The organism is Blastococcus aggregatus, from assembly GCF_900221005.1.
Lineage (GTDB): Bacteria > Actinomycetota > Actinomycetes > Mycobacteriales > Geodermatophilaceae > Blastococcus > Blastococcus aggregatus.
The window spans coordinates 1-56,249 of the sequence record NZ_OBQI01000008.1 but is presented as its reverse complement, the minus strand read 5'-3'; the positions used below and the strand labels follow the sequence as shown (position 1 = coordinate 56,249).

Here is a 56,249-nt window from a genome sequence, read left to right as displayed (position 1 = left end):
CCGGACCTGGCCGGCGTCCCCGACGCCGTCTTCCGCCTCGACGCGGGAGGTCACTTCACCTACGTCAACGCCGCCGCCGAACTGCTGCTCGAGCGACGCGCCGACGAGCTGCTGGGGCGCCGGGCGCGGGACTGCTTCCCGGCCGCGGTGAACACCATCGCCGAGGAGCGGTACCAGCAGACCCTCGCCGACGGCCGGGCCCGCGAGTTCGACTACTTCTACGAACCGCAGCAGCGCTGGTTCGAGATCCGGGTCTTCGCCGACCCGCCGGGGATCTCGGTCTTCTTCCGCGACGTCGACTCGCGGCACCGCGCCGAGGCCGAGCGGGAGGCCGAGCTGCGGCGGCTCACCTCGGTGCTCGAGGCGCTGCCGTCTGCGACGGTGCTCCTCGACGAGCACCGGCGCATCGTCACCGGGAACCGGGCCTGGATGGCGGGGCTGGCCCGACCGGAGCTCGCGATGGGGATTCCGGGCAGCGACTACCTGGCCGCCGTGCAGTCCGGGCTCGCGCCCGCCGACGCCGAGACCATCGCGACCGGGATCCGGCGGCTCTTCGAGGCGCCGGCCGGGACGACGCCGGGCACCTTCGAGCACGAGTACTCCCGCTCGACGCCGGCCACCACCGGCTGGTTCCGGCTGCAGGCCTCCCGGGTGGAGCTCTCCACCCGGGTCGTGGTCACCCACACCGACGTCACCGAACGCGTGCGCGGCGAGCAGGCGCTGGCCTGGCGGGCGCGGCACGACGACCTGACCGGCCTGCCCAACCGCAGCACCCTGCTCGACCTGACCGCCGAGGCGCTGGCGGCCGGGCTGGACGAGGAGGGAGCCGGGGCCGCGCTCATCGTCCTCGACCTCGACGGCTTCAAGACGATCAACGACTCGCTGGGCCACGGCATCGGCGACCAGCTGCTCCGCCAGGTCGGCCACCGGCTGGCCGGCGTGCTGCGGCCCGGGGACGCCGTCGGCCGGCTGGGCAGCGACCAGTTCGTGGTCCTGGCCCACCACTGTCACGTCTCGGACGCAGCGGACCTCGCCTTCCGGTTGCAGGGCACCTTCACCCGGCCCTTCCCCGCCTCGGGGATCTCGGTGCCCCTCTCGGCGAGCGTCGGCGTGGCGGTCGCCCAGCCCGACGCCCGGGATCCGCACCAGCTGCTCAGCGACGCCGACGCGGCGATGTTCGCCGCCAAGAGCATGGGCCGCGACCGGGTGCGGCTGTTCTCGCCCGGCCTGCGGGAGGCCGCGCGGTGGCGGCTGGAGGTCGCCACCCGGCTCCGGGACGAGGCGATCGACCAACTGGTCGTGCACTACCAGCCGGTCGTCCGGCTCGACACCGGCGCCGTGGAGGGCGTGGAGGCCCTGGTGCGCTGGCAGCACCCCGAGCGCGGCCTCCTCGCCCCGGACACGTTCCTGGCCGTCGCCGAGGAGACCGGCCAGATCATCCCGATCACCCGGTGGCTGCTCCGGGAGACCACCCGCCGCGCCGCCGCCTGGGCCGCCGAGGGGCTGCCGCTGCGCATGTCGGTCAACATCAGCGCCCGGCACTTCTCCGCCGAGACCCTGGTGCGCGACGTCCGGCTGGCGCTGCGGGAGTCCGGCCTCCCGCCCGACCAGCTCGTGCTCGAGCTCACCGAGACCAGCATCGCGGAGGATCCGACCCGCGCCGAGGACCAGCTCACGGTCCTCCGCCGCGCCGGGATCCGGGTGGCGATCGACGACTTCGGGACCGGCTGGTCCTCGCTGGCCCAGCTGTTCTCCCTGCCCATCGGCACGCTGAAGATCGACCGCTCGCTGCTCGTCGCCGCCGAACGGGTCACCGGCGGCGAGGGCGGCGCGGTGCTGGCAGCGATCGTGGCGCTCACGCGGACGCTGGGCATCCGCTCGGTCGCCGAGGGGGTCGAGACCGTCGAGCACCTGCGGATGGTGCGGGAGGCCGGCTGCGACATGGTCCAGGGCTGGCTGCTGAGCCACCCGATGCCGGCGGACGAGGTGCCCCGCTGGGTTCGGCGGGTGCAGGAGGCGGGCGGCGACGCCTGTGCGATCGCCGCCGCGACGGCGTCGGTGCCCACCGCACCGTGAACGCGCGCCGCATCACCCGCCGGGCGACCGCCCCGGCGGGGTCCCCGACGGCCGTCCCGGCGTCCGCCCCCGGACCGTCCGCGACGGACCGGCGGCCGGAGGGGCAGACTGCTCCCGTGCTGGACAGCCCCTCCGCCCCCGCCCCGGTCGACGACGCCCCGGCTCCGCTGCCTGCCGACGGCGCAGCGTCCGACGGAGGCCGCCCCCGGCCGCCGCTGGACCTGCTCATCTGGGACGCCCCCAACATCGACATGACCCTGTCGACGGTGATCGGCGCGCGGCCGACCAAGGACTCCCGGCCGCGGTTCGACGCGATCGCGGCGTGGTTCGTGGCCGGCGCCGAGGACGGCGGTTCCGGCGCGCTACCCGAGGTCGAGGCGTGCGTCTTCGCCAACATCCCGCCGCAGCCGGGCACGCTGCGCGGGTTCGTCGAGGCGTTGCGCGGGTTCGGCTACGCGGTGTTCGCCCGGCCGAAGCTGCAGCCGAACGACGACATCGACCAGGACATGCTCGACCACATCGCGGTGCGCGAGCACAGCCACCAGCTGCGCCGCCTGATCGTGTTCTCCGGCGACGGACGGAACTTCGCCGAGCCGCTCGAGCAGCTGGCCCGGCGGGGGACCCAGGTCGTCGTCGTGGCCTTCAGCGAGGTCGCCGGCTACGCGATCAGCTCCGACGTCCTGGAGTTCATCGACATCGAGGACGTGCCCGGCGCGTTCGTCGAGCCGCTCGACCGGGTGCGGCTCGACGCCCTGCCCGCCGACGGTGCCTGGCTGCGGCCGACCCGCAGCCTGCGGGAGTTCGTCAGCTCCTACGCGGCACGCCGCCCCTGAGGCCGCCGGGCCGCAGCGTTGCGGTTACCGTTCGTCCGGAACAGGTCCGGTCCACGGTTGCGGGTCACGGTCCGCGGCTGAAGAACGGAGACATGGATGACCAGCGTTCCCGGTGTCGACCACCCCGAGGAACAGGGCGAGGCCGACGTGACCCTGGCCGCCCGCGGCATCTCGGTGAGCTCGCGGGTGGAGTTCGTCGGTGACGGCGTGATCACCGTGCGCCCCTCGGCCGGCGAGTTCGTCGAGCAGAGCGTCGTCGCCCCCGGGGACTCCGTCGAGGTCTACTGGAAGGCCGCCGAGACCCGCCGCGCGCTGCCGGCGCAGGTGCTCGAGGTCGAGACCGGAACGGTGGTCCGCTGGCGCCTGCGGATCACCGGCCCCGCCGAGGAGAGCCAGCGGCGCACGGCGGTCCGGGGACGGGTCTCCGTCCCGGTCACGGCCGGCCACGGCTCGGTCGACCTCAAGGGCGAGAGCGTGGACCTGAGCGAGAACGGCATCCGGGCCCAGTTCGAAGGCTTCGGCGCGCTGCCCGAGTCGGGTGCCGCCCTGGACCTCGCCTTCACGCTGGAGGACGGCGAGGTGCGCACGAAGGCCGAGGTGGTCCGGGCGCAGGCCCGCGGGGCCCGCTGGGTGATGTCCATCCGGTTCGTCGGCATCCAGGAGAAGGACCAGGACCGGGTGCGCCGGCGGGTGTTCCAGGCCCTGCGCGAGGAGCGCGCCCGCAGCATGGAGTGAGGGGCGCTACTCGCGCCGGAACTCCCCCGAGCGAGGCTCGGGGAGGCGGTCCCGCTGCTGCGCCTGCTCCGGCGCCTCGGCCCGGCCGGAGGGCAGCCGGGCCCACACGTGCTTGCGCCCGGGGCGCTTCTCCCAGCCCACGCTGGACGACAGCTGGGTGACCAGGTGCAGCCCCATCCCGCCCAGCGCGGGATCACGGTCGATGGCCGGTACGGGCGGTCGGTCGGGTGCCTCGTCGCTCAGGTCGAGCAGCCACCCCTCCGGCCCGGCGACGACGAGGGCCCGGACGTCCCCACCGCCGTGCCGCAGGGCGTTGGAGGCCAGCTCCTCGAAGACCAGGAGCAGCCCGTCCCGGGCGTCCTCGGTGGACGCCGAGGCCACCGAGGGGTGGGCGATGCGCGCCCGCAGGTCCGACCGCACCCGCGAGACGACGTGCATCGCCTCGAGCTGCCAGTGCCAGACGTCACCGGGCACGGAGGGGACGGGTGCCGTCGGCCACGCCACCTGGGCCGGCTCGTCGGCCATCACATCTCCCTCGCGTCTGCTCCGCAGGCGGGGCCGGGGTGCTCCCCGGCCGCGGCCCCATCCTGACCGATGCCGGGCCGGAGCGCGAAGGGGGGCGGGGAACGGCTGGGTCGACGGGGCACAATGCCCGTGTGGACCAGCTCACGCGCGACCTCAGCCGGGTGGTCCTCGCCGATCGCGCCCTCGACGAGGTCCTCACCGAGATCACCGGCCTCGCCGCCCGCGGGGTGCCCGGTGCGGAGTCGGTGTCCACGACCCTGCTGCGCGGCGAGAAGCCGTTCACGGCCTCCCACTCCAGCGAGATGGCCCTGCTGGCCGACGAGCTGCAGTACGACGAGGGGTACGGCCCCTGCATGGACGCCGGCCGGGGCGGAGTCGTCCTGCGGGTCGACGACATGCTCACCGAGCAGCGGTGGCCCACCTACGTCGCGCGGGTGCGCGAGCACGGCGTGCGCAGCTCCCTGTCGGTGCCGCTGCCCTTCCAGGGCAACGTCATCGGCGCCCTGAACGTCTACTCCTCGAAGCCTGAGGCGTTCGTCTCCACCGATTCCCTGGACGCGGGCCGGGACGTCGCCGAGGCGATCGCCGTCGCGGTCGTCAACGCCACGGCGCACCACCGGCTGACCGAGCAGGCCCGCAACCTGCAGATCGCCATGGAGACGCGCGCGGTCATCGAGCAGGCCAAGGGCGTGCTCATGGCCCAGCGACGGGTGGACGAGGACCAGGCCTTCGAGATCCTCCGCGACGCCTCGCAGCGCTACAACCGGAAGTTGCGCGACATCGCCGTCGGGATCGTGGAGTCCACGCAGGCGGGCTAGGCAGGCCCGTCGAGGCGGCCCAGCCGCGACACCAGGAACTCCACCGCGGCCCCGACGTCGACGGTCTCGGCCACCTCGACCGCGGACGGTGACGTCGACACCGTCCGGCGGTCCACCAGCGTCTGGCCGCGGCCGGCGCCCAGCGTCGTGTCGACGACGACGTCGCGTCGCACCGTCCCCAGCGTGCCGGGCGCGATCGCCTCGGTGAGCGCCAGCGCGTCGTGCACGACCACCCCGGCGGTGCCGTAGGCGTCGCGGGCGTGATCGAGGTACTGCCGCAGTATCGCGGCGGCCGTGGCGCCGATCGGGCCCGCCGAGGCGAACCGGGCGATGCCCTCCTCGCTGAGCACCGTGGGCAGCGTGACGTCGAGGCCCACCATCACCGTGGGGACGGTGGAGCCGAACACGGCGGCGGCCGCCTCGGGGTCGGACCAGATGTTGAACTCCGCCGCGGCGGTCACGTTGCCCCCGCGTCCGGCCGAGCCGCCCATGACGACCAGCCGGCCGATCCGCGCGGCCGCCTCGGGGTAGACCGCCAGCAGCAGCGCGATGTTGGTCAGCGGGCCGATCGGCGCCACGGTGACCGGAACCGGTGAGCTCATCAGCAGGTCGGCGAGGGCGACGACGGCAGGGCGCGGGTCGAGCCGGGCCGGGGACGGCGGCAGCTGCACCCCGCCCAGGCCCTCGGCGCCGTGAACGTGCCCGGCCCGCTCCGGCTGGGGGTGGATGAGGGAGGCCTGCGCGCCGGCGGCGACCGGCACGTCGGAGCGCCCCGCCAGGTGCAGCACCCGCAGCGCGTTCTCCGTCGTCAGCGCCAGGTCGACGTTGCCGTGCACCGTGGTGACCAGCCGGAGGTCGACCTCCGGGCTGGCCAGCGCCAGCAGGATCGCCAGCGCGTCGTCGATGCCGGGGTCGGTGTCGATCACCAGGGGGATGCGGGCGGCCACCGCAGCATCCTCGCAGTGGCCCGGCGCCCCGCCAGGAGCAGGTCGGCGCCGCTCAGGAGGCGGTCGGGACCGGCTCCTCGCGGGCGCCCTCGGGCGTGGCCCGCCACCACGGAGCCTGCGCCAGCAGGTACAGCACCACGCCGACGACCAGCAGGATGCCGGCCCGCAGCCAGATGCCGGCCTCCTGCTGCCAGAGCAGCAGCACGCAGGAGGCGATGGCCAGCACAGGGACGACGGCCCACACGTGGAAGTGGTCGGCGTCCACCGCGTCCTTGCGGAGCACCAGGACGGCGATGTTCGTGCTGAGGAAGACGAACAGCAGGAGGAGGACGACGGTGTTGGCCAGCTCGCCCAGGTCCCCGGTCAGCGTGAGCGCGATCGCCACCAGGGTGGTGACGACGATCGCCACCCAGGGGGTGCGGCGCTCGGGCAGCACCCGGGCCAGCGGGCGGGGGAGCAGGCCCTGCTCGGCCATCCCGAACACCAGCCGGCTCGACATGATCATGGTCAGCAGCGCCCCGTTCGCCACGGCGATGAGCGCGACGGCGCTGAACAACCGGTCGGGAACTCCCACGTCGGCGGCCCGGACGACCTCGAGCAGGGGACCGGAGGAGCCCGACAGCTCCTCGGGCGCCAGCACGATCGAGGCGGCCAGGCCCACGAGCAGGTAGACCACCCCCGCGACCAGGAGCGCGCCGAACAGGGCCCGGGGGTACACGCGGCGGACGTCGCGCACCTCCTCGGCGACGTTGGCCGAGACCTCGAACCCGACGAAGGAGTAGTAGGCCAGCAGCGCCGCCGCCAGGACGCCGGAGGTCACCGACACGCCCTCGGGGAACTCGGTCACCCGGCCCACGTCGCCGTCCCCGCGGCCCAGCACCAGCGCACCGAGGATGACGACGAGCACCAGCCCGGAGACCTCGATGACGGTCATCACCACGTTGGCCCGCACCGACTCCTTGATGCCGCGGGCGTTGAGCAGCGCCACGAGGACCAGGAAGACGACGGCCGCGGGCACGGCCGGGACGTCGAGGAAGACCGCGAGGTAGTCGCCGCCGAACGCCAGCGACAGGCCGGCGGCGCTGGTGACCCCGGCGGCGAGCATGCAGTAGCCGACGAGGAACGAGATCAGGGGGCTCCGGAAGGCGCGCTGGGCGAAGACCGCCGAGCCGCCGGCGCGGGGGTACTTGGTCACCAGCTCCGCGAAGGACGCCGCGGTGAGCATCGCGAGCACGAGGGCGACCAGCATCGGCAACCACACCGCGCCGCCGACCTCTCCGGCGATCTCCCCGACCAGCGCGTAGACGCCGGCGCCCAGCACGTCGCCCAGGATGAAGAGGAACAGCAGCCGGCCGGTCACCGACCGCTTCAGGCGGGTGTCGCCGTCGTCCGTCGGAGCGGTGGCCGTCGCGTCCTGGGCGTGATCATGCACGGGCCGAGTCTCGGAGCGGGCCGCTCCGGCGGCAATTCGACCGTGCCCCGATCGGGGAGCGGAACGCGCAGACGCCGCGACACGCGGGCGCGTCGCGGGGCGGCCGGGTGTGACCGATGGGGCGGATGCGGATTTCCACGCTCGGGGAGCGCGGCTTGTCGACAAGGCCACGCCCCGGGGACGGGGTCACCGGTCGCTCCGGGAGGGCCGGGCAACGGTTCGGTCACGCGCGCTCCAGGAAGGGTCGGGAACGGCCGTCGCACCGGACCGGACTGCCTAGTTTTCTCCTTGTCCGCGACACCTTCCCCGGTCGCGGACGACGACCCTGGAGGCGACATGAGCAGCAGCGAGGCGACCGCGACGGTCCCCGCACGCCGCGCCGCCGCCCCCGTGCCGGGCGCATCCCTCGCCGGCCTGATCGGCGTCCTGGACCGCGCCGAGGGCGCGGCCACCCCCCCGAGGACCCCAGCCTCGCGGACCCGGCCGGTGCACGCCGGCGCCTTCCGCGCCTCGGTGCGTGCGGTCCCGCTGCGGTCGGTGCAGCTGGCCCCCTCCGCGCGGCCGGCCCGCCTGCCCGCCGCACCCGCCCGGACCCCGACCGTGACCGTCGTGCCGGATCCCGAGCGCCGGCCCGTCACCGGCCTGCGCGACCTCACCCGCAGGATCGCGCTCTGGGGAGGGGGAGCGCACGGCGAGTACCTCGCCTGGCGCACGCCGGAGCCGGCGCCGTCGACGCCCCTGCGGCCGCGGCTGCGCGCCCTCACCCGCCGGATCGCCCTGTGGGGCGCCGGTCCGCACGGTGAGCACCTCGCGTGGGGCCGCCCCACCCCCGTCCCGGCACCCCGGCAGGTGGACCCCCCGGTCGTCCTCCGCGAGCTGCCCAGCACCCCCACGATCCGGCCCGCGGCGCCTTCCCCCGCCGTGGCGCTGCTTCCCGCGCCGACGGGGCCCGTCCGGCCCGGGTGGGCGCCGCCGCCCTCCGGCTGGCCGCAGCCCCCGGCGTGGCGCACGTCCACCCCGGCCCGTCCGGCAGCGGCCCGCAGGCCGCTGCCCGCGGCGGTCGCGGTACCGGTTCCCTCCGGTCCGCGGCGGACCGTCCCCGCCGCCCGGTCGCCATCGGCCGAGGCGCGTGCCGGGCCGGCCCGCGCCCGGGGGGACCCGTCCTCCCGCCCGGCGCTCCTCGCGCCCCGCTGAACCCCGCGCGACCCACGGCGACCCAGCCGTGGACGCCGTCCTCCGCTCTCCCCGAGCACGCCGCGACCGCCCCCTCATGACGGGGACCGCGACCGCGCCTCGGTCGTCCGAGTGCGACCCTCCCGGGCCGACCTCGGCATCCTCCTGGCCCTCCTCGACGGTGCTCCTCCGGGCACCGGCAGGCTCTCCCGTCCGACGACGTCCCGCCTCCACCCACCGCCGACTGCCACAGCGCAGCGCGCGGACCCTCCCGGGAGGCGACGACCGACGACGACGCCGCCTGCCGGAACCGGATCCGCCGAGGGGAGATCAACAGTCCCTGCCGGTACCCGGTGCTCACGCCCCTTCCGTGAGCCGCCCGGGTCTCTGACCGGCAGCGCCTGGCCGCGGGACGCCGACGCAGCCCCGGGAACGGGAACGCACCACGACCGGCGCGGCCCCGGACAGGGTCGCCCGGGTGGAGGAGCACCATCCCGCACGATCCGCCGAGCGGCGGGCGCCCCGGAACCGCCTCCGGACCGGCGCCCGCCGCTTCGCGTCGTCCCCGGTCCGCGCCGTCGCTCGCGGCCAGGGAGAATGGGTTCCGGCGGACCGCTTCCGGTGCCGTGGACGCCGGCCGGCGAGGAGGGGACGACGACGTGACCTCGATCGATCCCGCCGCCGGCAACCGCGTGGCCGCCGTCCACCGGCTGGAGGCGACGGCCGTCGGGTCCGGGGCGCTGCAGCGGCTCACCGCCCTGGCCGTGCAACTGCTGGGGGTCGACGCCGCGCAGGTGTCGCTCTTCGGCGACGACGAACTGGTGCTCGGCGGCACCGGCCTCCCGCAGGGCACCGTCGGCATCCGGGTGCCGCTGGCCGAATCCCTCTGCGCCGTGACGTCGGCCGCCTCCCCCGACCCGGTCGTCGCTCCGGACACCCGCGCGGACCCGCGGCTCGCCGCCCTCCCGCCGGTGGCCTCCGGCGAGGTCGGCAGCTACCTGGGCATCCCGCTCGCCGTCTTCGAGGGCCAGGTGGTCGGTGCCCTGTCGGCCTTCGGCCGGGAGCCGCGGCGCTGGTCGGCCGCCGACGTCGCGCTGCTCCGCCAGCTGGGCGACTCCGTCGCCACCGAGCTGCAACTGGCCGCCCAGGTGCGCGAGCTCGAGTCCAGCCGGCTGGCGTTCGAGCTGGCCATCGACGCGGCCGGGATCGGCAGCTTCGACTGGGACCTGGTGACCGGCCGCCTGGTCTGGGACGACCGGCTCAAGGAGCTGATGGGCTTCGGCCGCGGTTCGTTCGACGAGACGATCGACGCCTTCACCGCGGCCGTGCACCCCGACGACCGCGAGCGCACGTCGGAGGCCCTGCAGGCCGCCATCGACACGGTGGGGGAGTACGACGCGGAGTTCCGCGTGGTCCTCCCGTCCGGCGAGACCCGCTGGGTCCAGGGCCGCGGCCGGGCCCTCGCCGACGACCGCGGGGCCGCCGTCCGCCTGATCGGGGCGGCGTACGACACCACCGCCCAGCGGCACGCCGACGCGCGGGTGGCCCGGGTCATGGAGTCGGTGAAGTCCGCGTTCTTCACCCTCGACCGCGACTGGCGGTTCACCTACCTCAACGCCGAGGCCGAGCGGGTGCTGCAGACCACCCGCGAGGAGCTGCTCGGCGAGGTGATCTGGTCGGCCTTCCCGGAAGCCCTCGAGAGCGACTTCGGCGTCCGCTACCGGGAAGCGGTGGCCGCCGGCCGGGAGCAGGTCTTCGAGGCCTTCTACCCGGCGCCGCTGGAGGGATGGTTCGAGGTGCGGGCGTGGCCGGGCCCCGACGGGCTGTCGGTCTCCTTCCTCGACGTGACCGAGCGCCGGGCCGCGCAGGAGCGCGCCCAACGCAGCGCGGAGCGGCTGCGGCTGGTCGCCGAGACCACGACGGCGATGGCCGAGCGGCTGGCCGGCGGGGCCGGCGAGGAGTCCGCGCTGCAGCAGGTCGCCGAGGCGCTGGTGCCGGTCAGCGGTGACTGGGTCATCGCCAGCCTCGTGGACGAGGACGGCCGGATGCGTGACGTGGGCTCCTGGCACCTCGACCCGGAGAAGCGCCCGCTGGTGCGGCGGTACGCCACCCTGCGGCTGGCCGCCCTGCCACCCGACGCGCCGATCATGCGGGCCCTGGCGTCGGGGCAGCTGCGCGAGGTGGTCGACGTCCCCTCGGCGATCGGCCGCACCCTGCCGGCGGGTGAGGTGAGCGACGTCTTCTGGGCGCTGGCCCCGCAGTCGGCGGTCGCCCTGCCCCTGGCCGCCAGGGGGCGGACCCTCGGCGCGCTGAGCGTGTACCGGTCGGCCGAGCGTGATCGGGCGGATGCCGAGGACGTCGCCACGCTGCGCGACATCGCCGACCGCGTCGCCCTCGCCCTGGACAACTCCCGCCTGTACGAGCAGCAGCGCCGGCTGGCCGAGGGCCTGCAGCGCAGCATGCTCACCGAACCGCCGGAGCCCGACCACGCCGAGATCCAGGTCCGGTACCTGCCCGCGGTGCAGGCCGCGGAGGTCGGCGGGGACTGGTACGACGCCTTCCTCCAGCCCAACGGCGCCACGGTGCTGGTCATCGGCGACGTCGTCGGCCACGACACCGCCGCGGCCGCGGCGATGAGCCAGCTGCGCGGCATGCTCCGGGGCATCGCCTACCGGGACGGCATCGGCCCGGCCGCCGTCCTCACCGATCTCGACGCCGCCATCGAGGGGCTCGGCATGGGCACGATGGCGACCGCCGCGATCGCCCGCGTGGAGCAGACCCCGGAGGAGCGGGTGCAGGGGCTCAGCCGGCTGCGCTGGTCGAACGCCGGCCACCCGCCCCCGCTGGTGCTGCACGTCGACGGCCGGATCGAGGAGCTCGGCACCGAGCGGGCCGAGCTGATGCTCGGCGTCGACCCGGCCGCGCGGCGCACCGAGTCGGTCGTCACCGTCCGCCGGGGCACGACGATCCTGCTCTACACCGACGGGCTGGTGGAGGGCCGAGACCTGCCGCTGGACGACGGGATCGCCCGGCTGCGCGAGGCGTTCGCAGAGCTCGCGGACCGTCCGCTGGGCGAGCTGTGCGACGAGGTCATCGCACGGCTGCGCCCCGAGGGGCTGCAGGACGACGTCGCGCTCGTGGCCATCCGGCTGCACCCGGAGGACCGGCCGCGGCCGCCGGGCGCCGGCCCGCAGGACCTGCCGCCCAGGTTCCGCTGACCGGAGGTCAGGTACGGGGGAGCAGGGCCCACACGTGCTTGACGGCGTTGCCGGCGTACCAGCCGTGGCGCAGCGCCATCCGGGCGATCAGGTAGAGGCCGAGCCCGCCCTCGCTGGGGTCGCGGTCGACCGCGGGCGTCGGCGGCTGCGCCGCGGCCGCGTCCGACACGACGATCAGGTAGCCGGTGTCGGTGAGCCGCACGGCCGCCTCGACCTTGCCCCCACCGTGCCGCAGGGCGTTGGAGGCCATCTCGTCGAGGGCGAGGATCAGCTGGTCGAGGACGTCGGGGTCGATGCTCGCGGCGACCGCGCGGCGCACCTGCGCCCGCATCCGGGGCAGCTCGGCGACGTCCGCCAGCTCCCAGGAGAGCAGTGGATCGGCGGCCGGAGGGGCCGCGGACGGCCACACGTGATCCGCCGCCTGCCCTGTCACGTGCTGCACCCTCGCAATCCAGGCCCCCGTGGACGTGGCGGACCAAACAACTGTGTATCGGCTTCGCAGATGCTCGCCAAACCTGGATGCGACGTAGGTCACTACTGCGGCCTTCCGGTCATCCGCCGAGGACAGGATGCCAGTCGCCCGCGCGGACGCTGACGAGGACCGCGAGGAGGCACACGAGGGCTGCGCCTCCCAGGTAGCCGGCGTCCCGGAGCCGCAACCGGGAGCCGCGGGCGTTGCTGCGCTCGACGCCGGAGTCGAAGCCGCGGGCGTCCATCGCCGTGGCCAGCCGCGTGCCCCGCCGGACCGCGGCGACCAGCAGCGCGAACGCGGTGCCGGCGAACAGCCGCGCGTGGGCGACGGGGTTGCGCCCGGGCTCGATGCCGCGGGCCCGCCGGGCCAGCCGGATGGTCTGCCACTCCGTGGCCAGCAGGGGCACCAGCCGCAGCGCGGCCAGTGCGCCGTAGGCGAAGCGGGTGGACACCCGCCAGTGCACGGTCAGCGCGTCGGCCAGCCGCACCGGATCGGTCGAGGCGACGAGCAGGACGCCGGGCAGGGCGAGCGCGAGCACCCGCACGGCCAGCGCGATCGCCGAGGGCCAGCCGCTCCCCCCGGACGCGTCCCCGAAGAGCACGTTGACCCACGCGACCCCGGCCGCGCCGAGGAGCAGCGGCCAGGTGCGGGCGAGCAGCGCCCGGGGCCGGGCCAGCCCCGCCGCGGGCAGCAGGCAGACCTCGGCGGCCAGGACGATCAGCGGGGTCAGCAGGCCGCCGCTGACCAGCAGGACGGGGAGCACGAACCCGAGGGCGCCCAGCTGCGCCACCGGGTTGATCGAGGACAGCGGAACCGGTCGGGCCGGGCCCAGGGACAGCGGCAGGCTCATGCCGGGCCCTCGGCGCCGGTCGCCGGGGTCAGGCGCAGGACGTCGTCGGCCAGTGCGTCGACCACCGCGGCGTCGTGGGTGACCAGCACCAGAGCCCGCCCCTCGTCCTGCTGCTCGGCCAGCAGGGCGACGAGGTCGCTCCAGGTGTCCCGGTCCTGCCCGAAGGTCGGTTCGTCCAGTACCAGGACGAACGGGACGGTCGCCAGTGCCGTCGCCACCGACAGCCGGCGCTGCTGGCCGCCGGAGAGGGTGAACGGGTTGGCCTCGGCCAGCGCGGCCAGGCCCAGCCGCTCCATCAGCTCGTCGGCCCGCCGGGAGGCGGCGTCGTCCCCCGCGCCGGAGCGCAGCGGTCCCAGCGCGAGCTCGTCCCGCACGCGGCCGGTGAGGAACTGGTGCTCGGGGTGCTGGAACACCGTGCCGATGCGGCGAACCAGCGCGTCGGCACGCCAGCGGTGCGGCGGCCGGCCGGGTCGGGCCAGCCCCGCGGTGAGCGCCGGGCCGGCGGTCACCCGTCCCGTCGTCGGCCCGCGGAGCCCGGCGAGCAGAAGGGCGAGGGTGGACTTGCCCGTGCCGTTGGGTCCGGTGACGGCCAGCGTGCGGCCGGCGGGCACGGCGACGTCGGTCGGCGGCAGCGCGGGGACGTCGCTGCCGCGGTGGGTGAAGCCGGCGGCGTCGGCGCGCAGCAGGAGCTCGCCGGCCGGACGGGGGGTGCGGGCCGGTAGCCGCAGCGGAGCCGGGGCCCAGCCCGCCCCGTGCTGCACGGCACCACCCTCGGCGCGGAGCTCCACGACGCGGTCGACCAGCGGCAGCCACGCGGCGGCGTCGTGGTCGACGACCAGCAGCGTGCTGCCGCGGTCCGCGACGGCCCGGGCGACGGCGGTCCGCACCAGCGCGGCGCCGTCCGGGTCCAGTTGCGCGGTCGGCTCGTCGAGCAGCAGGAGCCCTGGCCGGCCGGCGAGCGCACCGGCGAGCACCAGCCGCTGCTTCTGCCCGCCGGAGAGCGCGGCCGTGGCGTGCTCGCGGCCGTACGGGAAGCCGACCGCGTCGAGCGCCGCGTCGACCGCCGCCCAGATCCGGTCCGGCGGCAGGCCGGCGTTCTCCAGCCCGAAGGCGACGTCGTCGCCGGCGCGGGTCATCACGAGCTGGGCGTCGGGATCCTGGAAGACCACCGCCGTCCCCGCCCGTGCGCGCCCCGGCTGCTGCCCGCCGACGGTGATCCCGCCGGCCTGCTCGCCCTCGTCCGGGCCGAGCAGCCCGGCGAGGGCGTGCAGCAGGGTGGACTTGCCCGACCCCGAGGCGCCGGTGAGCAGCACCCGTTCCCCGGGCTCGACGAGCAGGTCGACGTCGCGCGCGGCCCAGGCCCGCCGGCTGGCGTAGCGGAACCCCCAGCCGGTGAGCCGCACGGCGGCCGGCGCGGAGCCGGCCACCGTGCGGCCGATCGTGCTCAGACCCGTGTGCGGCCGGCCGGGAAGGCCGAGAGCGCGCCGGTGGCGCCCAGGGACCGCCGCAGCCACATACCGCCGGCGCCTGCGATCACCATCGTGCTGACCGCCACGAGGACGACGTAGGTCAGCTGCCAGGTGCCGGCCCAGTCGGCGTAGTAGTTGACCAGGTCGAACAGCGCGGCGGCGATGCCCGCGCCGAGCGCCGCGAGCAGCGCCTGCGGCCAGCCCCAGCGGCGGTAGCAGAACGCGGCGAAGCCGGCCTCGCCACCCACGCCCTGCACGAGGCCCTGGAGCAGCACGAGCGTGCCCCACGCGGAACCGAGCAGGGCGGAGACCACTGCGGCGATGAACTCGGCGAACAGGCCGGCGCCCGCCTTGCGGACGATCAGCGGGGCCAGCACCGCCGGCAGCAACCAGACGCCGTACATGACTGCCTGGCCGGGCGGGAACGCGGTGAACGGCGCGTCGAGCGCGGCCCAGAGCAGGCCCCAGGCCCAGAAGACGACGCCGAAGGCGACGCCGAGAACGGCGGTGACGACGATGTCGACGGTGCGCCAGCGGCTCGTGCCCCGCCCGGCATCGGACCCGGCGGACGACGGATGGACGGCCTGATCGGCCATGGTGTTCCTCCAGACTCCCTGCGCCGGCATGACCCGGATCAGGTTCGAGGGTCTGCGGTCTGTCCCGCACTCTCAGCGCCGAAGCGCTCCCCTGCTGTGAATGTGTGTTCAGTTGTGCCGCCGAGCGTAGCCCCCCGCCGGACCGACCACCCCGCCGGACTTTCTGCACCGAAAGTCCCGGACTTCCGGTGCCGAAAGTCCGGTCGGGCGACGAAGCCGTCGTCGACCCGTCGGGGCCGACGCGTGGCCCCCCGGGCCAGGCGAGCCTGTCCGGCCTCAGCAGCCGCAGACGAGCCCCGCGGGGGCGGTGAGCGGGTCCGCCGGGCGCCGGGCCTCGCCGTCCGCCGTCGCCACGGGCAGGCCCTCTCGGGCCCAGTACTCGAAGCCGCCGATCATCTCCCGCACCCGGAAGCCCAGGCCGGCCAGCGCCAGCGCGGCCCGGGTGGCCCCGTTGCACCCGGGGCCCCAGCAGTAGGTGACGACCGGGACCGACCGGTCCAGCTCGGCGTCGGCACGGGCGGCGATCTCCGGGCCGGGCAGGTGCACCGCTCCCGGCACGTGGCCCTGTGCCCAGGCGGCGGCGCTGCGGCTGTCCAGCAGGACGAAGCCCGGCGCTCCGGAGTCCAGGGCGGTGGCGACGTCGCTGACGTCGGCTTCGACGGCGAGGCGGTGCGCGAAGTGCGCGGCGGCCTCGCCCGGGGAGGTGCTCCAGTCGATCACGTCGTCGACGCTAGGGAGCGGGGCGCGCACGCACGAGGCCCCGGGCGGACGGGAACCGCAAGGAAGCCGCCACCCCGGGCCCACGCGGGCCCGGGGCGGCGCACTCCGTCGGACCGTCAGGCGTCGTCGGCCAGCTTGACGATCATCTTGCCGGTGTTGCCGCCGCGCAGGAGGTCGAGGAAGGCCGGCACGGCCTGGTCGAGCCCCTCGCGGACGGTCTCGCGGACGACGAGCTCGCCGGAGGTGACCAGCGGGGTCACCTTCTCGATGAACTCCGCGCGCATGTCGGCGTGGTCGCTGACGATGAACCCGCGCAGGCTCAGCTTCCGGCCGACCATCAGCCCCATGTTGCGCGGCCCGGGCGCCGGCTCCGTGGCGTTGTAGCTGGAGATGGCGCCGCAGAGCGCGCCGCGGCCGAACTCGTTGAAGGCGCCGATCGCGGCCTCGAGGTGCTCGCCGCCGACGTTGTCGAAGTACACGTCGATGCCGTCGGGCGCGGCCTGCGCGAGCAGCTTCGCGACCGGGCCGTCGTGGTAGTCGAAGGCGGCGGTGAAGCCGAGCTCCTCGGTCAGCCAGCGGACCTTCTCCGGGGTGCCCGCGCTGCCGATGACCGCGGCGGCGCCGTGCAGCCGGGCGAGCTGGCCGACGATGCTGCCGACGGCGCCGGCGGCACCGGAGACGAAGACGACGTCCCCGGCCTTGAACTCGGCGAGGCGGAACAGGCCGGCCCACGCGGTCAGCCCGGGCATGCCGAGGACACCGAGGTGGTAGCTGGGCGGGATGCCGGGCAGCTCGGGGAGGACCTGGACGGTCCGGGCGTCGAGGACGGCGACGTCCCGCCAGCCGGCGTTGGTCGACACCAGCGCCCCCACGGGGACGTCGGCGGAGTGGCTCTCCACGACGCGGCCGATCGCGCCGCCCTGCATCGTCTCGTCCACCTCCCACGCGGCCGCGTAGGACTTCCCGGCGTTCATCCGGCCCCGCATGTACGGGTCGACGGACATGGCCAGCATCCGGACGACGACCTGGCCCTCGACCGGATCGGGGTGCTCGACCTCGACCAGGCGGAAGTCCTCGGGCTTCGGCTCGCCGTGCGGACGAGCCGCCAGCTGCCACTCACGTGTGGTTAGGGGCACATCGTCGATCATGCCCGTGGCCCGGCCGCCGCTCCGACCGGGGGGATCGGTCGTGCACGACACACGTGCGGCGACCGGCCTACGCTCCGAACATGATCTTCTCCCGGTCCAAGGCGCAGTCCGTCTCGGCCGAGGACGCGCTGCCCGGCCGTCCCGGCCCGCTCCCCGGCGTCCCGCAGGTGCACGCGGTCAACGGCAACCGGATCCAGCCGCCGTTCCCCGACGGCATGCAGACCGCGGTCTTCGGCGCCGGCTGCTTCTGGGGCGTCGAGAAGGTCTTCTGGCAGCTGCCGGGGGTCTACTCGACCGCGGCCGGCTACGCGGGCGGCTTCACCCCGAACCCGACCTACGAGGAGACCTGCTCCGGCCGGACCGGGCACACCGAGGTCGTGCTGGTCGTCTTCGACCCGGCGCTGACCTCCTACGAGCAGCTGCTCAAGGCCTTCTGGGAGGACCACGACCCGACCCAGGGCATGCGCCAGGGCAACGACGTCGGCACCCAGTACCGCTCGGCGATCTTCTACGCCTCGCCCGAGCAGGAGGCGGCCGCCCGGGCCACCCGCGACGCATACCAGGAGCGGCTCACGGCCGCCGGCTACGGCGGGATCACCACCGAGATCGAGCCGCTGCGGGAGTTCTACTACGCCGAGGACTACCACCAGCAGTACCTCTACAAGGTCCCCCACGGCTACTGCCCGGTGAACTCCACCGGGGTCTCCTGCCCGATCGGCCTGCCCGGCGTCTGACGAAGGCCCCCCCGGGCATGGGAAGCGATACCTGCGTTCTCGCGCCCAGGACGCAGGTAACGCTTCCCATGCCTGGACTGGCAGGGTGGGGCACATGGAGGCCCTGCGCACGCCGGACGAGCGGTTCGCCGATCTGCCCGACTTCCCCTACGAGCCCCGGTACGTCGAGGTCGACGACGGCGAGGGCGGGCGGCTGCGGGTCGCGTACGTCGACGAGGGGCCGGCGGACGGCGCGACGGTGCTGCTGCTGCACGGCGAGCCGTCCTGGTCCTTCCTCTACCGGCGGATGATCCCGGTGCTCGTGGACGCGGGCCTGCGCGTCGTCGCCCCCGACCTGGTCGGCTTCGGCCGCTCGGACAAGCCGGTCGACCGCGCGGCGCACACCTACGCCCGCCAGGTCGGCTGGATGCGCCAGGCGCTGCTCGACCGGCTGGACCTGCGCGACGTCACGTTCGTGGGCCAGGACTGGGGTGCGCTGATCGGCCTGCGGCTGGTCGCGGAGCACCCCGACCGCTTCGCCCGCGTGGTGATCGCCAACGGCGGGCTGCCCACCGGCGACCGGCCGGTCACCGAGGCGTTCCTCGCCTGGCGCCGGTTCTCCCAGGAGTCCCCGAACTTCCAGATCGGCCGGGTCGTCGGCAACGGCTGCACCACGCCGCTGCCCCCGGCGGTCGTGGCCGCTTACGACGCGCCGTTCCCGGACGAGAGCTACACCGCCGGCCCGCGGATCCTCCCCTCGCTGGTCCCCGCGGACGCCGACGACCCCGCCGCGGCGGACAACCGCGCGGCCTGGGAGGTGCTCTCCCGCTGGGAGAAGCCGTTCCTGACCGCCTTCTCCGACGGCGACGCGATCACCCGCGGCGGCGAGCGGGTGTTCCAGAAGCTGGTCCCCGGCGCGCAGGGCATGCCGCACACGACGCTGGCCGGAGGCGGCCACTTCCTGCAGGAGGACGTCGGCCCGGAGTTCGCCCGCGTCGTCGCCGACCTGATCGACTCGACCCCCCTCCGGGCAGGGGAGTGATGACCACTTCTGCCCCGGACTTCTTCGGGCAGCTCCGCCGCGCCCCCGACGTCGAGGCGCCGGAGCTCGTCGCGGTCGACGCCACCGACCGGCTGCTCCTCGACGAGGCGGCGGCCGCGCTCGCGCTCTGCGGCCCCGGTGAGGTCGCCGTCGTCGACGACTCGTACGGAGCGCTGACCCTCGGCGCCGTCGCGCTGCACGGCGCCCGGGACGTCCGGGTCGCGCAGGACCTGCTGGTGGGGGAGCGGGCGCTGGCCCGCAACGCCGAGCGCACCGGACTGGCCGGCACGTACCGCTCGCTGCCCCTCGACGAGGTGGCGGTGGGCGCCCGTGTCGTGCTGGTGCAGGCGCCCAAGGCGCTGGACGCGCTGCGCGAGATCGCCGAGCGGATCGCCGACGTCGCCGCCCCCGATGTGACCGTGCTCGTCGGTGGCCGGGTCAAGCACATGACCCACGCCATGAACGACGTCCTCGGCGCCTCGTTCACCGACGTCTCGGCCACCCTGGCCCGGCAGAAGTCCCGCGTACTGGTCGCCCGGGGGCCGCGTCCCGGGACGTCGTCCTTCCCCCGCCGGCAGGAGCACCCCGACCTGGGGCTCACCGTCTGCGCCCACGGCGCCGCGTTCGCCGGCACGAAGATCGACATCGGCACCCGGGCGCTGCTCGGCCGGCTGCCCGCGATGGCGCCGGAGGCCGCGGTCGCCCTCGACCTCGGCTCGGGCACGGGCGTCCTCGCCGCCGCGCTGGCGTCGGCGCGGCCGGAGCTGCGGGTGCTCGCCGCCGACCAGTCGGCCGCCGCGGTCGCCTCCACCTCCGCGACGGCGGCCGCGAACGGCCTGGCCGACCGCCTGCAGGTCATCCGGGACGACGCCGCCGAGACGGTGCCGGCGGGGAGCGTGGACCTGGTGGTCTGCAATCCGCCGTTCCACGTCGGGGCCGCCGTCGTGACCACCGCCGCCGATCGGCTGTTCGCCGCCGCGGCACGGGTCCTGCGGCCCGGCGGCGAGCTGTGGACGGTCTACAACAGCGCGCTGCGCTACAAGCCGACGCTGACCCGGCTCGTCGGCCCGACGCGGGTGGCCGAGCAGACCCCCAAGTTCACCGTGACGGTCTCCACCCGGCGCTGATCCGGCGCCGTCCGCGAACCCCTTGTCCACGGCGACCGTCGGGGCCACGGTGTGCGGGCATGACGGACATCCCGACGCGGAACGGAACTCCCCCGCTGGGCGACCGGTTGCTCGCCGCGGTGATCGGCGCATTCGAGACGGCGGCCGTGGACCTGGGGGACCGTCTCGGGTGGTACCGCGCCCTCGCCGACACCCCGGCCACCGCTCCGCAGCTCGCCGTCCGCACCGACACCCATCCGCGCTACGTCCGCGAGTGGCTCGAGCAGCAGGCCGTCGCCGGCTTCCTGACCGGGGACGACGTCTCGAAGGCGCCGGACGAGCGCCGCTACACGCTGCCCGACGAGCACCGCGCCGTCCTGGTCGACGACGACGACCCCGGCTACGCCGCACCGCTGGCCCGGCTGGCCATGACGTTCACCCGCAACGTCCCCCGCCTGGCCGAGGTCTACCGCACCGGCCGCGGGCTGAGCTGGGCCGAGATGGGGCCCGAGGCGCGCGAGGGGCAGGCCGCGGCCAACCGGCCCTTCTTCATCGGGCCGCTGGTCACCGAGGTGTTCCCGGCCCTGCCCGAGGTGGACGCCGTGCTGCGCGCCGGCGGCCGGGTCGCCGACGTCGGGTGCGGTCTGGGCTGGTCCTCGATCGGCATGGCGGCCGGCTATCCGGAGGCACGCATCGACGGGTTCGACGTCGACGGCCCCTCCCTCGAGCAGGCGCGCCGGAACGCCATCGCGGCCGGGGTCGCCGACCGCGTCTCCTTCTCCCTCGCCGACGTCGGCGAGCGCACCGGCGCCGGCGAGTACGACCTGGTGACGGCGTTCGAGTGCGTGCACGACCTGCCCGATCCGGTGGCGGTGCTGTCGGCGATGCGGGCGATGGTGCGGCCGGGCGGAACCGTCCTGGTGGTGGACGAGCGCGTGGCGGAGGTGTTCACCGCGCCCGGCGACGAGGTCGAGCGGCTGATGTACGGCTACAGCCTCACCTGCTGCCTGCCGGACGGGATGTCCGTCCAGCCGTCAGCGGCCACCGGCACGGTCATGCGGCCCGCCACGCTGGCCGGGTACGCGCGGGCGGCCGGTTTCGCCGACGTCGAGGTGCTGCCGGTCGACCACGACTTCTTCCGCTTCTACCGGCTGGTGGCCGGCTGATCGCTGTCCGCGCTCGGTGGGCGGGGAGCGCGCGGGGCTGGCTAGACTCCGCGCCGCACCCAGCTGTGCAGATCGACCACCTTGTTCCGGGCCACCCCTTCGGGTGGCCCGGGTCCGCGAGGCCGGTCGCCATGTCCGAGACTGGATGGACGGTCGGGGAGCCCGACCCGGAACGGGACGAGGGTCGGTGGACCGAGCGGTGGGCGGGCACGCGGAGCGCTCCGCGCTCCCCGACGCACGCCCGGCCGAGGGAACCGTCCACTCCCGCCCGCACGCCGCCGCGGTGATCGCCTCCGACGAGGAGCTGCTCGCCTCCTGCGTGCCCTTCCTCGAGGAAGGCCTCGCGGCCGGTGACACCACCGTGCTCGCCTGCCCACCCGAGACCGCGGAGCTCATCGGAGCCGGCCTGGGCCTGCCCGCCGGGGCCGTCGAGAACCACCCCCGCATCGGCCTGCTGGACACCCGGGCGCCGGATGCGCTGACCGTCACCCGGCGGCTGATCGAGCGCGCCCGCGCCACCGGCTCCGGCTGGCTGCGGGTGGTGGGCGCGGTGCAGTTCGGGCCCCAGCCGCGCACCTGGCGCGAGGGGTGCCGCTACGAGGCCGCCCGGAACGTGCTGCTGGCCGGCGAGCCGCTGACCGGCCTGTGCGTCTACGACTCCCGGATCCTCCCGGCCGAGGTCGTCGACAGCGCGCGCGCCACCCACCCCGACCTGGTCGTCGGCGGCGCCCGTCGCGCCAGCCCCGACTTCGACGACCCCACCGCCTACCTGCGCAGGCTGCCCGTCCCGCGCGAACCGGTCGAGGACACGCAGCCGCTCCTCGCGGTCACCGAGGCGACCGCGCTGGCCGACCTGCGGCACCGGCTCGGCGCCGTGATCACCGCGCACGTGGACGACCCCGACCTGGCCGGCGACCTGCACCTGGCGGTGAGCGAGGTGGCCTCGAACGCCTTCCGGCACGGGGTGCCCCCCGTGTCCGCTCGTGTCTGGGCCGGCCCCGACCAGCTCATCTGCGAGATCACCGACCGGGGCGTCGGGTTCTCCGACCCGCTCGCCGGGTTCCAGCCCGCGCACGGGCCGGACCTCGGCCGCGGGGGCATGGGGCTGTGGCTGGCCCGCAAGCTGTTCGACCACGTCGACCTGCTGCCCGGGCCTGACGGCCTCACCGTCCGGCTGGCCACCCGGCTGCGCTGACCCCGCGGGCAGGGAGGCGTCGTCAGACGGCCCGGGCCGCCTCGCTGCCGAGCAGGGACGCGGAGTTCTTGCCCGCGCGCTTCGCCTCGTACATCGCCGTGTCGGCGCGGTGCAGCAGTCGGTCGGGGGTGTCGCCCGGAGCGCCCAGCGCGCCACCGATGCTGGCCGTCACCGACAGCGTCGTGCCGCTCAGCGCCATGGGCGCGCGCAGCGAGATCACCAGGCGGTCGGCGACCTCCCGGAGCCGGTCGTCGTCGGCATCGGTCAGCAGGACGGCGAACTCGTCACCCCCCAGGCGGGCCACCACGTCCTCGGCGCGCACGGCCGCGGTGAGCCGCGCGGCGACGGTGGCCAGCAGGTGGTCGCCGGCCGCGTGGCCGAGGGTGTCGTTGACGCCCTTGAACTCGTCGACGTCGACGAAGAGCACGGCGGGCGGTGCGGCGGGGTCGAGCGAGCCGGTCGCCGCCTCGAGCCGCTCGGAGAACGCGGCGCGGTTGAGCAGGCCGGTGAGCGCGTCGGTGCGGGCCTGGCGACGCAGCTCGTCCTCGAACAGCTTGCGGTCGGTGACCTCGCGGAAGTTGACCACCCAGCCCTCGATGCCGGCGGAGGCGACGCGGCCGCTGAGCCGCATCTCCACCCAGCGGGTCCCACCGGAGCTGTGCTCCACGCGGAGGTCGATGTGCTCCGCGCCACCCGCGGCCACCGCGGCGCGCAGCCGCGGCTGGTCGCGGGGGTCGGCCAGGTCGATGGCCTGGCGTCCCACGTACTCGGCCGGTGGGCGGCCGAGCAGGGACTCGACCGCGGGGTTCATGTAGGTGACCGTGCCGGAGGCGTCGACGATCGCGATGACGTCGGAGGAGTGCTCCAGCAGCAGTTGCAGGCGGGCCTCGCTGGCGGTCAGGGCGGTACGGGTGCGCTCGCGGTCCCGGTTGAGCGCCAGCAGCCGCCAGAGCGCGGATCCGGTGAGCAACGTGCTGCCGGCGCCGAGGACGTAACCGACGCCGCCGTGGCCGAGGGTCCACAGGAGCAGCAGGGCGGGGCTGACCAGCAGCGCGGCGCTCAGGCCGAGGACCCGGGTGGTGGAGTCCTGCGGCCCGGTCCCGGTGTGGCGGCCCATCTGTGCGACGTCCGGGTGCCGGGCGGCGAGGACCAGGGCGGCAACGGCGAGCAGCGGGAGCGGGTCGAGGAGCGGGTTGTCCCGCAGCGCCGTTCCGACGACGATCCGGCCGCCGTAGCCGGCGACCGTGAGCACGGCGGCGACGAGGAGGGCGGTGGTGCTGACCGACCGGCGCCCGTGGCTGATCGCCAGCGGGACGCACACGATGAGCAGGACCACGGTCAGCACGGGGGCGCCGATGCTGAGCTCGACGACGTCGCCGGGGGCCGAGGACCGGTTGCCGCTGACCGCCAGGACGGCCAGGCCGCCGGCCAGCAGCAGGGTCGCGGTGTCCAGCCAGGTGTTGGCGTCCCGGCGCCGGGGGCCGCCTCCGATCACGCCCACCGCGCCGACGGCCATCGCGGCGTACGCGGCGATGTCCAGGATCGACTCGGCGGCGCCGGTCGCCTCCGGCGAGATGCCGGTGAGCTCGAGGACCTCGGCGACGCAGCTGAGCGCGAAGAAGAGCAGGCCGAGCGCCAGCCCCCGCCAGGCGACGACGAGCGGCGTCCGGTGCAGTGCGGTCAGGGTGCCGGCCAGGCCGAGGCCGAACAGGGGGATCTCCGCGGCCGGACGCCACGGGCCGGCCGGCACGAGGGTCACGATGATCGCGACCAGGACGACAGCCGCCGCCGCGTGCTGCCAGGCAGCGCGGGCGGAGGGGGCGGCGGGAGGGCTCACGAGATCCCATCGTCCGGTACCGACACCATCTTGCGTCGGATCACCCCAGCGAGGGAGTCGGGGTGTCGTCGGGCGCTGCCGCGCAGGTCAGCGCAGGGGTGGCAGGTCCTCGACGCGCAGGTCGGCGCGGACCCGCAGGAACCGCAGCGGATGCCGGAAGACCCCCGCCTGCAGGGCGGCGTCGGCACTCACCTCGACGACCACCTCGGGGCGCACGCGGGTCAGCGGCACCGACAGCCGCCCGCCCCCGAACCGGCCGGTGCCGATGCGGTCGGGCCACGGGTGGTCGTCGCCCGCGGGCTCGAGGACCGCCGCCAGCTCGGCGCTCTGCCGGGGGTCCAGTGGCACGCTCCGGCCGACGACGACCAGCTCGCCGTCCCGGTAGCGGCCCGCCACCAGCTGGCTGGGCCGGTCCAGCGGCCCGATCACCCCGCCGGCGACCACCTCGGCGCTCTCCCAGCTCTTGACCTTGAGCCACTCGCGGCGGCCCGGTGCGTACCGCGAACCGGCGCCCTTCGCGACGAGCCCCTCGACGCCGGCGGTGCGGAAGTCCTCGAACCACTGCCGGGCCAGCGCGGGGTCGGCGGTGCTGGGGGAGAGCTGCATCGGCGGCGCCCAGCGGGCGGACAGGGTCTCCAGCTCGGCCCGGCGGCGGCCCAGGGTCTTCTCGCGCAGGTCGGCGCCGCCCAGGGCGAGCACGTCGAAGGCCACGTAGGACGCCGGGTGCGCGGCCACCTGCGCGGCGATCCGGCCGGGGGCGGTGACCATGCGCTTCTGGAGCAGGCCGAAGTCCAGCCGGTCGTCGTGCCAGATGACGACCTCGCCGTCGAGCACCGTCCCGGCCGGCACCTGGGCGAGCGCGGCGGCGGCGACGTCGGGAAACCGGTCGGTGAGGTCGCGGCCCTGCTTGGACCACAGCCGCGTGCTGCCCGCGGTGCGCACGACCACCAGCCGGTAGCCGTCCCACTTGGGCTCGTACCGGCACCCGCCGGGCAGCGCATTGGCCGGCGGGATCTCGCGCACCGGCTTGGCCAGCTGCACGCCCACCGGCCCGGTCAGCCCGGGCGGGAGGCTCGGGAGCCCGGGGGCGGTGTGCGGCACCGGCCCAGCCTGGCCGCCGGCCCGCCCGTGCGCATCCCCGCGGCGCGCGGTCACACCCGATCGTGCACCCGGCGGCGCGGGCTCAGTCCAGCCGGCGGGCCAGGTCGGTGGCGAAGTCCTCGGCGACGGACAGCTGCTCGCGCAGCGCGTGCACCCGCGCGGTGGCCGCCTCGTGGAACATGCGCAGCCGGTCGACGAGGGCGGCGTCCCCCGGGCGGTCGGTGAGCTCGGCGAGCAGGTCGAGCAGCTCCTGCATCTCCTCCAGGCGGAACCCCAGCGGCTTCATCCGCTTGATGACCTCGAGCCGGGCGACGTCGTCGTCGCTGTAGAGGCGAAAGCCTCCCTCGCTGCGGGACGTGGGACGGACCAGTCCGTTCTCCTCGTAGAAGCGGATGGTGCGCAGGCTCAGCCCGGTGCGCTCGGCGACCTGGCCGATCTGCAGCAGGCCGGTCCGCGACGGCATCAGTGCCCCGCCCCCAGTTGGCCGCTGTGCCGGTCGAAGCGATCGGCCGAGTGCCCCTGCAGGCCGACGAACTCCACCGTCTTGCCACGGGTCGCGTACTTGTGGGTGATGGCGTCGAGCGCCGCGACCGTGGAGGCATCCCAGACGTGGGCCCGGGTCAGGTCGATGACGACGTTCGCCGGATCCTCGGCGTACTCGAACTGCGTGTACAGGTCGTTGCTCGAGGCGAAGAACAGGGCGCCGTCGACGGTGTACCTCGCGGTGCCGCCCGCCACGACGCGCTGCACGTCCACGAGGTGGGCGATGCGCTGGGCGAAGAGGACGCAGGCCACCAGCACACCGACGCCGACGCCGATGGCGAGGTTGTGCGTGAGCAGGGTGACGGCGACGGTCGAGAGCATCACCGTGGTCTCGCTCTTGGGCATCCGGTGGATGGTCTGCAGGCTGTGCCAGTCGAACGTGGCGATCGACACGAAGATCATGACCGCGACCAGGGCCGCCATCGGGATGATGCTGACGATGTCGCCCAGCGCGACGACGAGGACGAGCAGGAAGGCGCCGGCGAGGAAGGTCGACAGCCGGGTGCGGGCACCCGAGGCCTTCACGTTGATCATCGTCTGGCCGATCATCGCGCAGCCGCCCATGCCGCCGAAGAAGCCCGACGCGACGTTGGCGACCCCCTGGCCCCACGACTCACGGGTCTTGTCCGAGTGGGTGTCGGTGATGTCGTCGACGAGCTTGGCCGTCATCAGCGACTCCATCAGTCCGACGAAGGCGATGCCCAGTGCGTAGGGCGCGATGATCGTCAGCGTCTCCCACGTGAACGGCACGTCGGGCAGCAGGAAGAACGGCAGGCTGTCGGGCAGCTCCCCCTCGCCGCCGACGTCGGGGATGTCCCAGCCGACCGTGACCACGAGGGTCGTGAGCACGACGATCGCGACCAGCGGGGCGGGGACGGCGGTGGTCAGCCGCGGGAGCAGGAAGATGATCGCCAGGCCGGCGGCGACCAGGGGGTAGACCAGCCATGGCACGTCGGTCAGCTGCGGCAGCTGCGCGGTGAAGATCAGGATCGCCAGGGCGTTGACGAAGCCGACCATGACGCTGCGCGGGATGAACCGCATGAGCCGGGCGACGCCGGCGGCGGCCAGCAGCACCTGGAAGATGCCCCCGAGGATCACCGCGGCGAACAGGTACTGCACGCCGTAGTCGAGGGCCAGCGGCGCGACGACCAGTGCGATGGCGCCGGTGGCGGCGGTGATCATCGCCGGGCGACCGCCGGTGAAGGCGATCACCACGGCCATGACGAACGAGGAGAACAGTCCGACGCGGGGGTCGACCCCGGCCAGGATGGAGAAGCTGATCGCCTCGGGGATCAGTGCGAGGGCGACGACGAGGCCGGCGAGGACCTCGGTGCGGGCCACCCGCGGGTCGAGCCAGGCGGGGCGGGCAGGGCGGCGCGGCGCAGACAGGAGAGACATCGCCGACCATCGTGCAGCACACTCGACCCTCACGTAAGGGGAGAGTGCTGAGCCGTCGGTCACTCGTACCGTGGAGGCGTGACCGAGCGGAAGCCGCCGGGGATGTCGTTCGAGACGTGGGTGGACCGGCAGATCGCCCAGGCGCAGGAGCGCGGCGACTTCTCGGCGCTGCCCGGGGCCGGCCGGCCGCTGCAGAACCTGGACCGCGAGGAGACCGCCTACGACTGGGCGCTGGCCAAGGCGCGGCGCGAGGGCGTGGACACCGGGGCGATGCTCCCGCCGGGGCTGCGGCTGCGCCGGGAGCGCGACGACCTGCCCGAGCGGGCGTCGCGGCTGGCCACCGAGGCGGAGGTCCGGGCGCTCGCCGAGGACTACAACGCGCGGGTCGAGGCCTTCTGGCGGCTGCCGGCGGAGAGCCGGTGGGCCGCGGTCCCCGGCCTGGCCGACGTCGAGGCGCTCGTCGAGGGCTGGCGCCGCGACCGCCCGCCGCCGCTCCCGCCGGTGGAGCCGCCGCCGCAGCCGGTCGCGCGGCGCCGCTGGTTCCGCCGGCGCTGAGGTCAGTCCTGCTCGGCGCCGTCCTGCTTCGCGTCGCGCTCGCGGGTGGCCATGCCGCCGTGCCCGCCCTCGTCGTGCTGGCCCGGGTGCAGGTTGTTGGTCTCGTCGTCCTCGCGCGGCTCGGTCACGCCCCGAGTCTGCTGCGGGGACGTCCTCCCCGCACAGTCGGCCTCTGCCCACGCATGGTGGGCAGAGGCCGACTGTGCGCGGAACAGGTCTCAGGCGGCCGCCGGCACCCGGTCGAGGAAGCCGAGCACGGCGCTGATCCGGCCGTCGGCGTCCAGCAGGGCGACGTCGGAGCCGACGATCGGCGCCTCGACCCCCTCGGGCCCCAGCTCCCAGGTGAAGCGGAGCTGGTCGTGGTGGGCGTCGACCGGCCCGAGCAGCCGGAAGACGAAGCCCGGGAACTGCGCCTGGACGGCGCCGATGGTGGCGGCGAGCGCCTCGGCGCCGCGGACGTCGGCCAGCGGGTCGGTGTAGCGGACCTCGGCGCTGAACACCTCGTCGACGGCTGCGCGGCGGGCGTCGGGGTCGGTCTCGTTCCAGGCGGCCAGGTAGCGGTCGGCGTGGGCGGGAGTGGCGGTCATGGCGGGCTCCTTCTTCTCTGGGGTGTTTCCGGGGTCGTGCGGGGGGAGGGGGTCAGCGCCGGCGGAGGCCGACGAGCTGGACGGCGGCGAAGCCGGCGACGACGGCGGCCTGCAGGACCAGCCAGCCGGCGCCCAGCCCGGTGAGCGAGCCGATGCCGACGACGGCGGCGACGACGCTGCCGGCGGCCCACAGCGCGTTCGCGCCGATGACCGCTTCGACGGCGGCGCCGGAGATCCGCCGGCGGGCCGCGACGAGCCAGACGGCCGCCGCGTAGGCGAGCAGGAAGGCGCCGACGCTCCGGAGCAGGCCGGGGGACAGGCCGAGCGGTCCGTCGAGCAGCGGAGCGGCCAGCAGGTAGCCGGCTCCGTTCGCGCCGGTGACGACGGCGTCGAGGCGGAGGGCCGGGCGGAGCAGTCCGCCGGCGCGGGTCAGTGGGGAGGCAGCGGGAGCGGTGCGCGTCGTGGTCATGGCACGACCGTGGCGGCGCCAGGGAGGGGCGTCGATTACCTCCGAGGTAAGGGACAGCGCACCTCGTCGTCGCTAGCGTCGGCGGCGTGACCAGCGCACTCGCAGTGGAGGCCTCCGTCGGTGACCTGCTGCGCCAGTGGCGGCAGCGCCGCCGGCTCAGCCAGCTCGACCTGGCGGGGGAGGCGGGGGTCGTCGACCGGGCCTGGCACCTGGTCGCCGCCAACGGCGCGCTCTCGGGGCTCCTCGACGGCGTCGCGCCGCACCTGCTGGAGCCGCCGGTCAACGTCCTGCGGCTGAGCCTGCACCCCGACGGGCTGGCGCCGCGGATCCTCAACCTGCCGCAGTGGCGCCGGCACGTCCTGCACCGGCTGGGCCGCGAGGCGCACCTCGCCGGCGATCTCGGGCTGGCGGCGCTGCACCGCGAGCTGCTCGCGCTGCCGGGCGGGATGGACCGGACCCCGCCGAACGGCATCGCCGTCCCGCTGCGGCTCCGCGCCGGCGAGGAGGTGCTCAGCTTCCTCGGCACGGTGACCACGTTCGGCACCGCGGTCGACCTGACCGCGGCGGAGCTGAGCATCGAGGCGTTCCTGCCCGCCGACGAGGCGACCGCCGCCGCGCTCGGCCGCACCGGCTGACGACGGCGGGTCGCACCGCCGGGCTGGGCCGCCCCGGCCGACGTGCAGCCGCGCCACACCCCGGCTGCACGTCACGTCCCGCGGCTGGACCCCCGGAGGACGGGGCCCCTCCACCCGCGCCGCGGCGGCCCTCAGTCGAGCAGCGCGGTCAGCAGCCGGGTGAGGGTGGCGCGGTCGTCGGCGGACAGGCGGGCGAGCAGCGCCTCGTTGTCCGCGGCCCGCGCACGGCCGACCTCGGCGCGGACGCGGCGACCCTCGTCCGTCGGCCGGAGCAGCACCGCGCGGCGGTCGCCGGGGTCGGGCGTGCGCTCGACGAGGCCGCGCTCCTGGAGCCCGTCGGCCACCTCGGTCGCCGAGCGCGGGGCGATGTGCAGCGCCTCGGCGAGATCCGAGAGGCGGACGCCGTCGTGCTCGCTCACCACCCGCAACGCGCGGGCCTGGTGCGGCGAGAGATCCCACGGGGCGAGCGACTCGCGCCAGCGGCGGCGTTGGGTGCGGGCCACCCGCATGAGCAGGTCGCCGAGCTCGCCGGTCGGTTCCTCGGCCACGTCGGAATCGTAGCGGAGATGCGGTGGTTACCTGACCATGAGGTAACCTCAGCATCCCTTCAGGAGGTGTCGCTATCAGCGAGATGACGATGGGCAGCCGGGGTGGCGGCCCCGGCGGCGGTCCTCCGGGCCGCAGGCCCGACCCCGCCGACCGCGCCCAGCTCGAGCGCTCCCCGGTCCGCTGGAGCCGGGTCGCAGCGCTGTTCCACCCCTACCGCGCCCAGCTCGCCGTCGTGATGGGCCTGATCGTCGCCTCCTCCGTCGTCGCGCTGGCCACGCCGTTCCTGATCCGGCTGGTCATCGACGAGGCCATCCCCGCGCAGGACGTCCCGCTCCTGCTGTGGGCGGTCGGCGGCATGCTCGCCGTCACCGTGCTGACCGCGGTCTTCGGCGTCGTCCAGACCTGGCTGTCCACGACCGTCGGCCAGCGGGTCATGCACGGCCTGCGGACGGCGGTCTTCACCCACCTGCAGCGCCAGTCGCTCGGCTTCTTCACCCGGACCAAGGGCGGCGAGGTGCAGTCGCGGCTGATGAACGACATCGGCGGCATGCAGTCCGTCGTCACCTCGACTGCGACCTCCTTCGCCTCGAGCGCCACCACGGTGATCGGCACGGCCGTCGCCATGGCGGTGCTCAGCTGGCGGCTGTCCCTGCTGTCGCTCGTGGTGCTGCCGCCGGCGGTCTGGCTCACCCGCCGGGTCGCGCACATGCGCCGGACGATCACCGCCCAGCGCCAGCGCCACCTGGCCGATCTGCACTCGCAGGTGGAGGAGGGGCTCTCGGTCAGCGGCGTCCTGCTGGGCAAGACGCTGGGCGCGGGGCCGGCCCAGTCGCAGCGGTTCGCCGGCACGTCGGCGTTCCTCGTCGACCTCGAGGTCCGCTCGCAGCTGGCCGGCCGGTGGCGGATGGCCACCATGAGCATCGTCTTCGCCGGCATCCCGGCGCTGATCTACCTGGCCGCCGGGCTGCCCGCGACGTCGGGCGGGATGACCATCGGCACCCTGGTCGCCTTCACCACCCTCCAGGGCGCGCTCTTCCGGCCGCTCATGCAGCTGCTCGACATCGGCGTCTCGCTCACCGCCTCGATGGCCCTGTTCAGCCGGGTCTTCGAGTACCTGGACCTCCCGGTCGACATCGACGAGCCGGCGCACCCGGTGGCCGTCGACCCGGCCGCGGTGCGGGGCGAGGTCCGGTTCGAGCGGGTCGGCTTCCGCTACCCCGACGCCGTCCGCGCGGCGCTGGCCGACGTCGACCTCTCCGTGCCGGCCGGCTCCTCCCTCGCCCTGGTCGGCGAGACCGGCTCGGGCAAGAGCACGCTCGCCTCGCTGGTCGCCCGGCTCAACGACCCCACGACCGGCCGCGTGCTGATCGACGGCATCGACGTCCGCGACCTGGCCCTGGGCGACCTCGCGCGGATCGTCGGCGTCGTCTCCCAGGAGACCTACCTGCTGCACGGCACGGTGCGGGAGAACCTGCGGCACGCCAAGCCCGACGCCACCGACGACGAGATGGTCGCGGCTGCCCGGCGCGCCCACGTGCACGACGTCGTCATGGCGCTGCCCGACGGCTACGACACGGTCGTCGGCGCGCGGGGCTACCGGTTCTCCGGCGGCGAGAAGCAGCGCCTGGCGATCGCGCGCACGCTGCTGCGCGACCCGGCGGTGCTGGTGCTCGACGAGGCGACCAGTGCGCTGGACAACGAGACCGAGCGGGCGGTGCAGGCGGCGCTGGACGAGGCCAGCCGCGGCCGGACGACGATCACCATCGCCCACCGGCTCTCCACGGTGCGCGACGCGGACCGGATCGTCGTCCTCGACGCCGGGCGGGTGGTCGAGCAGGGCACGCACGAGGAGCTCCTCGCCCTCGGCGGCCGGTACGCCCGGCTGGCCGGCCTCGCCCGGAGGGACGCCGTTCTGGCCGGCTGAGCACGCCGCCCACCAGCCGGTTCCGGAACCGGGTGTCGGGCGCGGTCGTCGGGGGAACGAACGAGCCCGTGACCGGGCGGGATCTCGAGACGTCGAGCGCCGGCGCGATGGCGCTGGTGACCGCGTTCATCGACGCGACCGAGGCGCTGGTCTGCATCATCGGCGCGGACTGCCGGATCCTGTTCGCCAACCCGGCGCTGCAGCGGTTCACCGGGCGGAGCCCCGAGCGGCTGCTCGGGCAGCGGTTCTGGGAGGTGTACGTCGTCCCGGAGCACGTCGAGCTGGCGCAGGACGCCGTCGCCCGGGCGCTGGACACCGGTCGGGCGCACCCGCAGGAGGCCGACTGGCTCACCGGGGAGGGCACCCGGCGCCGGGTGGCGATGCGCAACACCGTGCTCACCGACGACGCCGGCCGGCCGTTCGCCGTCGCCACCGTGGGCATCGACGTGACCGCGGACCGGCAGCGCGAGGAGCGGCTGCACCACCGGGCGCAGACCGACCTGCTCACCGGCATCCCGAACCGGGCCGCGCTGTTCGACGCCCTGCACCGGCACCTCGGCGTCGCGGGCGGCCCCGACGTCGGCGTGCTCTTCTGCGACCTGGACCGGTTCAAGCAGGTCAACGACGAGTACGGGCACCAGGTGGGGGACCGGGTGCTCACCGAGGTGGCCCGGCGGCTGGTGGCGCTGTCGTCGCCCGGCGACGTGGTGGCCCGCTTCGGCGGCGACGAGTTCGTCCTGCTCCGGCCCGGGGCCGACGAACCCACCATGGTCGCGCTGGCCCAGCGGGTGGCGACCACTGTGCTCGCCCCGTTCGGCGGGCTGCACGACCAGCCGGTGGGCGTCAGCGTGGGCGTGGCCGTCGGCCGTGCGGGCGAGACGCCCGACGAGGTGATCGCCCGCGCCGACCTCGCGATGTACGGGGCGAAGAGCCACCACCGCCGCCGGCTGCCCCGCGGCTGAGCGTCCAGGCGCGCCCCGCGTGCCGGGGCGCCTCGCGGGGGTGCCGGCCGCGTGGTCGGATGGGTCCAGCGGACGGCGACGGCGCCGTCCCGAGACCAGGGGGTGGCATGGCCGAGGTCCACGGCCGGTGCGACGAGCGGTTCGCCGGCGTCCGCGAGGCGCTGGCGCAGCAGCTCGACGCGGGTGAGGAGCTCGGCGCGTCGATCGCCGTCGACTGGGACGGCGAGACCGTCGTCGACCTCTGGGGCGGGCACCGTGACCCCGAGCGCACCCAGGAGTGGTCCGAGCACACGATCGTCAACGTCTGGTCGACGACGAAGTGCGTGCTCGCGCTCTCGGCGCTGATGCTGGTCGACCGGGGCGAGCTGGACCTCGATGCGCCGGTCGCCGACTACTGGCCGGAGTTCGCCGCCAAGGGCAAGAAGGACGTACTGGTCCGTCACCTGCTGTCGCACACCTCCGGCGTCTCGGGCTGGGAGCGGCCCTTCTCCATCCGCGACATGTACGACTGGACCTCGGCGACCGAGCGGCTCGCGCAGCAGCGGCCGTGGTGGGAGCCGGGCACCGCCTCGGGCTACCACGCCAACAACCAGGGACACCTGGTCGGCGAGGTCATCCGCCGGATCACCAACACCACCTTCAAGAAGTTCGTCGCCGACCGGATCGCCGACCCGCTGGGTGCGGACTTCCAGATCGGCGCCCGCGAGTCCGAGGTCTCCCGGATCGCGCCGGTCGTCGCGCCCCCGCGGCCCGACGCCGGGGGGCCCGCGCCCGATCCGGAGTCGGTGAGCGTCAAGACCTTCACCGGCCCCAAGGCCTCGGCCGCCGCGGCGAACTCGCCGGAGTGGCGGGCCGCCGACCTCGGCGCCCTCAACGGGCACTCCAACGCCCGCGGCGTGATGAAGGCGCTGCGGGTGCTGAGCCTGGGGGGCGAGGCCGACGGCGTGCGGCTGCTCTCGCCGGAGACGATCGAGAAGGTCTTCGACCAGCAGGCCGACGGCGTGGACCTCGTGCTGGGCGCCCCGTTCCGCTGGGGGAACGGCTTCTGCCTCGGCTCGCCGGTGGTGCCCTACGTGCCCGAGGGCCGGACCTTCTTCTGGGGCGGCTGGGGCGGATCGCTGGTCGTCCTGGACCTCGACCGGCGGCTCACGATCAGCTACATGATGAACAAGATGGGTGGCGGGCTCCTCGGTTCGCCGCGCAGCGAGGCCTACGTGCGCGCGGTCTACGCCGCGCTGGGCTGAGCCGGTGCGGCTCGACGACGTCGTCCCCCGGCCGGACCACCTCACCCGCCAGGCGCGCTGGATCGCCGCGGAGCCGGCCGTGGTCTGGGACGCGCTGCACGCCGTCCGGATGTCCGGGCTGCCGGTCACGCTGGTGCTCTCGGCCGCCCGGTTCCTCCCGGTGGTGCTCTCCGGGCGCGGGCTGGGCGAGCTGCACGACCGGCCCTTCCTCGACGCCCTGCCCGTGCCGCTCCTGGCGTCGGACCCGCCGTCGTCGGTGGTGTTCGGCGGTGTGCTCCAGCCCTGGCAGCTGACCGGTGGCGAGCCCGGGCCGGCCCTGGACGCCGGCCGGCTGCGGGCCTGGGCCACGCCCGGCTGGGTGAAGGCCGCGATGGACTTCCGGCTGACCCCCAGCGGGAGCGGCACGCAGTTGAGCTCCGAGACCCGCGTGACGGCGACCGACCCCGCCAGCCGGCGGGCCTTCGCCCGCTACTGGCGGGTGATCCGGCCGGGCAGCAGCGCGGTGCGCTGGGAGGTGCTGACCGCGGTCGAGCTGCGGGCGACCGGCCGGCTGGGCTGACCTGCGGCAGGATCGCACCCGTGGCCTGGACCGAGAGCGACATCCCCGACCTGAGTGGCCGCACCGCGGTGGTGACCGGCGCGAACGGCGGCCTGGGCTTCCAGACGGCGCTCGCGCTGGCCGGCGCCGGGGCGCACGTCGTCGTCGCGGCCCGGGATCCGGAGAAGACGGCGGCGGCGACGGCGCGGATCCGGGAGCGGTACCCGGCGGCGTCGCTGGAGGTGGTGCCGCTGGACCTGGGCGACCTGTCGGTCGTGTCGGCCGCGGCGGACACCGTGCTGGCGGCGCACGAGCGGATCGACCTGCTGGTGAACAACGCCGGCGTGATGGCGATGCCGCAGCGCACCACCGTCGACGGGTTCGAGATGCAGCTCGGCGTCGACCACCTCGGGCACTGGGCGTTCACCGCCCACCTGCTCCCGGCGCTGCTGCGCGCGCCCGCGGCGCGGGTGGTGACGGTGACCAGCACGGCCCGGTTCATGGGCGGCCCGCTGGACCCGGCCGATCCGCACATGACGCGCAAGTATCGCGCGTGGGGCTCCTACGCGCGGGCCAAGATGGCCAACTACCACTTCGGCCTCGGCCTGCAGCAGCGGTTCGCGCAGGCCGGTGTCGCGGCGGCGTCGCTGATCGCGCACCCGGGGCTGTCGAACACCGACCTGCAGGCCCGGACGGTGCGCGAGGGCGGCGGGGGCTGGGTGGGCGCGGCCGCCCACGTGCTCACCGCGCGCTCGGGCATGACGCCGCTGGAGGGCGCGCGGCCGCAGCTGCGGGCGGCGACCGACCCGGCGGCCAGGGGCGGGGAGCTCTACGCCCCGCGCTTCGGCTCGCACGGGCCGCCGGTCCGGCGGCCGATCCTGCGCCGCTACGACCTGCAGAAGCAGATCGACGTCCTCTGGGCGGTCTCGGAGAAGGAGACCGGGGTGCCGCTGGTGGTCCCGCCGGCCTGAGGTCAGCGGGGCAGCGCGCCGCCCTCGGGCTGGTGCGCGTCGCGGACGTGCCGCTCGGTGTCCCGCCCGATCCGCTCGCCGCAGACGTCGCACACCCAGGATGCGGTGATCCGGTGCCCGGCGTGGCGGAGCTCGACCGGGGGCTCGTCGGCGACGTAGCGGTCGCCCCACTGCATGAGCGCCTGCAGCACCGGCCAGAGGTCCCGCCCGGCCTTCGTCAGGTGGTAGTCCCAGCGGGGCGGGCTCTCGCTGTACTGCTTGCGCTCCAGCACCCCGGCGTCGACCAGGGCGTTGAGCCGCGCCGTGAGCTGCTCGCGGGGGGCGCCCGTCCCGCGCCGCATCTCGCTGAACCGGTGCGCGCCCAGCGCCACCTCGCGGACGACGAGCAGCGCCCAGCGGTCGCCCACCACGTCGAGGGCGCCCGCGATCGAGCAGCGCCGCCCGGGCAGCTCGTCCAATCGGTCCGTCACGGTTCAAGGTTCGCATACCGAACCAACTCGTGTACGGTCCGATCGAGTCGGTTCGGCAGGCGAACCGAGGACGAGGCGGGGGTGCCATGAGCGCGACGACCGGGCCGGCGACGGCAGCCCCTGCGCGCAGCCCGGGCCTGGTGCTGCTCGTGGTCTCCGCGGCGGTCTTCCTCTCCTCGCTCGACCTGTTCATCGTCAACATCGCGTTCCCCGTGCTCGGCGAGACGTTCGAGACGTCCACCGGCGCGCTGTCCTGGGTGCTGAACGGCTACACGATCGTCTTCGCCGCCCTGCTCGCGCCGGCCGGCCGGGTCGCCGACCGCATCGGGCGGCGGCGGGTCTTCCTCGCCGGCCTGGCCACCTTCCTCGCCGGCTCGCTGGGCTGCGCGTTCGCCTGGGGTGTGGGGAGCCTGGTCGCGTTCCGGGTGGTCCAGTCGGTCGGCGGCGCGATGGTGACGGCGACGTCGCTGGCGCTGCTCCTGCACGCCTTCCCCCCGGCCCGCCGGGCGACGGCGATCGCGGTGTGGTCGATGGTCGGAGGCGTGGCCGCCGCCCTGGGGCCGCCCATCGGCGGGCTGCTGCTCGAGCTCTCCTGGCGCTGGATCTTCCTGGTCAACGTGCCGGTCGGCATCGCCGCGCTGGTCATCGGCCTGCGGGTGCTCCCGGAGTCGCGGGACGAGTCGGAGACCCGCCGGCCCGACCTGCTGGGCGCGGTGCTGCTCGTCGTGTCCGTCGGCCTGCTGGCGTACGGGCTGGTCGACGCCCCCGACCGCGGCTGGGGCAGCCGCGTGGTGGTCGGCGCGTTCGCGGGCGCTGCCGTCGCCGGTGCGCTGGTCGGGCTGCGTGCGGCCCGGGTGCCGCGCGGCGTCGTCCCGGTGCTGCCGCTGGCGCTGTTCCGGGTGCGCTCCTACACCCTCGCCAACCTGGCCATGGCGTTCTTCATGGCCGGCTTCGGCGGGATGCTGCTGGGCAACGTCCTGTGGCTGACCGAGGGCTGGGGCTTCTCCTCGATCGAGGCGGGCTTCGCGCTGATCCCCGGGCCGGCGCTGGCCGCGCTGACCGCGATCCCCGCCGGGCGGCTCGGTGCCCGCATCGGCTGCGGTCCGGTCGCCGCGGCGGGGACGGCGATCTTCGCGCTCGGTGCGCTGTTCTGGATCCTGCAGGTGGGCCCGGAGAGCGGGTTCGTCACCGACTTCCTGCCCGGGCAGGTCTTCACCGGCATCGGCGTCGGGCTGACGCTCACGAACCTCTCGGCCGCGGCGTCCTCCTCGCTGCCGCCGGCAGCCCTGGCGACCGGGACGGCGACCTTCGGCGCGTTCCGGCAGATCGGCGCGACGCTGGGGGTCTCGATCCTCCTGGCCGCCGTCGCAGGCGCCGGCGGGGAGCTGTCCGGTGCCGAGCGCGGGTGGTCGCTCACCGTCGGTCTCGCCCTCGTGGCGAGCCTGCTGGCGCTGGCCGTCGGCCGCGGGCACCACGCCGACCTGCAGCTGCCCGCGCCCGTCGCGGTGCCCGCGCCCACGCCCGCCCCCGTCGACTGAGCGAGGTCCAGGTATGGGAAGCGATACGTGCGTTTCGGCCCGCACAACAGGTGTATCGCTTCCCATGCCCGAGGGCGCGGGCGGGCGACGGCTCGTGTTCGACCCCACCTGGCGCTCGTTCACCAGCACGCAGGGCGGGCTGGTCATCGGGCACCTGCTCGACGCCGCGGCCGATCTCTCGGGTGCCGCGCCGCGGGCGGTGACCGCGCACCTCCTCGGCGGCGTCGCGTCGGACGTGGCGGTCGAGGTCGCCGCCGTCGCCGACCGGGCCGGCCGGACGGGGAGCGTCCGCAGCGAGCTGCGGCAGGAGGGCGCCCTGCGGGCGGTCGCCCAGGTGCTCACCTCGGCCGGGCGGGCGTCGTCCGCGCGCGAGTTCGGGCCGGGGGAGCCGCTGCCCCGGCTGGAGGACGGCGAGCCGTTCGAGCTGCCGCGCGACTACGTGCCGGTCGGCGAGCACACCGAGATCCGGGCGCTCGGCAGCACCCGGCCGCTGGGCGGGGGCGCCGAGCCGCGGCTGCACGCCTGGGTGCGCATCCGCGGCGCCGAGCTGGCCCCGCTGGTCCAGCTCGGTGTGCTGCTGGACGCGCTGCCGCCCTCGCTGTTCGCCGTCCGCACCGTGCCGGCGGCGATGCCGACGGTGGAGCTGACCGCGCACCTCGCCGGCTCACCGCCACCGTCCGGCGCCTGGGTGCGGGTCGACCAGCGCACGGTCTGGGCGGACGACGCCCTCGCCGTGGACGACGTCGAGCTGCGCGCGCTCGACGGCTCGCTGGTGGCCCGCGGCCGCCAGACCCGCCGCCTGCTGGGGGTCTGAGCTGGGATCAGGGAACCTGATCATGGCGCGTCCTCCCTCACCGCCCACCGTGAGGGAGGAGGCGCTGCGGTGAGGGAGGACGCCCTCGAGGTCAGGCGCCGTCGACCGCCCAGTCGGCGAAGACGAGGCTCACGGTGTGCCCGCTCGACGGCCAGTTCGGCACGTTCAGCGTCTGCGGCCGGCCCGCGTCGCCGCGCGGCAGGTTCCGGGCGGTGACGGTGCCGTCGCCGTCGGGCGAGGCGGGCAGGAAGACGTCGATGCCGCTCTGGAACGGCTGCTCGCCGAAGTAGGGCAGCTTCGCCGTCGTGCTCTCGCCGGGGGTGGCGACGTCGTCGTGGACGTGCAGCCCGATGGCGCTGTTCCCCACGAAGTCGGTGATCACGTCCACCGGCTCGCCGTCGTCCACGCTGAGCTCGAGGACGTCGGGGTCGCCCTGCGCGTGCCACTCGCGCATCCGCATGATCACCAGTGCGGTGTGCTCGTCGCCGACGTTCGTGTTCTGCCGGATGGTGCCGTCGGCCTCCGAGGAGAGCAGCCGGACGAAGGCGCTGCTGCGGACGTAGGGCTGCAGGTAGAGGTGGTGGACGACGGGCGAGGCGTCCGAGCTGAGCGCGTACTCGTAGTGGGCCGCGTTCTCGAGCTCGACGGGGCCGAACTCGCCGTCGGGGCCGAGCTCGATGCTGGCGTGCGGCTCGTCGCCGGTGCGGGCGCCGCTGGCGGCGTCGATCGCCCAGATGTCCAGCGTCGCGTCGCGACCGGTGTTGGCCGGGAAGTTGACCGCCCGGCCCGAGATCTCCACCGGCTCGCGCTGCGGCACGATGTCGACCACCTCGGGCGCCTGGCCGACGAGGAACTCGTACTGCGCGGCGAAGGACTCCTTCGACGTCGCCACCTCGACGTGCGTCTGGCCGGGGAACTGGGCCTGCACGGGCGCGATGCAGGGGACGACCTGCGGCTCGGGGCACGGCCGGCCGTCGATGGCGACGTACTTGGCCACCGTGGCCGCCGACGCCGGGTCGCTCAGGAAGAGGTTGCCGACGGCGGTGCCGCGGGAGTGGCCGATCAGGTGGACCTGCTCGACGTCGAACTCGGCGAGCGTCTCGTCGACGAGCTCGGTCAACCCCGCCGCGTAGCCGGGGATGTCCAGGCCGGCGCCGTCGTGGTCGTAGGCGACGATCCGGTCCGCGGGGTAGCCGTTGGCCACCAGGCGCATGGCGTTGGACTCGATCTGCTGGGCGGATCCGGCGAAGCCGTGCACGAAGACGATCGGCAGGGCGACGTCGTCGGGGAGCGGCGGGAGCGGGTCGGTGCCCTCGACCGTGGCCACCGCCGGCTCCGCGGCCGAGGCGCCGTCGTCGTCGCCGTCCGAGGAACAGCCGGTCAGCGCCAGGGCGGCCACGAGGACCAGGGCGGACAGCGGACGGCGGACGCGCCCCGAGTTGATCACGGCGACACCCTAGGGCAGGAAGGTGACGTAGGTCGCACATCGGAATGCGCTCCGTGTCCGTCCGCGATGTCCCAGACGTGGATCTGTTCTCACCGATCGCCCTCGGCGACCTCCAGCTGGCCAACCGCGTCGTCATGGCGCCGCTCACCCGTCTGCGCGCGGGAGCGGCCGGCGTGCCCAACGACCTGATCGTCGAGCACTACCGGCAGCGCGCCGGCCTCGGCCTGATCATCACCGAGGGCGTGTGGCCCAACCGGCAGTCGCGCGGCTACCCCGGCCAGCCGGGCATCGTCACCGACGAGCAGATCGCGGGCTGGCGCCGGGTCGCCGGCGCGGTGCACGAGCGCGGCGGGCAGATCGTCATGCAGCTGATGCACGCCGGCCGGGTCAGCCACCCCGACATCAACGACGGGCTGGAGCCCGAGGCGCCGTCGGCCATCGCCATCGAGGGCGAGGTCCGCACGCCGACCGGCAAGGCGCCCTACCCGGTGCCGCACGCGCTCGGCGCTGACGAGCTCGGCCGCGTGCGCGACGAGTTCGTGCAGGCCGCGCGCAACGCGATCGACGCCGGCCTGGACGGCGTCGAGCTGCACGGCGCCAACGGCTACCTGCTGCACGAGTTCCTGTCGCCGGTGTCCAACGAGCGCACCGACTCCTACGGCGGGCTGCCTGCGAACCGCGCGCGCTTCGTCGTCGAGGTGGTGACGGCGGTGGCCGAGGCGATCGGCGCGGGCCGCGTGGGCCTGCGGATCTCCCCGCAGCACAACATCCAGGGCGCCTTCGAGACCGACGCCGCCGACGCGCTGCTCACCTACGGCGCGCTGCTCGACCAGCTCCGCCCGCTCGGCCTGGCCTACCTCTCCGTGCTGCACAAGGAGCCCGGCTGCGAGCTGGTGCAGGAGCTGCGGCAGCGCTTCGGCGGCCCGCTGATCGCCAACAGCGGCTTCGCCTCGGTCACCACCCGCGAGGAGGCGCTCGGCCTGATCGAGGACGCGCACGCCGAGGCCGTGGCCGTCGGCCGGCCGGTGATCGCCAACCCGGACCTGGTCGAGCGCTGGGCCGGCGAGCACCCGGAGAACGAGCCGCAGCCGCACCTGTTCTACGCGGCCGGCGCCGAGGGCTACACCGACTACCCGACGCTGGAGCAGGTCGGCTGACGCCGTCGATCACCGCGCGCTGAGGGTCGCCCCGACACCGGTGGGCGACCCTCAGCGGGCTCTCGTGCTCCGTCGCCCGACCCCTCCAGGGTCGGGTCGCATGCCCGTACCGGGTGTCGGCGTGATGCCGTCCGCCCAGCGCTCGAAGGTCTGCGCCACCCAGAACCAGGTGAACAGGGCGATCAGGCTGGCCTCGAGGGTGAGGATCCAGTGCGACCAGTCGAGCAGCAGCAGGACGCCGTGCACGCCGACGTCGACCAGCATGACCACCGCGATCCGCGCGTAGCGGTTGTCCCACCCGGCGGGCATCCCCGCCTTCCGCTCCGCCCGGTACCGCTGGACGGCGTTCAGGCAGACGTTCAGGAAGACGAAGACGAACATCAGGGTCGCCGCGAGGTAGTGCGCGACGTCGAGGAACAGGCCGCGGTCGGCGACGAAGAAGACCGTGGTGCCGAGGAGGACGGCCACAGCGACGGCGTAGCCCGTGAGGTCGGCGGCCGACGGCCGGGTCGTGGCGTCCCGCTGGGGGTTCCGGACGGTGACGAGGGCCACGAACGCGAGCGAGAGCCAGGCGACGACCAGCAGCGCGGTGATGTTGTTGCCGACGTTGAGCGCCTGATCGCCGACGGCGAGGTCCGGCACGGCGCAGTCGCCCTCGTCGGGGAGGGGGACCAGCGCGACGAACGGGGCGCCGATCCCGGCCAGGTTGAGCAGGACGTCCTCGCCGTCGCTGGCTCCCCGCAGGCAGATCAGGCAGACGCCGATCGCCACCAGCCCGCCGACCAGGACCCCCTGGGCGGGTGTGTAGTAGTAGGCGCTGATCGAGGTCTGCCAGCACCCGGCGCGCATCCGCTCGTAGGCGACCGCCACGCCGAGCCCGATCGCGAGCGCGATCAGCCCCATGCGCAGGTACCGCCAGGTCGTGACGGCCAGGTCGCGCCGGTCGTCGTGCTCGTCGAGCCCTCGCTCGACGGCGGTCCCGATGGTCGACCCGATACCCATTCCCCGCCCCCGTGTCCGGTTTCGGCGAAGGCTCCGCCCGCACCTGGCCGCGGCACAAGCAGTCCGGGCGTGTCGCCCCGGCCTCCCGCGACACCGCTGAACACGCGTGCTCAGGCGAGGGTGGGAACAGGCAGCTCCTGGCCGGGGCGGCGCTCCGGGAGCGACGGCGCAAAGCCGGAGACGATCAGCCGCACGGCGAGGCACAGCTCCCACGCGGCGACCGGGATCGCGGCCACGAGGGCGACGGCGGACGTCTGCGCGTAGAACCCGAACAGCACCGCCGTGGACGACGCCAGGACCAGCGCCCCGCCCAGCGCCCCGCCCCCCAGTCCGAGCCGGGCGATCCAGGCGGGGACGAGCCGCGAGCGCAGCATCAGCCAGGCCAGCAGCATGCTGTTGACGCCGATGACCAGACCGGGGCCGAGCAGGAAGGTCCAGTCGTGCAGGGCGATCAGCGTCCGGGCGGCCGTGGTCAGGGCCTCGTCGTCGCCGGCGGGCGCGTCCTGCCGCAGGCTGACCAGCGAGAGGGTGGCGACGATGCCGACGCAGATGATCGCGGCCTCGAGCAGCCGCCCGCAGACGTAGCCGAGCGCGACGCTCGGGCCGTACAGCCTGATCACCGGGTAGAGCGCCACGCCCGTGCCGATGCACGAGCCGGCCAGCAGTAGCTCGAGGAAGCCGCCGAGCAGCACCTGCCCGTCGGCCCCCGCGCCGAGGACGTAGGCGGGATCGCCCAGCGCCGGCTGGTAGAGCGCGAGTCCGGCGATCGCCGTGGCGAACGCGACGAGGAAGAACACGCCTGCTGCGACGGCGTTCGGTCGGGTGGTGCCCATGCTGCTGCCTCCGGAGCAAGAGGTGTACGGCGTACACCTGCGGCCACGAACCGTAGGTGTACGGTGTACGCCTGTCAATGGAGAGAGGGAGATCGATGACCGGCGGCACCGCGCGACGGGCGCCCCTGAGCCGCGACCGGGTGCTGGGTGCGGCGGTCGCCCTGGCGGACTCCGTAGGCATCGAGGCGCTGAGCATGCGGCAGCTCGCCCAGGAGCTGGGCGTCGTCCCGATGGCGCTCTACAAGCACGTCGCGAACAAGGACGAGCTCGTGGACGGCATGGTCGACGTCGTCCTGGGCGAGATCGACCCCGCGGCCCCGACCGCGGACTGGCGTGACGCCGTCCGCCGGCGCGTGCTCTCGGCCAGGGAGGTGGTGGTCCGGCATCCCTGGGCCCGGAAGGCGATCGAGTCGCGCACCCGCCGGACGCCGACGGTCCTCGCCTACATGGACTCCCTGGCCGGGATGTTCCGGGCCGGCGGGTTCTCCCCCGACCTGACCCACCACGTCATGCACGCGCTGGGCAACCGGATGTGGGGCTTCAGCCCGGAGCTGTTCGAGGAGCCGCGCGACCCGTCGGCGCCGGCACCGAGCCCCGAGCAGCAGGAGGCGATGGCCGCCGAGTTCGCCGAGCGCTTTCCGCACATCCTCGAGATCGCGACAGCCGCCACCTCCGGGGATCTCTCCCGCGTGGGTGGCGGCTGTGACGAGCAGTTCGAGTTCGAGTTCGCCCTCGACCTGATGCTCGACGGCTTCGAGCGGCTGCGGGAGCAGGGCTGGACGTCCCGGCGCGGCTGATGCCGCGACGGGGGAGTCAGCCCACGGCCTCGATCAGCCAGCGGCCTCGATCAGCTGCGCCATGCGCTCCTGCTCGCCGAGCACCTCGCCGATCCGGCTCTGCACCTCGTCCAGCCGGCCGATGATCTCGCCGGTCGTGGAGATGCCCTCCGCGACCGCCTTCGAGCTCGACTGGATGCCGGCGATCTGGTCGGCGACCCGCTGGGTGGCCTTCGCCGTCTCCCGGGCCAGGTCCTTGACCTCGCTGGCCACGACCGCGAAGCCCTTGCCCACCTCGCCGGCCCGGGCCGCCTCGATGGTGGCGTTGAGGGCCAGCAGGTTCGTCTGGTCGGCGATGCCGGAGATGATCCGGATGACCTCGCCGACGGCCGCCGACGCCTCGTCCAGGGCCACGACGTCGCCGGTCATCGCCGACGCCTGGGTCACGGCGCTCTCCGCCACCTGGCCGGCCTCGTTCGCCGCCTCGCGCAACCGGGCCACGGTCACCAGCAGCTCGCGGGCGTTCGCCGCGCTCTCCTCGTTGCGGCGCAGCACGTCCAGCCGCTGCGACACCAGCTGTTGCACGTTGCGCAGCGACGCCGCCCGCGACTCCGACAGCTCGATGGTCTCGGTGACGAAGAAGTCCATCGTCCCGACGACGCGGCCGGAGACGACCACCGGGAAGCAGACGCCGGACTTCACGCCCGCGCGCTGGGCGGCCGGCGCCCGCACGCAGTCGGTGACCTTGCCGATGTCCGGCACGAAGACCAGCTCGCGGGCCCGCCAGGCCCGGCCCGACAGGCCCACGCCCTCGGCGAAGCTGGCGCTGAGCGTGACGGCCCGGAACTCCTCGCCCGCCGAGCCGGACTCCTGCTGGAACCGCAGCACGTTCGCCGACTCGTCCAGCGCCCAGTACGAGCCGTAGGCCCAGCCGAAGGCGCTGCGCACGGTGTCCAGCGCGAGGCGGAGCGCCTGCTCCTGGGTCGCGGCCGCGCCGAGCGTCGTCACGACGGTGGTCACGGCCTCCCGGTCGTTCAGCGTCTCCTGCAGGTGTGCCCGCGCCAGCGCCGACCGGTGCGCGTGCACCAGGACGCCCCGCAGCGACCGCCACTTCGACTGCCGGCCGCCGAAGAACGGCAGCTCCCGGTCGTTGTAGAACTCGTACAGGCAGGCGACCTTGCCCCGCTCGTCGAGGATCGGCAGCACGCATCCGCGGGTGGCCCCGGCGGACTGGGCGGCCTTCCAGCGTCCGCAGAACGCCGGGTCGGTGGTCTCGTTCGCGAGCACCGGGTCCTGCGTCCTGATCGCCGCCCCGGCCAGCCCCTCGCCCGGCATCAGCCGCTCGATCCGCGCCGCCCGCATGGCGCCGGCGCTGCGTCCGCCCTCGGCCGCGAGCGAGAAGCCCCCGTCCTCGTCCACCAGCCAGGCCGCGCCGTAGTCGAGGTCGAGCTCGCGGGCCAGCGTGGTCACGATCGTCCGGTGCGCGGCGGCGCTGTCGGCGACCCCCTCGTCGAGGGCGTTGATCACCGCCTCGACCGCCTCGACGTCGCGCGGGACGGCGACGGGGGCGGTGACGGTGCTGGCCTTGCGCGTGAGTCGACTCATCGGGGGTCCTTCTCGGGTCGTCCGGCGACCGGAACACCCCGCCACCGAGAGGCGCTATCGGCAGTGATCGACGCCATCGGTACCTGTGCGCCACCCGGTGGCGGGCAACCGATCCCGCGCGAGGGCCGTCAGGGCGTCGCGCGATCCGCCGCCGTGGTGGCCGTGGCGCCGTCCCCCGCGCCGTCCTCCGCGCCGTCCCCCAGGCCGTCCTCAGCGCCGTGGACGTGCCCGAAGGTCGACCCGGCGGCCGGGTGCGGCCCCTCGTGGGTCAGCGACGCCTTCATCTCGGCCGGGGCGAGCGCGCGGGCGAGGTGCCAGCCGCCCACCGCGACGATCGTGCCGAGCGCGATCCCGCCGAGGGAGAAGTCGTCGGTGATCTGCAGCAGCGGCGCGGCGTCACCCGAGTTGCCGATGGCGATCACGATGCCCGCGGCCAGCGGCACCAGGTTGATCGGGTTGGCGAAGTCGACGCGGTTCTCCTTCCAGATCTTCGCGCCGAGCAGGCCGATCATCCCGTAGAGGACGACGGTGATCCCGCCGAGGACACCGCCGGGGATGGCGTTGATCAGCGCGCCGAACTTGGGCACGAGCCCCAGGACGATCGCGACGATCGCAGCCACGTAGTAGGCGGCGGTCGAGTACACGCGGGTCGCGGCCATGACGCCGATGTTCTCCGCGTAGGTCGTGGTGGGGGAGCCGCCGATCGACGTCGCCAGCACGGTGGTGAGGCCGTCGGCGGCGACGGCCCGGCCGATCATCGGGTCGAGGTCGCGCCGGGTCATCTCGGCCACCGCCTTCACGTGCCCGGCGTTCTCGGCGACCAGTGCGATCACGGCCGGCAGCACGAGCAGCGAGAAGTTCAGCGAGAAGGACGGCGTCGTGAACTCCGGCAGGCCGAACCAGCGGGCGTCGCCGACGGCGGTGAAGTCGACCCGGTCCTCGCCGGTCGAACCCACCGGTCCGGCCGCCCAGTCGAGGAGGATCGACAGCAGGTAGCCGAACACCAGCCCGAGCAGGATCGAGATGCGGGCCAGGAATCCGCGCAGCAGCAGCGAGGCGACGACGACGAACGCCATCGTCGCCAGCGCCACCCACTGGTCCTGCGGCCAGTAGGTCGACGTCGCGACCGGGGCGAGGTTGAAGCCGATCAGCAGCACGACGGCGCCGGTCACCGCCGGGGGCAGGACCTGGTTGATCACCCGCACGCCGGCCAGGTGGATGACCAGGCCGACCAGCGCGAGGACGACGCCGGAGACCAGTAGCGCGCCGAGGACGTCGGCGTCCGAGCCGCCCGCTGCCCGGACCGCGACCACGCCGCCGACGAAGGAGGCCGAGCTGCCCAGGTAGCTGGGCACCTTCCCCTGCACCACGAGCAGGAACAGGATCGTCGCGACCCCGCTCATCATGATCGCGAGGTTGGGGTCCAGGCCCATGAGCAGCGGGAAGACGAAGGTCGCACCGAACATGGCGACGACGTGCTGCGCGCCGATGCCCACCGTCCGCGGCCAGGTCAGCCGCTCGTCGGGGGCCACCGCCTCACCCAGCGGCAGGGTCTTGCCGTCCCCGTAGAGCTTCCAACCGAACGCCATCGGGGCCTCCTCGACTGCCACGTTCGCCCGCGACCGGCGGCGGGCGACGCGCATCGTCGCACCACCGCGGTCCGGCTGCTCCGGGCGGTCCTCAGCCCCTGCCGGTGGAGCGGGCCACCCGGCGCTGCCAGGCCACGAGCAGCGGGGGGCCGAGCAGCTCGAGCGCCGTGGCTCCGACGAGCGCGGGGTGCGGCCGGCCGGTGCTCCGCCAGGCCAGCAGCCGGACCGCGCCGCCCAGGAAGAGGGCGCCGGAGACACCGCGCACCAGAGCGCCCTTCCGCTCGATCTGCGGCACGGCCGACCAGATGAGCGGGGCCGCGGCGGCGTAGATGGCGTGCGCGTAGCGGTACTCGCTCTCCACGCTCGGCGACACCGGCCCGGCGTCTGGCAACGAGGTGGGGCCGACGAGGGCGCCGGCGAGCCCGGAGGCCAGGGGGATGGCTGCGAGCGCGCCCAGGGTGATCTGCAGGCCGCGTCGGCCGCCGTCGGAGGAGGTCATCGCAGGACCGTCGCACAGCGGCGGTGTCCCGACCAGCGCGGGTCGATCAGTCGAGCGTGCAGCTCAGCAGCCCGCCGACGGCGGCAGCGAACTCCTCGCTCCGGGTCAGCGGCTCGGGGAAGGCGACCCGCACGTCGTAGCCGCCGCGCAGCGACTCGACCCGGAAGCGGACGCCGAAGCGGTCCAGGCCGAGCAGGCCGACGTCGTCCCGCCGGCCGGCCCAGCCCTGCACCCGCACGCGGAGCCGGGCCAGGGCGTCCGACTGGGCTGTCAGCAGGTCGGCCTCGGCAGCGGTCACGGGGTCGGGCGCGGCGGCCACGAAGTCCTCGGGCTCGACGTGGTCGACGGCGTGCGACTCGTGCAGGACGACGTCGGCGACGTCGAGCTCCAGCAGCGTCGCGGTGCGGCCCACCTCGAACAGCGCGTCGCACGGGCAGCCGTCGGCGAAGGCGAGCACGGCAGCCGGCACGTCGGCGGCGGGTACCGGCGTCAGCCAGCCGGCGATCTCCACCAGCGCGCGGATCGGCTGTCGCAGCGCCGACGGCGCCCGGTCGGTCACCGTCAGCCGGGCGGGCAGGTCGCCGGCGGGGGAGTCGGCCAGCGCCTGGACCAGCGGCCCCGACGTGGGGACGACGACCAGCGTGCGCCCGTCGGCCGTCGTCGTCGCCGCCAGCGCGGGCGTCGTCCCCGTCCCGAGCACGTGCAGGGCGGCCGTGGGCCGGGCGGCCACCGTGCGGGCGCGCTCGGACGGCGACGGCTGACCGCCCGCCCCGGACGGCGCGGTGACCGGCGCCGGCGTTCCGGCGCGGAGCCGGCTCGGCCTGGATCCAGCTGTCATGGGGACCACCTCGGGGCTCGTGCGCTGAGTAGTAAGGTGAGCCTAACCAAAGACGGAGGTTCCCGTGAACACACCCCGACCCAAGATCCGGATCAGCCGCGCGCTGGGCATCGCCCTCACCCCCAAGGCGGTCGCCTACTTCGAGCGCCGTCCCTATCCGCCGGGCGAGCACGGCCGCAAGCGCCGCAAGGACAGCGACTACTCCACCCGGCTCAAGGAGAAGCAGCGGCTGCGGGCCCAGTACGACATCAGCGAGTCCCAGCTGCGCGCGGCGTTCGACCGGGCGAAGCGCACCGGCGGCAAGACCGGCGAGGCGCTGATCCAGGACCTCGAGTCGCGGCTGGACGCCACCGTCCTGCGCGCCGGCTTCGCCCGCACGATCTACCAGGCCCGCCAGTTCGTCACCCACCAGCACGTGCTGGTCAACGGCGCGCGCGTGGACCGCCCCTCCTACCGGCTCAAGCCCGGCGACTTCATCCAGGTCGCGGAGAAGTCGCGTCGCAAGGAGCCGTTCGTCGTCGCCGCCTCCGGTGCGCACGCCGAGCCCCCGAAGTACCTCGAGGTCCGGCTGGCCGACCTCGTCGCCCGCTACGAGCGGACGCCGAGCCGCGAGGAGGTGCCGGTGATCTGCGAGGAGCAACTGGTCGTGGAGTACTACTCCCGCTGACGTTCAGCCGGCGAGCAGGTCCTCGACGGCGGCCAGCAGCGTGCTGCGGGCCGCCTCGGGGTCGCCGAGGTAGCCGGCGACCATCGCGCCGTCCCGCAGCATGAGGAACCGCCGGGCCGTCTCGGCCGGGTCGGCGTGGCCTGCGGTCGCGAACGCGCGGGTCAGCACGTCGGCGAGCCACGCGCGGTGCTCGACGACGGCGCGGTGCACGGGGCTGTCCGGGTCCGGGAACTCGGCGGCGGCGTTGATGAACGGGCAGCCGCGGAAGCCGTGCGAGCACAGCTCGCCGCCGATCCCGCCGGCGATCGCGCGGACCAGGCCGGCGGCGGCCGCCGGGTCACCCTCCGGCACCTCGCCGACCCTCGCCCGCACGTCGACGTCGATGGCCCGGAGGTAGGCGACGACGAGGTCGTCCTTGCCGGGGAAGTGTCGGTAGAACGTCGCCCGGGTGACCCCGGCCTCGGTGACGATCCGGTCGACGCCGACCCCGCGGATGCCCTCGCCGTAGAACGTCCGCGAGGCGCTCGCGAGGAGGCGGTCGCGCGCTGCCGAGGTGCGAACGGGGGTTGTCACCCGTGTCACGTTAGCAGAACGAACGTTCTGTATTGCGGGATGTGAGCATCCGTGCTCTGGTGGACCCGAGGCAGAACGACCGTTCTGTCACATTCGACGCTCCGGAGGACTCCGTGCCCGCCATCTACACCGCCACAGCCACCGCCACCGGCGAGGGCCGCAATGGCCACACCCGATCCTCCGACGGCCTGGTCGACCTCGACCTCGCCATCCCCGAGGAGATGGGCGGCCCGGGCGGGGCGACGAACCCCGAGCAGCTCTTCGCCGCCGGCTACGCGGCCTGCTTCCACTCGGCGCTCAAGGCGGTCGCCCGCGAGAAGAAGGTGACCTTCACCGACTCGGCGGTCACCGCGGACGTCGGCATCGGCACGAACGACGCCGGTGGCTTCGGGCTGGAGATCACGCTCTCGGTGGAGCTGGGCGGGCTGGACCAGGCCGCGGCCGAGCAGCTCGTCGAGGCCGCCCACCAGGTGTGCCCGTACTCGAACGCCACCCGCGGCAACGTCCCGGTGACCCTGGAGACGACCGTCGCCTGACCCCGCTGACCGCCTCTGCGGCGGGCCTGCGGAAATGCCGCAGGAATGGCGGCCGGCGACCGTTCCCCGGAGTCGACTCAGCGACTCCAGATTCTTTTGGGACAGGAGTGAATACCGCCCCCGATCTGCCGAAAGCTGCCCTGTCAAGGATGACGGCGCAGCCATCCCCAGACCGGGTGAGAAGCACTCGAGCGGGGCCTGGGCCACTGAGAGAACGGAAACTCCCATGCGCATGTCGCGTGTTCTGCTCGCCGGTGCCGCGGTCGCCGCTGCCGGCATCGCCACCTCCGCCTTCACCGCTGGTAACACCGTCGAGGACTCCGTCGCCGGTTACGGCGACTCCACTGTCACCGGTGCCACCACCGAGCAGATCGACTACGTGCTGAACGGCGCGGACAAGTCGCTCGTCGACGAGATCCGGTTCGAGCTCGTGGAGGACTTCACCGCCGAGGTCGCCGGCGAGGGCCTCGTGGCCTGGCTGACCGTGACCAACGCCGGCACGAACGTCTTCGCGCCCGTGCAGTGCGCCTTCGAGCCCTTCGCGGTCACCCACCCCGTCTCGTGCGACATCCCGGGCACCGAGATCGCCAGCTTCGACGGCATCGCCCTCACGGTCTCCGAGTAATCCCTCCGTATCGGGGGTGCCCGAGAGGTCACCCCCACCGCACGAGCCGGAAGCGACCGTGACCGCCGCAGCCAGAGCCGCCAGCATCAGCGCGATCGCCGCGCTGGTGCTGGCGGCTGCCTGGTTGTTCTGGCCGTCGCAGCTCGGTGGCGCCACCACGTACGTCTCGACGCACGGCATCAGCATGGAACCGGGCTTCTCCACCGGTGACCTCGCCGTGCTCCGCCCCGCCGACTCCTACGAGGTCGGCGACGTGGCGGCCTACTTCTCCCCCAGCCTGAACACCGTCGTCATGCACCGGATCGTCGCCGTCGAGGGGGACCGGTTCGTCTTCCAGGGCGACAACAACGACTGGCTGGACGAGGACCGCCCCACCTCCGACGAGGTGCTCGGCGAGCTGTTCCGCCAGGTGCCCCAGGGCGGCAAGGTCCTCGATGCGATCGCCTCGCCGTGGTCGCTGACGCTGATCTTCGCCGTCGCCTTCGGGCTGTTCGGGAACAGCCGCCGCAAGGCCGGGGGCCGGAAGGCCCCCCGCCACCGCGCCTCCACGGGCCGGACGTCTCCGGCCCTCACCCTCCCCACGTTCTCCATGCCCACCCGCGCGCAGGCCCGCCAGGTGGCGGTCGCCTCGGGGGCGGTCGCCCTCCTGGCCGGCGGCGCCGGGGCCGTCCTGCTCGTCCTGCCGTCCACCGAGACCGAGGCGCGCACCCAGCCGGTCGCCCAGGAGGGCCGGTTCTCCTACGCCGGAGCCGCGGAGGTCGGGACCACCTACCCGACCGGCGCCCTCACGAGCGGCGACCCGATCTACACGAAGCTCGTCGACACGCTGACCGTCTCCTTCGAGCACACGGTCGACGCGCCCGGCCTCGACGCCGTCGACGGCACCGTGCGGCTGGACCTCTCCGTCGCCACCGCCGACGGCTGGACCGCAGCCCTCGGCAGCAGCGCCGCGGTCGCCGTGCAGGACGGCGTCGCCACCGCCTCGGCCGAGATCGACCCGACGCTCGCCGCCGCTCTCGTCGGCCGGCACAACGCGGAGATCGGGGGCAGCGCCGGCTCGGCGAGCATCCTCGTCACCCCGGTCGTCGACGTGACCGGCTCGGTGCAGGGCCAGGCGTTCACCGCCGCCGCTCTGGACCCGCTGACCTTCTCCATGGACACCGTGTCGCTCCGTCCGCCGTCGACCGAGGCCGCGTTCGCCCCGACCGGCGCCGTCTCGGTCTCCCTCGACGCGGAGGTGTCCCGGACGTTCACCGTCCTCGGCGTCGATCTGCCCATCGGCGCCGCCCGGCTCATCGCCGCCGTGGTCCTGGTGGTCGCGGTGCTCGTCACTGCCGCGTCCGGCTGGATCGGCCGGCCGCGCGCCGGGGACGCCGCCGACGAGTTCGCCGTCCGCAACGCCGCGCGCATCCTGCCGGTGGCCGGACTGGTCCCCGGGCGGAGCGTCGTCGACGTCTCCGACCCCGCGGCCCTGCGCCGGGTCGCCGAGCGGGTCGACGGGCTCGTGCTGCACCACGCCGGGGCTGACGGGCAGACGTTCGCCGTCCAGGACAACGAGACGACCTACCGCTTCGTCTTCCCCGACACCGCGATCACCCGGACGCCGCCGCCCCCGCCGCCCCCGGCGGTCCGCCTGGCGCCGCCGCCGATGACCGTGCCGCTGCCCCGCATCGCCTGAGCGAGCGGTTCAGCGGCGCCAGAAGTCGAACCGGTCGCGACCGGGGCGGAACCCCGCCGCTTCCACGACGTCGACGGCGAGGTCGAACTTCTGCCCCACGGCGGCCGGGGAGTGCGCGTCGCTGCCGAAGCTGACCGCCTCCCCGCCCTCCTCGTGGAACCAGCGCATCTGGTCGGCCGAGGCCAGCGGGCTGCTGGTGTTGATCTCCAGCGCCCGTCCGGACCGGGCCAGCGCGCGGAAGACGGCCCGGTACTCCTCCTCGTAGTCCTTCTCCACGTACCGATGGGTGCCGCCGGGCCAGTAACGACGCGGGAAGTCGGCGTGCGCGAGCACCTGGAAGACGGCGCTGCTCTCGATCATGTCCACCAGCTCGCCGAGGTAGCGGCGCATGGTGCCGTCGTCGTCCTGCCAGAGCAGGTGGCCGACGCCGTAGAGCCGGCCGCCCTGGGACAGGGAGTGCAGCGAGCCGAGGATCCGGTCGACCGGCGCCTGCCGCAGGTAGGAGGCCACGCTGCTGCCGAACAGGTGCGGCTCGCCGGTCTCGACGCCGGAGAGGATGCGCAGGTCGGGGAACCGGCCGCGCACGTCCTCGAGCTCGGCGAAGTAGCCGTCGACGTCGATCTCGGCGTGCCGGGAGGCGTGCCGCTCGACCAGTCCCTCGTCGGTGGCCCGGTCGTCGGGGTCCCAGACGGTGAAGTCGAGGTGCTCGGTGAACGCGATCGCCGGCAGCCCCAGCTGCACGGCCCGCTCGCAGGCCTTCCGCATCGTCGACGAGTCCGCGGTGTCCCAGGACCAGTGCGTGTGCACGTGATTGTCCGGCGGTCGCTGCCCGTGGTGTGCCATCGCCTGTGGATTGTCCACCGTCGTCCACAGGGTGCGCGCGCTGGTCGGTCCTGTCACCCGCGGTGCCTACTGTCGAGGCATGACCACTGTCGCGCCGTCGTCCGAGGTCGCCGGCCCCATCCACGCAGAGGCGCTGGCCGTGCTGCGCGAGCTCACCGGCCGGCCGGACGCCGACTTCCGGGAGGGTCAGGACGCCGCGGTGTCGGCGCTGGTCGAGCGCTCGCAGCGGGCGCTGGTCGTGCAGCGCACCGGCTGGGGCAAGTCGGCCGTCTACTTCGTCTCCACCGCCCTGCTCCGCCGCCGCGGCAAGGGCCCCACCCTGCTCGTGAGCCCGCTGCTCGCGCTGATGCGCGACCAGGTGGCCGCCGCGGCCCGCGCCGGCATCCGGGCGGTGGAGATCTCCAGCGCCAACATGACGGAGTGGGACGACATCGCCGCGCGCCTGTCCGCCGACGACGTCGACGTCCTGCTCGTCTCGCCCGAGCGGCTCACCAACCCCCGCTTCCGCGAGGAGCAGCTGCCCGGCCTGGTCGCCCGCTGCGGCCTGGTCGTGGTCGACGAGGCGCACTGCGTCTCCGACTGGGGGCACGACTTCCGGCCCGATTACCGCCGCATCCGTGACCTGCTGGGCACGCTGCCGGCCGGGACGCCGGTGCTGGCGACGACGGCGACGGCCAACGAGCGGGTGGTGGAGGACGTCGCCGAGCAACTGGGCGCCGGCGGTGTCGAGGTGACGACGGTGCGGGGGCCGCTCTCCCGCGACTCGCTGCGCCTGGGCGTGCTGCGGCTCCCCTCGGACCGCGCCCGCCTCGCCTGGCTGGCCGCGCGGATCGGCGACCTCCCGGGGAGCGGCATCGTCTACACGCTCACCGTCGCCGCGGCCGAGGAGACCGCCGCACTGCTGCGCGACGCCGGCCACGAGGTGCGCTCCTACACCGGCCGGCTGGACGACGCCGACCGCAAGGACGCCGAGGAGGCCCTGCGCGAGAACCGGGTGAAGGCCCTGGTCGCGACCTCTGCGCTGGGCATGGGCTTCGACAAGCCGGACCTCGGGTTCGTCGTCCACCTCGGCGCGCCGTCGTCGCCGGTCAGCTACTACCAGCAGGTGGGCCGTGCGGGCCGCGCCGTCGAGCACGCCGACGTGCTGCTCCTCCCCGGGCCCGAGGACATCGCGATCTGGCAGTGGTTCGCCACCTCCTCGATGCCGCGCGAGGACCACGCCGCGGCGGTACTCACCGCCATGGCCGACGGCAAGGCCTGGTCGGTCGCCCGGCTGGAGACCGTCGCCGACGTGCGCCGCTCCCGCCTGGAGCTGCTGCTCAAGGTGCTCGCCGTCGACGGCGCCGTGGAGCGGGTGCAGGGCGGGTGGCGCTCGACCGGCCGGCCCTGGGTCTACGACGCCGACCGCTACGCCCGCGTCACCCGCACCCGGGAGGCCGAGCAGCGGGCGATGCTGGCCTACGCCAAGCCGGTCGACGAGGCCGAGTGCCGGATGGCCTTCCTCCAGTCCGCCCTCGACGACCCGACGGCCGCCCCGTGCGGACGCTGCGACGTGTGCGCCGGCCCCTGGTACTCCACCGACGTGCCCGAGGCCGCGGCGGAGGCCGCGTCGGCGGCGCTCGACCGGCCCGGGGTGGAGCTCGCGCCCCGGGCGCAGTGGCCCACCGGCGCCGACCGTCTCGGCGTCGACGTGAAGGGCAAGATCGCCGCCGGCGACCAGATGGAGCCCGGCCGCGCCGTGGCCCGCCTCACCGACCTGGGGTGGGGCCAGCGGCTGCGCACCCTCCTGGGTGACGACGGCGTCGGCGGGACCGTGGTCCTGGATCTCGAGGCGCCCGGCATCGAGGAGGATCCGGACGCCGCCTTCGACGTGCCGGTGCAGCGGTCGATCTCCGACGTCCCCCCGGACGACGAGCTCCTCCGTGCGTGCGCGCGCGTGCTGGCCGCCTGGGACTGGTCGCAGCGACCGGTGGCGGTGGTGGCGATGCCGTCGCGCCGCCGCCCCGGGTTGATCACCGGTGTCGCGCAAGGTCTGGCCCGGATGGGGCGGCTGGAGTACCTGGGCGAGCTCTCCCTCGCGCACGGCGGACCCACCGGGCAGCCCGGCGGGAACAGCGCCTTCCGGCTGGCAGCGGTGTGGGACCGGATCGTCGTGGGGCCCGAGCTGCGGGAACGGCTCGCAGGCCTCACCGGGCCGGTGCTGCTCGTCGACGACCTCGCCGACTCGCGCTGGACGATGACGGTGGCCGGGCGCGAGCTGCGGCGGGCCGGAGCGTCGGCCGTGCTGCCCTTCGCCCTCGCGCTGACCGCCTGACCGAACGTCTGTCCACAGCTTTTCGCACACATGTGCGAAAACTCGGAGTAGCGTCCCGGGCATGACGCTCGCCCATCAGCCGTCGATGTGGGACGTGGCCGAGGAGGCCACCCTGACGCCCCTGGCCGGCCGGGTGCGGCGGCACGAGTTGAGCGACGGGGCCTGGGTGGACCACCTGCCCGGCTGGGTGTCCGGCTCCGACGAGGTGCTCGACGTCCTGCTCGGGGACATCGGCTGGCGCGAGGACCGGCGCCAGATGTACGAGCGCGAGGTCGCCGTGCCGCGACTGCTGCGCTGGTACGGCGCCGGCGAGACGCTGCCCCACCCGCTGCTCACCGGCGCGCGGACGGCGCTGGACACCCACTACGGGCCGGAACTCGGCGAGCCGTTCGTCAGCGCGGGGATGTGCCTGTACCGCGACGGCCGGGACAGCGTCGCCTGGCACGGCGACCGCCTGGGCCGGGGCCGCACGGGCAGCACGATGGTCGCCATCGTCTCGTTCGGCTCACCGCGACCCCTGCTGCTCCGCCCGGTGACGGGCGGGCCGAGCCTCCGGTTCCCCCTCGGCCACGGGGACCTGGTGGTCATGGGCGGCACCTGCCAGCGCACGTGGGAGCACTGCATCCCGAAGACGGCCAAGCCGGTCGGGCCGCGGGTCAGCGTCCAGTTCCGGCCGCGAGGCGTCGCCTGACGCCGAGCCGGAGCCCCCAGACCCCCGTCGTTCCGGGGAAACCCGGGGCAGAGAGCGCCCCGGACGAGGCCTCTAGGACCCCCCCTGCAGAGCGCCCCGGAGGGCATGTAATGTTCTCCATGCGCCGCGCGGACCTGAGGGTCTGCCGGACCGGGACCCGCCACTGGCGGGGGCAACGGAAACCGGCGTAGTGTTGGACATCCAGCC

At 74.7% G+C, this 56,249-nt stretch carries 55 protein-coding genes and 1 riboswitch (1 of these 56 running past the window's edge); of the genes, 28 read left to right on the top strand and 27 right to left on the bottom strand.

From position 1 onward, the window contains the following. From CRP29_RS21505 to CRP29_RS21495, 3 genes are all read left to right on the top strand, one after another. Positions 1-2,076, top strand: the 3' portion of a protein-coding gene (locus CRP29_RS21505) for a putative bifunctional diguanylate cyclase/phosphodiesterase (RefSeq protein ID WP_245853172.1). The gene continues 24 nt to the left of window position 1, outside the view; 2,076 of the gene's 2,100 nt are visible here — the last part of the coding sequence; the start codon falls outside the window, past its left edge; its stop codon occupies positions 2,074-2,076. Positions 2,077-2,192: 116 nt separating this feature from the next. Next, positions 2,193-2,909: an NYN domain-containing protein gene (locus CRP29_RS21500; protein WP_245853171.1), complete on the top strand. Its 717-nt coding sequence runs from the start codon at positions 2,193-2,195 to the stop codon at positions 2,907-2,909. A 96-nt stretch (positions 2,910-3,005) separates the two neighbouring features. Continuing rightward, the gene (locus CRP29_RS21495; RefSeq protein ID WP_097197115.1) at positions 3,006-3,644 is read left to right on the top strand and encodes a PilZ domain-containing protein; all 639 of its coding nucleotides are present in this window, start codon (positions 3,006-3,008) and stop codon (positions 3,642-3,644) included. Between the two features lie 6 nt (positions 3,645-3,650). On the opposite strand, the gene CRP29_RS21490 is transcribed toward CRP29_RS21495, so the two are convergent. After that, the gene (locus CRP29_RS21490) at positions 3,651-4,169 is read right to left on the bottom strand and encodes an ATP-binding protein (RefSeq protein ID WP_097197114.1); all 519 of its coding nucleotides are present in this window, start codon (positions 4,167-4,169) and stop codon (positions 3,651-3,653) included. A gap of 131 nt (positions 4,170-4,300) precedes the next feature. On the opposite strand from CRP29_RS21490, the gene CRP29_RS21485 reads away from it, so the two are divergent. Next, positions 4,301-4,987 (top strand): GAF and ANTAR domain-containing protein, encoded by a 687-nt coding sequence (locus CRP29_RS21485; protein WP_097197113.1) that lies wholly within the window; start codon positions 4,301-4,303, stop codon positions 4,985-4,987. Here CRP29_RS21485 and CRP29_RS21480 read toward each other — a convergent pair. Then, complete coding sequence (locus CRP29_RS21480) at positions 4,984-5,934, bottom strand: nucleoside hydrolase (RefSeq protein WP_097197112.1); 951 nt, start codon at positions 5,932-5,934, stop codon at positions 4,984-4,986. The two genes, CRP29_RS21485 and CRP29_RS21480, sit on opposite strands and share 4 nt — an antisense overlap. Before the next feature lie 52 nt (positions 5,935-5,986). Then, positions 5,987-7,366 (bottom strand): APC family permease, encoded by a 1,380-nt coding sequence (locus CRP29_RS21475; protein ID WP_097197111.1) that lies wholly within the window; start codon positions 7,364-7,366, stop codon positions 5,987-5,989. Positions 7,367-7,702: 336 nt separating this feature from the next. Between CRP29_RS21475 and CRP29_RS21470 the strand changes: the two genes are divergently transcribed. Then, entirely contained in the window at positions 7,703-8,560 is an 858-nt protein-coding gene (locus CRP29_RS21470) for a hypothetical protein (protein WP_097197110.1), read from the top strand. Positions 8,561-9,198: 638 nt separating this feature from the next. Then, on the top strand, positions 9,199-11,757 hold the full coding sequence (locus tag CRP29_RS21465; RefSeq protein WP_097197109.1) for a SpoIIE family protein phosphatase: 2,559 nt from the start codon (positions 9,199-9,201) through the stop codon (positions 11,755-11,757). 7 nt (positions 11,758-11,764) lie between these two features. Here CRP29_RS21465 and CRP29_RS21460 read toward each other — a convergent pair whose 3' ends face one another. The 6 genes from CRP29_RS21460 to CRP29_RS21435 all read right to left on the bottom strand — a co-directional run bounded on the left by CRP29_RS21460 (position 11,765) and on the right by CRP29_RS21435 (position 17,000). Next, complete coding sequence (locus tag CRP29_RS21460; protein WP_097197182.1) at positions 11,765-12,190, bottom strand: ATP-binding protein; 426 nt, start codon at positions 12,188-12,190, stop codon at positions 11,765-11,767. Between the two features lie 118 nt (positions 12,191-12,308). Then, a complete protein-coding gene (locus CRP29_RS21455) occupies positions 12,309-13,079 on the bottom strand; it encodes an energy-coupling factor transporter transmembrane component T family protein (RefSeq protein ID WP_097197108.1) in 771 nt (256 codons plus the stop codon). Beyond that, positions 13,076-14,506: an ABC transporter ATP-binding protein gene (locus CRP29_RS23675; protein WP_097197181.1), complete on the bottom strand. Its 1,431-nt coding sequence runs from the start codon at positions 14,504-14,506 to the stop codon at positions 13,076-13,078. Before CRP29_RS23675 ends, CRP29_RS21455 begins: the two co-directional genes overlap by 4 nt. A 17-nt stretch (positions 14,507-14,523) precedes the next feature. Continuing rightward, complete coding sequence (locus tag CRP29_RS21445; protein WP_097197107.1) at positions 14,524-15,144, bottom strand: ECF transporter S component; 621 nt, start codon at positions 15,142-15,144, stop codon at positions 14,524-14,526. Further along, a riboswitch (TPP riboswitch) is annotated at positions 15,142-15,247 on the bottom strand. It overlaps the preceding gene by 3 nt. Positions 15,248-15,420: 173 nt before the next feature. Next, entirely contained in the window at positions 15,421-15,864 is a 444-nt protein-coding gene (locus CRP29_RS21440) for a rhodanese-like domain-containing protein (protein ID WP_217991708.1), read from the bottom strand. 116 nt (positions 15,865-15,980) lie between these two features. Further along, the gene (locus CRP29_RS21435; protein WP_217991707.1) at positions 15,981-17,000 is read right to left on the bottom strand and encodes an NADP-dependent oxidoreductase; all 1,020 of its coding nucleotides are present in this window, start codon (positions 16,998-17,000) and stop codon (positions 15,981-15,983) included. Between the two features lie 92 nt (positions 17,001-17,092). Between CRP29_RS21435 and msrA the strand changes: the two genes are divergently transcribed. From msrA to CRP29_RS21410, 5 genes are all read left to right on the top strand, one after another. Further along, positions 17,093-17,746, top strand: coding sequence for a peptide-methionine (S)-S-oxide reductase MsrA (gene msrA, locus CRP29_RS21430; RefSeq protein ID WP_097197179.1), 654 nt, complete (start codon positions 17,093-17,095; stop codon positions 17,744-17,746). 94 nt (positions 17,747-17,840) lie between these two features. After that, positions 17,841-18,767 carry a haloalkane dehalogenase gene (locus tag CRP29_RS21425; protein WP_097197178.1) on the top strand — a complete coding sequence of 309 codons (927 nt, stop codon included), beginning with the start codon at positions 17,841-17,843 and terminating at the stop codon, positions 18,765-18,767. Next, positions 18,767-19,894, top strand: a complete 1,128-nt coding sequence (locus CRP29_RS21420; RefSeq protein ID WP_097197105.1) for a class I SAM-dependent methyltransferase — start codon at positions 18,767-18,769, stop codon at positions 19,892-19,894. Before CRP29_RS21425 ends, CRP29_RS21420 begins: the two co-directional genes overlap by 1 nt. Positions 19,895-19,953: 59 nt before the next feature. After that, a complete protein-coding gene (locus CRP29_RS21415; RefSeq protein WP_097197104.1) occupies positions 19,954-21,039 on the top strand; it encodes a class I SAM-dependent methyltransferase in 1,086 nt (361 codons plus the stop codon). Positions 21,040-21,226: 187 nt separating this feature from the next. After that, entirely contained in the window at positions 21,227-22,234 is a 1,008-nt protein-coding gene (locus tag CRP29_RS21410; RefSeq protein ID WP_176523084.1) for a sensor histidine kinase, read from the top strand. Positions 22,235-22,256: 22 nt separating this feature from the next. Here the strand turns inward: CRP29_RS21410 and CRP29_RS21405 are convergent, their stop codons facing one another. From CRP29_RS21405 to CRP29_RS21390, 4 genes are all read right to left on the bottom strand, one after another. Beyond that, entirely contained in the window at positions 22,257-24,071 is a 1,815-nt protein-coding gene (locus CRP29_RS21405) for a sensor domain-containing diguanylate cyclase (RefSeq protein ID WP_097197102.1), read from the bottom strand. 87 nt (positions 24,072-24,158) lie between these two features. Beyond that, positions 24,159-25,172: an ATP-dependent DNA ligase gene (locus tag CRP29_RS21400; protein ID WP_097197177.1), complete on the bottom strand. Its 1,014-nt coding sequence runs from the start codon at positions 25,170-25,172 to the stop codon at positions 24,159-24,161. Between the two features lie 82 nt (positions 25,173-25,254). Continuing rightward, positions 25,255-25,635 carry a MerR family transcriptional regulator gene (locus CRP29_RS21395; protein WP_097197101.1) on the bottom strand — a complete coding sequence of 127 codons (381 nt, stop codon included), beginning with the start codon at positions 25,633-25,635 and terminating at the stop codon, positions 25,255-25,257. After that, the gene (locus CRP29_RS21390; RefSeq protein ID WP_097197100.1) at positions 25,635-27,113 is read right to left on the bottom strand and encodes a SulP family inorganic anion transporter; all 1,479 of its coding nucleotides are present in this window, start codon (positions 27,111-27,113) and stop codon (positions 25,635-25,637) included. Before CRP29_RS21390 ends, CRP29_RS21395 begins: the two co-directional genes overlap by 1 nt. Positions 27,114-27,191: 78 nt before the next feature. Here CRP29_RS21390 and CRP29_RS21385 point away from each other — a divergent pair, with 78 nt between their 5' ends. Then, entirely contained in the window at positions 27,192-27,668 is a 477-nt protein-coding gene (locus CRP29_RS21385; protein WP_097197099.1) for a DnaJ family domain-containing protein, read from the top strand. Positions 27,669-27,670: 2 nt separating this feature from the next. Here CRP29_RS21385 and CRP29_RS23670 read toward each other — a convergent pair whose 3' ends face one another. The 3 genes from CRP29_RS23670 to CRP29_RS21375 all read right to left on the bottom strand — a co-directional run bounded on the left by CRP29_RS23670 (position 27,671) and on the right by CRP29_RS21375 (position 28,724). After that, a complete protein-coding gene (locus CRP29_RS23670) occupies positions 27,671-27,796 on the bottom strand; it encodes a hypothetical protein (protein ID WP_281256829.1) in 126 nt (41 codons plus the stop codon). A gap of 90 nt (positions 27,797-27,886) precedes the next feature. Beyond that, entirely contained in the window at positions 27,887-28,255 is a 369-nt protein-coding gene (locus CRP29_RS21380) for a nuclear transport factor 2 family protein (protein ID WP_097197098.1), read from the bottom strand. 52 nt (positions 28,256-28,307) lie between these two features. Beyond that, positions 28,308-28,724 carry a hypothetical protein gene (locus CRP29_RS21375; RefSeq protein WP_097197097.1) on the bottom strand — a complete coding sequence of 139 codons (417 nt, stop codon included), beginning with the start codon at positions 28,722-28,724 and terminating at the stop codon, positions 28,308-28,310. An 86-nt stretch (positions 28,725-28,810) separates the two neighbouring features. On the opposite strand from CRP29_RS21375, the gene CRP29_RS21370 reads away from it, so the two are divergent. Then, on the top strand, positions 28,811-29,359 hold the full coding sequence (locus CRP29_RS21370; protein ID WP_097197096.1) for an MmyB family transcriptional regulator: 549 nt from the start codon (positions 28,811-28,813) through the stop codon (positions 29,357-29,359). A gap of 131 nt (positions 29,360-29,490) precedes the next feature. Here CRP29_RS21370 and CRP29_RS21365 read toward each other — a convergent pair whose 3' ends face one another. Beyond that, entirely contained in the window at positions 29,491-29,907 is a 417-nt protein-coding gene (locus CRP29_RS21365; RefSeq protein WP_217991706.1) for a MarR family winged helix-turn-helix transcriptional regulator, read from the bottom strand. Between the two features lie 89 nt (positions 29,908-29,996). Between CRP29_RS21365 and CRP29_RS21360 the strand changes: the two genes are divergently transcribed. The 5 genes from CRP29_RS21360 to CRP29_RS21340 all read left to right on the top strand — a co-directional run bounded on the left by CRP29_RS21360 (position 29,997) and on the right by CRP29_RS21340 (position 35,547). Next, positions 29,997-31,832 carry an ABC transporter ATP-binding protein gene (locus tag CRP29_RS21360; RefSeq protein ID WP_097197175.1) on the top strand — a complete coding sequence of 612 codons (1,836 nt, stop codon included), beginning with the start codon at positions 29,997-29,999 and terminating at the stop codon, positions 31,830-31,832. A 68-nt stretch (positions 31,833-31,900) separates the two neighbouring features. Next, the gene (locus tag CRP29_RS21355; RefSeq protein ID WP_245853170.1) at positions 31,901-32,794 is read left to right on the top strand and encodes a sensor domain-containing diguanylate cyclase; all 894 of its coding nucleotides are present in this window, start codon (positions 31,901-31,903) and stop codon (positions 32,792-32,794) included. Between the two features lie 107 nt (positions 32,795-32,901). Further along, positions 32,902-34,038 (top strand): serine hydrolase domain-containing protein, encoded by a 1,137-nt coding sequence (locus CRP29_RS21350; RefSeq protein ID WP_097197095.1) that lies wholly within the window; start codon positions 32,902-32,904, stop codon positions 34,036-34,038. A gap of 4 nt (positions 34,039-34,042) precedes the next feature. Next, a complete protein-coding gene (locus CRP29_RS21345) occupies positions 34,043-34,597 on the top strand; it encodes a hypothetical protein (RefSeq protein ID WP_097197094.1) in 555 nt (184 codons plus the stop codon). A 20-nt stretch (positions 34,598-34,617) separates the two neighbouring features. Next, entirely contained in the window at positions 34,618-35,547 is a 930-nt protein-coding gene (locus CRP29_RS21340; RefSeq protein ID WP_097197093.1) for an oxidoreductase, read from the top strand. A 2-nt stretch (positions 35,548-35,549) separates the two neighbouring features. On the opposite strand, the gene CRP29_RS21335 is transcribed toward CRP29_RS21340, so the two are convergent. Beyond that, a complete protein-coding gene (locus CRP29_RS21335) occupies positions 35,550-36,017 on the bottom strand; it encodes a winged helix-turn-helix transcriptional regulator (RefSeq protein WP_245853169.1) in 468 nt (155 codons plus the stop codon). An 86-nt stretch (positions 36,018-36,103) separates the two neighbouring features. On the opposite strand from CRP29_RS21335, the gene CRP29_RS21330 reads away from it, so the two are divergent. Beyond that, entirely contained in the window at positions 36,104-37,555 is a 1,452-nt protein-coding gene (locus CRP29_RS21330) for an MFS transporter (RefSeq protein WP_097197091.1), read from the top strand. A 64-nt stretch (positions 37,556-37,619) separates the two neighbouring features. Then, a complete protein-coding gene (locus tag CRP29_RS21325) occupies positions 37,620-38,369 on the top strand; it encodes a thioesterase family protein (protein WP_176523083.1) in 750 nt (249 codons plus the stop codon). Positions 38,370-38,460: 91 nt separating this feature from the next. On the opposite strand, the gene CRP29_RS21320 is transcribed toward CRP29_RS21325, so the two are convergent. Next, entirely contained in the window at positions 38,461-39,816 is a 1,356-nt protein-coding gene (locus CRP29_RS21320) for an alpha/beta fold hydrolase (RefSeq protein ID WP_097197089.1), read from the bottom strand. Between the two features lie 77 nt (positions 39,817-39,893). On the opposite strand from CRP29_RS21320, the gene CRP29_RS21315 reads away from it, so the two are divergent. Further along, on the top strand, positions 39,894-40,973 hold the full coding sequence (locus CRP29_RS21315) for an alkene reductase (RefSeq protein ID WP_097197173.1): 1,080 nt from the start codon (positions 39,894-39,896) through the stop codon (positions 40,971-40,973). Between the two features lie 51 nt (positions 40,974-41,024). Here CRP29_RS21315 and CRP29_RS21310 read toward each other — a convergent pair whose 3' ends face one another. Then, entirely contained in the window at positions 41,025-41,975 is a 951-nt protein-coding gene (locus CRP29_RS21310) for a hypothetical protein (RefSeq protein ID WP_097197088.1), read from the bottom strand. Positions 41,976-42,085: 110 nt separating this feature from the next. Next, positions 42,086-42,808 (bottom strand): DUF4386 domain-containing protein, encoded by a 723-nt coding sequence (locus CRP29_RS21305; RefSeq protein ID WP_097197087.1) that lies wholly within the window; start codon positions 42,806-42,808, stop codon positions 42,086-42,088. Between the two features lie 95 nt (positions 42,809-42,903). Here CRP29_RS21305 and CRP29_RS21300 point away from each other — a divergent pair, with 95 nt between their 5' ends. Then, the gene (locus CRP29_RS21300; RefSeq protein WP_097197086.1) at positions 42,904-43,605 is read left to right on the top strand and encodes a TetR/AcrR family transcriptional regulator; all 702 of its coding nucleotides are present in this window, start codon (positions 42,904-42,906) and stop codon (positions 43,603-43,605) included. Positions 43,606-43,638: 33 nt separating this feature from the next. Here the strand turns inward: CRP29_RS21300 and CRP29_RS21295 are convergent, their stop codons facing one another. The 4 genes from CRP29_RS21295 to CRP29_RS21280 form a co-directional block, all read right to left on the bottom strand. Further along, the gene (locus tag CRP29_RS21295) at positions 43,639-45,189 is read right to left on the bottom strand and encodes a methyl-accepting chemotaxis protein (protein WP_097197085.1); all 1,551 of its coding nucleotides are present in this window, start codon (positions 45,187-45,189) and stop codon (positions 43,639-43,641) included. Between the two features lie 128 nt (positions 45,190-45,317). Beyond that, positions 45,318-46,778, bottom strand: coding sequence for a uracil-xanthine permease family protein (locus CRP29_RS21290; RefSeq protein ID WP_097197172.1), 1,461 nt, complete (start codon positions 46,776-46,778; stop codon positions 45,318-45,320). A 91-nt stretch (positions 46,779-46,869) separates the two neighbouring features. Beyond that, complete coding sequence (locus CRP29_RS21285) at positions 46,870-47,277, bottom strand: DUF4345 domain-containing protein (RefSeq protein WP_097197084.1); 408 nt, start codon at positions 47,275-47,277, stop codon at positions 46,870-46,872. A 46-nt stretch (positions 47,278-47,323) separates the two neighbouring features. Next, positions 47,324-48,115, bottom strand: a complete 792-nt coding sequence (locus CRP29_RS21280) for a DUF2470 domain-containing protein (RefSeq protein WP_176523082.1) — start codon at positions 48,113-48,115, stop codon at positions 47,324-47,326. Between the two features lie 64 nt (positions 48,116-48,179). Between CRP29_RS21280 and rpsD the strand changes: the two genes are divergently transcribed. Then, complete coding sequence (gene rpsD, locus CRP29_RS21275; RefSeq protein ID WP_097197083.1) at positions 48,180-48,782, top strand: 30S ribosomal protein S4; 603 nt, start codon at positions 48,180-48,182, stop codon at positions 48,780-48,782. Between the two features lie 3 nt (positions 48,783-48,785). Here the strand turns inward: rpsD and CRP29_RS21270 are convergent, their stop codons facing one another. Next, on the bottom strand, positions 48,786-49,355 hold the full coding sequence (locus CRP29_RS21270) for a TetR/AcrR family transcriptional regulator (protein ID WP_097197082.1): 570 nt from the start codon (positions 49,353-49,355) through the stop codon (positions 48,786-48,788). 113 nt (positions 49,356-49,468) lie between these two features. Between CRP29_RS21270 and CRP29_RS21265 the strand changes: the two genes are divergently transcribed. From CRP29_RS21265 to CRP29_RS21255, 3 genes are all read left to right on the top strand, one after another. Next, a complete protein-coding gene (locus CRP29_RS21265) occupies positions 49,469-49,891 on the top strand; it encodes an organic hydroperoxide resistance protein (RefSeq protein ID WP_097197081.1) in 423 nt (140 codons plus the stop codon). A 226-nt stretch (positions 49,892-50,117) separates the two neighbouring features. Beyond that, positions 50,118-50,516, top strand: coding sequence for a hypothetical protein (locus CRP29_RS21260; RefSeq protein WP_097197080.1), 399 nt, complete (start codon positions 50,118-50,120; stop codon positions 50,514-50,516). 58 nt (positions 50,517-50,574) lie between these two features. Further along, positions 50,575-52,194 carry a signal peptidase I gene (locus CRP29_RS21255; RefSeq protein WP_097197079.1) on the top strand — a complete coding sequence of 540 codons (1,620 nt, stop codon included), beginning with the start codon at positions 50,575-50,577 and terminating at the stop codon, positions 52,192-52,194. Between the two features lie 9 nt (positions 52,195-52,203). On the opposite strand, the gene CRP29_RS21250 is transcribed toward CRP29_RS21255, so the two are convergent. After that, complete coding sequence (locus tag CRP29_RS21250; protein WP_245853168.1) at positions 52,204-53,094, bottom strand: PHP domain-containing protein; 891 nt, start codon at positions 53,092-53,094, stop codon at positions 52,204-52,206. Between the two features lie 22 nt (positions 53,095-53,116). On the opposite strand from CRP29_RS21250, the gene CRP29_RS21245 reads away from it, so the two are divergent. Further along, on the top strand, positions 53,117-55,351 hold the full coding sequence (locus tag CRP29_RS21245; RefSeq protein ID WP_097197077.1) for a DEAD/DEAH box helicase: 2,235 nt from the start codon (positions 53,117-53,119) through the stop codon (positions 55,349-55,351). 61 nt (positions 55,352-55,412) lie between these two features. Continuing rightward, positions 55,413-56,042, top strand: a complete 630-nt coding sequence (locus CRP29_RS21240; protein ID WP_097197076.1) for an alpha-ketoglutarate-dependent dioxygenase AlkB — start codon at positions 55,413-55,415, stop codon at positions 56,040-56,042. The last annotated feature ends 207 nt before the right edge of the window (positions 56,043-56,249 follow it).

Coding starts and splice junctions, on each gene's coding strand:
- CRP29_RS21495 (WP_097197115.1), top strand. CDS start 3,006: ATGACCAGCGTTCCCGGTGTCGACCACCCCGAGGAACAGGGCGAGGCC.
- CRP29_RS21490 (WP_097197114.1), bottom strand. CDS start 4,169: ATGGCCGACGAGCCGGCCCAGGTGGCGTGGCCGACGGCACCCGTCCCC.
- CRP29_RS21470 (WP_097197110.1), top strand. CDS start 7,703: ATGAGCAGCAGCGAGGCGACCGCGACGGTCCCCGCACGCCGCGCCGCC.
- CRP29_RS21455 (WP_097197108.1), bottom strand. CDS start 13,079: ATGAGCCTGCCGCTGTCCCTGGGCCCGGCCCGACCGGTTCCGCTGTCC.
- CRP29_RS21445 (WP_097197107.1), bottom strand. CDS start 15,144: ATGGCCGATCAGGCCGTCCATCCGTCGTCCGCCGGGTCCGATGCCGGG.
- msrA (WP_097197179.1), top strand. CDS start 17,093: ATGATCTTCTCCCGGTCCAAGGCGCAGTCCGTCTCGGCCGAGGACGCG.
- CRP29_RS21425 (WP_097197178.1), top strand. CDS start 17,841: ATGGAGGCCCTGCGCACGCCGGACGAGCGGTTCGCCGATCTGCCCGAC.
- CRP29_RS21420 (WP_097197105.1), top strand. CDS start 18,767: ATGACCACTTCTGCCCCGGACTTCTTCGGGCAGCTCCGCCGCGCCCCC.
- CRP29_RS21415 (WP_097197104.1), top strand. CDS start 19,954: ATGACGGACATCCCGACGCGGAACGGAACTCCCCCGCTGGGCGACCGG.
- CRP29_RS21395 (WP_097197101.1), bottom strand. CDS start 25,635: ATGCCGTCGCGGACCGGCCTGCTGCAGATCGGCCAGGTCGCCGAGCGC.
- CRP29_RS21390 (WP_097197100.1), bottom strand. CDS start 27,113: ATGTCTCTCCTGTCTGCGCCGCGCCGCCCTGCCCGCCCCGCCTGGCTC.
- CRP29_RS21380 (WP_097197098.1), bottom strand. CDS start 28,255: ATGACCGCCACTCCCGCCCACGCCGACCGCTACCTGGCCGCCTGGAAC.
- CRP29_RS21375 (WP_097197097.1), bottom strand. CDS start 28,724: ATGACCACGACGCGCACCGCTCCCGCTGCCTCCCCACTGACCCGCGCC.
- CRP29_RS21360 (WP_097197175.1), top strand. CDS start 29,997: ATGGGCAGCCGGGGTGGCGGCCCCGGCGGCGGTCCTCCGGGCCGCAGG.
- CRP29_RS21350 (WP_097197095.1), top strand. CDS start 32,902: ATGGCCGAGGTCCACGGCCGGTGCGACGAGCGGTTCGCCGGCGTCCGC.
- CRP29_RS21330 (WP_097197091.1), top strand. CDS start 36,104: ATGAGCGCGACGACCGGGCCGGCGACGGCAGCCCCTGCGCGCAGCCCG.
- CRP29_RS21325 (WP_176523083.1), top strand. CDS start 37,620: ATGCCCGAGGGCGCGGGCGGGCGACGGCTCGTGTTCGACCCCACCTGG.
- CRP29_RS21310 (WP_097197088.1), bottom strand. CDS start 41,975: ATGGGTATCGGGTCGACCATCGGGACCGCCGTCGAGCGAGGGCTCGAC.
- CRP29_RS21305 (WP_097197087.1), bottom strand. CDS start 42,808: ATGGGCACCACCCGACCGAACGCCGTCGCAGCAGGCGTGTTCTTCCTC.
- CRP29_RS21300 (WP_097197086.1), top strand. CDS start 42,904: ATGACCGGCGGCACCGCGCGACGGGCGCCCCTGAGCCGCGACCGGGTG.
- CRP29_RS21295 (WP_097197085.1), bottom strand. CDS start 45,189: ATGAGTCGACTCACGCGCAAGGCCAGCACCGTCACCGCCCCCGTCGCC.
- CRP29_RS21290 (WP_097197172.1), bottom strand. CDS start 46,778: ATGGCGTTCGGTTGGAAGCTCTACGGGGACGGCAAGACCCTGCCGCTG.
- CRP29_RS21285 (WP_097197084.1), bottom strand. CDS start 47,277: ATGACCTCCTCCGACGGCGGCCGACGCGGCCTGCAGATCACCCTGGGC.
- CRP29_RS21280 (WP_176523082.1), bottom strand. CDS start 48,115: ATGACAGCTGGATCCAGGCCGAGCCGGCTCCGCGCCGGAACGCCGGCG.
- CRP29_RS21260 (WP_097197080.1), top strand. CDS start 50,118: ATGCGCATGTCGCGTGTTCTGCTCGCCGGTGCCGCGGTCGCCGCTGCC.
- CRP29_RS21245 (WP_097197077.1), top strand. CDS start 53,117: ATGACCACTGTCGCGCCGTCGTCCGAGGTCGCCGGCCCCATCCACGCA.
- CRP29_RS21240 (WP_097197076.1), top strand. CDS start 55,413: ATGACGCTCGCCCATCAGCCGTCGATGTGGGACGTGGCCGAGGAGGCC.